The organism is Serratia sp. 22278 (assembly GCF_052045405.1).
Taxonomy (GTDB): Bacteria; Pseudomonadota; Gammaproteobacteria; order Enterobacterales; family Enterobacteriaceae; genus Serratia; species Serratia marcescens.
Genome location: NZ_JBQEOW010000006.1, coordinates 113,383 through 171,053 on the forward strand (window position 1 = coordinate 113,383; position 57,671 = coordinate 171,053).

The window sequence follows — 57,671 nt, forward strand, 5'->3', positions numbered from 1 at the left end:
CCTGATAGCCGCAGTGGTGGATCAGGTGGGCTATCTTGTTGGTGATAACGCGCGTCTTGCCGGAACCGGCACCGGCCAACACCAGGCAGGGCCCGGTAACGAATTCGACGGCTTGTTGTTGGCTGGGGTTTAATCGCATGGTGCTGGCTTGCTCGACTGTAAAACGTGGAAGGGAATTGTAGCAGAAAGCGCCGATGAGATTTAGCGGGTATAATCAGCGCAATTTTCGCATCGACAAAGGCAATACCATGGCAAAAACGGCGTGCGCCCTGCACATTCTGGTAGACAATGAAAAGCTGGCCAACGAGCTGCTGGCCAAGCTGAAGCGCGGCGTCAGCTTCGACACGCTGGCGCGCAAATATTCGAGCTGCCCGTCAAAACGCAACGGCGGCTCGCTGGGCGAATTCAACAAGGGCGCGATGGTGCCTGCGTTCGATAAAGCGGTGTTCAGCATACCGCTGCTCAAACCTTACGGCCCGGTCAAAACCCAGTTCGGTTACCACATCATCAAGGTGCTGTATCGCAACTGAGGGGGCCTGAGCCCCCTGTCGCGATATTACTGCGCGCCGGCGTCCGTCGCCGGCGCAGCCACCGCAGCGTCGGCCGGTTTGGCTTCTTCCGTCACCACCGCCGGCGCCGGCATCATGATGCCGTCATAAGTTTCCTGCAGCTGCTTCATGCTCATTTCCGGCTCGCCTTTCGGCTGCATCAGCACCAGCGTCGCCTCCTGAGACAGCTGCAGCTTCAGCGCCTGATTCAACGTCTCCAGCGTCAGGCTGGACAGGAATTCCTGGCGCAGCTTCTGATACAGCTCCGGCGCGATATCCACCACCCCGCTCTGCTGCGAACGCAGGCGCTGGCTCATCAGCACATCGGTGTCGGTGCGGGCGTAGGTCGCGAACAGCTTGCTCAGCTGATCGTTTTTCTGCGCCAGCAGCGCATCGAATTCTTCTTTCGACAGGCCGTTGTCACGCACGTTGGCCAGCTCGCGGGCGATAAAGCCCAGGCTGCCGTTCAGATTGTTGTTCGGCGTATCCAGATGAATGGCGCACTGCCCGCGCTGGTACTGCACGCGGCAGTCAAAGCCCAGATGCAGGCTCTTCTGGTCGCTTTTTTCCAGCGTCTGCTGAAGATGCCAGAACAGCGCCTCGCGGGCGAGATCGCCACGCCAGTAACGAAGCAGGCTCTGCGAATCGCGAATCGGGTGCCACGGCGAATCCCACATGATCGACAGCGTATCCTGTTTCACCTGCTCGCTGATCAGGCTCACCGGCTGCTGCGGCAGCGGTGTCAGCGTCGGCATCGGGGCCGGGGTTTCACGTTTACCTTGCAGCGGCGAGAACGCCTTGTTGATCTGCTCGCCCAGGCTGCGGCTGTCAACCTTGCCGACCACGAACAGCGTCATGGCGTCCGGGGTATACCACTGCTGATAAAATTTCTTCAACTGCTCGAGGTTGACCGGCCGTTTCGCCGGCTGAGCCGGATCGTGCGCCAGCAGCGTCGAACCTTTCAGGCGGTAACGCCACCAGACATCTTGGGTATTGGGCGGGAAAGTGCCGACCGGATTGATGGTGGAATTCATCACCGCGTGCACCGTATGCTCGTCGATCGCCAGTTTGCCGGTGGTGTCCGCCAGCCAGGCCAGCGCTTCTTTCAGCAGGTCGGGCCGGTTGTTCGGCAGGCTGAGGTTATACATGGTGAAATCATACGAGATGATAGCCGGCGGCAGCGGCCGCTCGTTATCCACGCTCTGTTGCCACAGGGCGCGCAGCTGCGGCGCGGTAAAGCTTTCGCTGCGCGTCAACGCCAGCCGCGGCAGCAGGTGGGCGAAACCGGTCTGCTGCGAAGACTCCACCAAAGAGCCGGTATTGACGATCAGCCGCAGTTCCACGCGGTCGCTTGGCCGCTGAGGCGTATCGAGAATCTGCCATGAAAACCCGTTGGCCAGCGCCCCCTGCTGCCAGGCAGGATCGGGTTGTAGTGCTTCAGCCTGCACGCTGCTACTGGCTGCAGCCAATAGCAGCCCACCAACTATAAGATGAATTCTGGTGCCCTGCATGTGAACCCCTACTTAATGACTATCCAATTTCTTATGCAAATGCGTGTATTCCATTCAATGGAATCATAAAAATACGCCCTGAGTTTCACGGTGGGGCGGAAAGCAGAAAGTGTACCATCGTGTTAGACCGCGCGCCTTTGCGGATGTCACTCATTAGAGTGAAAAATAATGGATTGCGGGGTTTTTAATGCAAAAAATCGTTACGAGGCAGGGGAAGAAGCTCACCGGCCGCGGATGCGGCCGGTGATTTACCGCCGATATCAGGCGGAAGGCAGCGTTTTGTCCGCGCCGGTGTTTTTGTTGTTCAGCGTGTCTTTCAGCTGTTTTTCATCCAGCTGGTTACACCATTTTGCCACCACCACGGTCGCCACACCGTTGCCCACCAGGTTGGTCAGCGCGCGGGCTTCCGACATAAAGCGGTCGATGCCGAGGATCAGCGCCAGGCCGGCCAACGGCAGGTGGCCGACGGCGGAGATGGTGGCGGCCAACACGATAAAGCCGCTGCCGGTCACGCCCGCCGCCCCTTTGGAGGAGAGCAGCAACACCACCAGCAGGGTAATCTGATGCATGATATCCATGTGGGTGTTGGTCGCCTGAGCGATAAACACCGCGGCCATGGTCAGGTAGATAGAGGTGCCGTCCAGGTTGAAGGAGTACCCGGTCGGAATAACCAGACCCACCACCGATTTCTTGCAGCCCAGCTTCTCCATTTTATCCAGCATGCGCGGCAGCGCGGATTCGGACGACGAGGTCCCCAGCACGATCAGCAGCTCTTCTTTGATGTAGTTGACGAATTTGAAGATGCTGAAGCCGTTGGCGCGGGCGATGCTGCCCAACACCACCACCACGAACAGGATGCAGGTGATATAGAAGCACACGATCAGCTGGCCGAGTTGCACCAGGGTGCCGACGCCGTATTTACCGATGGTAAACGCCATGGCGCCGAAGGCCCCCAGCGGCGCCAGGCGCATGATCATGTTGATGATGCCAAAAATCACCCGCGAGAAGCTGTCGATCACGTTGTAGATCAGCTGCCCTTTGTCGCCCAGACGATGCAGGGCGAAGCCGAACAGCACCGCGAACAGCAGCACCTGAAGAATGTTGCCGCTGGCGAACGCGCCGATCACGCTGCCGGGGATGATGTCCAGCAGGAACGGGATGATGCCCTGCTGCTGCGCCTGCTCGGCGTAGACCGCTACCGCTTTGGCGTCCAGCGTGCCGGGATCGACGTTCATGCCGGCGCCCGGTTGCACCAGGTTGACGATCACCAGGCCGATAATCAGCGCGATGGTGCTGACGATTTCAAAATACAGCAGCGCGATGGCGCCGGTGCGCCCTACCGCCTTCATGCTTTCCATGCCGGCGATGCCGGTCACCACGGTGCAGAAGATCACCGGCGCGATGATCATCTTGATCAGTTTGACGAAGCCATCGCCCAGAGGTTTCATCTCGGCGCCGAGGTCAGGGTAGAAATGGCCAAGCAGGATACCCAGCGTGATCGCCGTCAGCACCTGAAAATAGAGGCTCTTAAAGATCGTTGTTTTCATATGAACATCCTATGGGGGGAAGACACGCATCAGGCAGCAGTCTAAAAATCCAGCCTGTTCATCGCTTGCGCGGAAAATAACACCCACTTAACAACATGGAAATAATTTGTTGCACCCACCGTGTGGGGTTGATGTGAATTTAAGAGCTGAAACGCGTCAGTCGGGGTGCAAAGCTGAAAATTGCGTAAGCCTTTGTTTGCACTAACGCAAAAGAGGTAGATAAAGAATGGCGATTTTCGGACGAGGAAAAGTACCGGAAAGGTATCGCGACGCTCACCGCGCCGCGCGGCAAAACTCGGCTTCGAACGCTTCGCGCGGCAGCGGCCGGGCGAACAGGAATCCCTGCCCACTGCGAATGCCGTGCTGCAGCAGCCAGTCGCGCTGTTCGGCGTTTTCCACGCCTTCGGCCATTACCGGCAACGCCAGCACTTCGGAGATCGAACTGACGATGCGCACCATCGCATCGTCGGCCGGCAGCCCCTGAATGAAACTGCGGTCGATCTTAATCAAATCGATCGGCAGGGATTTCAAGCGGTTGAGGTACTCCAGGCTGGAGTAGCCCATGCCGAAGTCGTCCAGCGCGATCGACAGCCCCAGGTCGTGCAGCTCGCGCAGCAGCGCCAGGGCGCGATCGAGATCGTCGATGCGTACCGTCTCGGTGATCTCCAGCAGCAGCTTGCGCGGATCGATCCGATACTGCGCCAGCAGGTTTTTCAGATGCGGGACGAACGCTTCATCCTGCATCTGAATTCCGGAAACGTTAACCGCCAGCGGCAGCGCAATGCCGCGTTGTTGCCAGTCCGCCAGGATGCGGCAAGACTCTTCCAGCACCCAGTTGCCGAGAGGCACGATCACGCCCAGCTCTTCCGCGAGCGGGATAACGTCGGCCGGCAGGGTATAGCTGCCGTCATACTGCTGCCAACGCAGCAGCGCTTCGGCGCCGATCACCTCGTTGGACTGCATGTCGATCTGCGGCTGCAGGAACAGCGTGAAATGCCGCTGCTCGATGCCGTGCAGGATCTCGCTCTCCTGCGTCAGCCGCTTCTGCGTGCGTTCCGTCAGGCTGGGTTCGAAGAACAGGATCTGATTTTTTCCTTCGCGGTGCGCGGACATCATCGCCGAGGTGGCGCTGCGCAGCAGCTGTTCCGCACTCTCCCCCTGATTGAGGTAGTGCGCGATGCCGATGCTGGCGTTGGGCCGCAGCGCCAGACCTTCCAGCGTCAACGGCGCATTGATCTCCGCCATGATGCGCCGCGCCAGCTGCATGGCGTGGAACGGCCGCTCGATACCCTTGGCCAGAATGGCGAATTCGGTATTGCTCAGCTGCGCCAACACGCCGTTTTCGTCGATGCAGCCGCGCAGCTTCTTCGCCAGCGCCAGCAGCAGCGCTTCGCGCATCGCCGGGCTCATCACGCCAGACGCTTCATGCAGCGTCTCGATGCCGATCACCAGCAGGTTAAAACGCTCAGGGCGCAGACTGGAGGCGATATGCTGTTCCAGCAACGCGTTCAGCAATGCAGGATTCGGCAGTTCGGTCACCGGGTGGCGGGTGCTCAGGCGGCTCATGTCGGCATGCGCCTTGGCCAGCGTCTGTTGATTGCGGTTGTAATTGCGCACCAGCAGGCCGAGCTCATCGTCCTGGTGCAGCGCCGGCAGCATCAACTGGTGATAGGGCGCTTCGTCCTGCGAGATGTTCTCCAGCTCTTTGGCCATCGCGCGCAGCGGATGCACCATCAACCGGTTCATGCACCAGGTGATGGCCACCGACAGGATCAGCGCCAGCAACAGATAGGTCGACAGCATGGTCGACAAAATGCTGAGGATAAACTGGTACATGCGGAACGAATCGGCTTGCAGCACCAGATAGGCCAGCGGCTGCTGGTTGGCCGGCACCCGTTCCAGCGAATAGAGCGGCACGGAAATTTGGATAGGTAGCTCAAACAACCGGGCGATCAGCGTCGGCACCGGCCGCTCCGGCGGGAAATTGGCGTGCAGCGCCTGAAACTCGTTCGGCAAGACGATATCCGCCCGGCTGAGAATGCCGACCGGCAACAGCGTGTTCAGCACCCTTTTGGCTTCCGGCACGTCCATGCGCAGCACCGCCTCCGCCAGCGGCTGGCGCACGGAGTGGGCGATATTCTCCAGTTGCTGGGCGTAGTCATCCCTGCGCTGCTGCACAAAGTGGAATAACTGGATCACGATAAAGATGCAGATCGTAACCAGCGCCACGCCGGACACTGTCGCCATCTGCTTAATCGTTAACGAACGCCTGACCCGCAAACCTGCTCTCCGTGAAATCGGGCTGAAACAAAAAAGGGGGCTGACTCTCACCCGCCCCCTCGAACCGGGCTGAGTATACTCGATCATCGGCTGTTTTTATCTGGCTATGCCGCAGGCAAAACCAAGAAAATCGCGGGTTTCAGTCTTTTCCTAAAGCGAACAAACGCGACCCGCACACAGGGTAACAAAACTCCCCGGCGTCCGACACTCTGAATCTTTCCCCCTTCCGGCTACTTGAAGTCGGCGTAAGGCGTCAGCGGCTGCGGCGGCAAATCGAGATCCCCTTGCCAGCCGGCCAGGGAATAACGCAGATAAATCAGCGCGTGGCTCGGCGTATAGTCCTTCGCCTGTTGAATGTCGATGCCGGCGCCGAGCGTCCAGTGCGAACTGAGACGGCGTTCGACGATCGCCCGCAGGGTATAACCGACGCCGCTCGAGGAGCTGCCGTCCTCGACGGCGAACTTATCGGGCAACGAATCCGGGATCAGTCCCTGCAGCGGATAACGGCGCTGGCTGTCGGTTTTGGAATGGGACAGTGAAACCGAACCGCCCAGCTCCCACGACCAGTTCTCGGTGCGCTGACGGTAGTTGACCGGCAGCGACAGCGACAGATATTGCTGCGGGCTGTAATAGCCGCCCTGCCCCAGCGAATAGCCGCTCAAATCCTTCTGGTAGTGCCACAGCATGGTATTGAGCCCGACGCTCAGGCGGCGATTGTCTTCGTTGATCAGCTTGTAGTAGTAACCGGCCATCAACCGCTGCCGCTGGTTGTCCGCCACGTTCTTGCCGGTAATCTGATGCGCGCTGAGATCGGCCCAGACGCCGTTCGCCTCGCCGCGATCGTAGCTGGCGCTCAGGCTGACGCCGGTGGCGCGCACGCCGCCCCAGGTGATGCCGGTATTCGGGTCTTTGGCGCCGCCGAACGCCAGCAGCGAGCTGGAAATCGGCCGCCGCGAGGCCGCCAGCGTCCAACCAATGTGGTTCCAGTCGCCGCTGTAGGCCAGGCCGCCGGTCCAGTCGACCACCTCAAAGCCCATCGGCGTCGTGCCGATGTCGGCGGCCCAGCGATCGTTTTTCCAGCCGGCCGCCACGCTGGTGCCGGTGGTTTTCTGGTGTTCATCGCCGCGGCACCCTTGCGTGTGGCAGGTGCCGAAGGTTTCGTAGTACTTGCCGCTGCCGTCGGTCGAGAAGCGGCCGGCATCCAGCTGCACGGTGTCGGTACGCAAGAAGGCGCGCCCGTCATACAGCGGCATGTCCACCTGCAGCATGGTGTCGTGCGCGCTGAAGTCGGAAATGCCGCCGGTGCCGCTCGAACGCCAGTAATCGTGATCGAGCGTGACGTTCACGTCTTGCTGTCGATACAGATCCGCGGCGTCGGAGCGGATGCCGCGTTTCAGCCAGTCGTCGTTCGGATTATTGCGCGTCAAATAGGTGTAGCCGTCATTATCCTGCGGCAGCGTCGGCGTGATGCCGCCGGCCACCATGGCCTGGCGGTAATCCTGCTGCGCCCGCTCAGGCTGTTGCTGAGCCCGTTCCAGCCGGGCGGCGTCACGATAAACAAGCGCCTTGGTCTGCCCGGCGGGCTCCGAAGCCGCCGCCGTTTTCAGCCGGCTGAAGAGCGCGTCGGCCTGCTGCGGATCGCCGACCGCGCCCCAGGCGTTGGCGACCCGCCGTTGGCTGTTGAGCGAAGCGTCTTGCGGCTGCGGTTCGGTTTTCAGCCGCTGACGCGCCGCGTCCAGATCCCCCTGCGCCACATAGGCTTCGATCTCGCCCAGCTGCGCATCCGGGTTGTTCGGTTCACGCCGTTTCACCCGCTGATAGTCGTCCAGCGCCGCCGCATACTCCCCGCGCGCCAGCGCCCAGTCGGCGAGCAGCAAATCGATGCGGGTGTCCGCCGGCTGCCGGCGCAGATAGGCTTCCGCCGCCGCTTCGTCACCGGCGGCCCGCAGCCGTTCGGCATGCTCGATTACCGCCTGCATTTTCAGCCGCTGCGCCAGTTCGCGCATGTTGTCGTTCCATTGCGCCGCAGGCAGCGTATTGAGCTGCGCCAGCGCCTGCCTGTCGCGATCGCTGCCGGAAAGATAGAGCGCATAGGCGTAGGTCAGCTGCGGATTGGCATGTTGGCGCAGCGCCAGCTGCCGGAACAGAGCGTCCGCCTGCTGCGGCTGCCCGGCCTGACGCAGCGCCTGCGCATAGCGATAGGTCAGCCAGACGTCGTCGGGCGCCATCGGCTGGGCGCGACGATAGATTTCCGCCGCCTGCTGCCACTGCTGCTGTGCCGCCAGCGTCTCCGCCTGCTGCTTCAACATATCGAGCCGCAGTCCGTCGAGGGTGCTGCGCAGCTTGGCCTGTTGGCTGCGCGGCAGGCCGTTGAGGTAGGCCAGCGCTTTTTCCGGCGACTGGCGTTGATAGATATTCACCAGGCCGCGCAGCGCGCTGCCGTTGCCGGGATCGCGCCGCAACGCCTGCTGATAAAACCCTTCCGCCGCGGCGTCATCCTTGCTCGCCACCGCCACATCGCCCAGGCCGATAAACGCATCGCCGTCGCTGTCGTCGAGCTGGCGCGCCTGTTGATATTTCTGCCGAGCCAGCGCGAGATTGCCGGCCTTGAGCGCTTTGTCGCCCTCGTCGATCGCCAGCCAGTAGCCGGTGCTCTTGATCAGACTCTGCCATTTGCCGCTGCCGTAGCCGCTCTTGTCGGCGGCCAGCGCCTGGCGAAACAGCTTCAGCGCCTGCGGGCGGTTGCCGGCGCGCGAGTAGGCCTGGCCGAGCGCGCCCAGCACCTCGGCGTCGTTCGGCGCCGCCGCCAGCGCCTTTTGCAACTCTGGAATGGCTGCCCGGCTGCCGCCTTTATCCACCTGCGCCAGACCGCGCACCCGCGCCTGATAAGCCGGATCGGCCAACAGCTTCTGCTGTCTGGCCAGTTCTTCGCGGGCGCTGGTCGCCTGATCGCCGGTGTCGAATACGCCGAGGAAACGGTTGAGCGCCGCTACGCTCTGCGCGCTGACCGGCATCGCTTTGACCTTGTCCAGCCACAGATCGGCGGCGTCACCGCGCCCGGCCGGATCGGCGGCGATCTTCTGCAGCAGTTCAAAGGCCTGCGCGTCCTGGTTCTGACTGAACAGCATACGCGCCAGCGACATGCGCAGCGCCACATTGCCTGAATATTGCTGATCCAGCGCCTGCAGCTGCTTTAACGCCTTCGCCTCCTGCCCCGGCAAACGCGCCACCAGCCGCCAGTATTCTACCGCCAGATCGAGCGTCGGCGGCTCGCCGTGAAACAGCGCATCGTACTGCGCTTTGGCTTCCGGCAACCGGCCGGCGGTCGCCATCAGGCGCGCCTGCTGCAGCTTTTGCCGGGTTTCCGGCTGGGTCAGCAGCATGTTCATTTGCGCCTGGCGATAGGCGCTGGACTGCGGCGCGAGGGTTTTCAGCTTGTCCAACTGCTGCTGCGCCAGCGCCATGTTGCCCTGCCGCAGCGCCAAACGCATGCGCGCGGCGATCACGTCCGGGTTGTTCGGATCCATCAGCTCGAGCCGGTACAGCGACTGGCGCACCAGATCGTCCTTGTTGCCGGCCTCGCCAATGCGCACCTGTTCCAGCAGCCACTGTTCCGGGGCCACGGCCTCCGCAGCGCGCGCCTGCGGCAGCATCGCCAGGCTCAGCGGAATCAAATTCAGCCAGTTTATTTTGAAGTTGTGCATTGGCCGTCCCACGAGGGTTGCAATTCACCCTGACGATTAAAGCGATAACGTTGTTGATCCCATCCCTGACCGAACAGGGTCAGCGAGGCGCTGAAATAGGCGTCATCACCCGGCGGATGCTCGCTGATGCGCTGCCGCTGCACCGCCAGCGCTTCAGCCTGCGTCGCCAGCATCGGCAGCATAGAAGCGGAGAAACCGACCGGGCCGTCGCCGGTAGTTTTGCCGCTGGCGGTATCGGTTTTCTCCGGCGGAACGCCCTGTTTGGCAGTGAACTGCGCCATCGGCTGGAAGCGTTCAAGCAGCGCCGCCTTGTGTTCATCGTCGTCCGCCAGCATGCCGGCCCACAGATAAACCCGAATGGCGTCGTAGCTGCCGACGTTTGGCTTGACGGTGTCCGGCTGCCAACCGGCGCCGACCCGCCACACCACCCAATCCGGCGAGAAGCCGTGCGGCGCGGTGTCCAGCCACAGTCGCTGATTGATCTCGCGCATCGCACGCCATGGGCCGTTCAGCGCCGCAAAACGCGCCAACAGCTGCGGCGGCAGGTAGCTGGGATTCAGCCGCCAGCGATCTTCCGCCACGAACCCGACTTTGCCCGGCAGCAGCATCAGGCCCAGGCCGGGAATGTCGGCCACTTCCTCGCGGCCGATGCGTTGCAGCAGCAGCGTTCCCAGGGTTTGATAACGCCGGCTTTTCCACAGGCGGCCGGCTTCGAGCAGGTTGTAGGCGATCCACAGATCGGCGTCCGACGCCGAGTTGGCGTCCAGCACCTTCCACTGCTTATCGTCGCTCTCGCCCCACAGCCAGGCGGGCAAACGGGCGCTGAGATCGCCCGCCGCCAGATTGTTCTCCGTCCAGGTCAACAATAGGTCGAAGGTCGGCCGGTCGTTGGCCACCAGGGCGAAAAACAGGCCGTAACTCTGGCCCTCAGAGGTGGTGATTTTGTTCGGGCTGCTCGGGTCGATCACCCGCCCCTGCGGGCTGATGTAGAATTGCTTGTACTGTTGCCAACCCGGCCACTCGCAGGCCGCGGCGGCGCTGAAGGCGCACAGCAGCAGCATGCCGAGCGACAGGCGTTGCAGCATCGCGTTCACCGCCGTCAATCCCGATCTTCAGGCGCCAGACGACGCCGGCTGAAGGCCTTCAGGCCGCGCCACAGCATCAGCCCCAGGATCACCACCAGCACCACCGCGATCACCGCCAGCAGTACCGGATGGGTGGAAAGGGCATACCACAGCCGCTCCCACCACGGCAGGTGGCCGACATAGTAAACATCGCCGACGCGCAAGCTGTTGACCCCCGATTCGCGGATCACCGCCACCGAGCCGAACACCGCGGCGCGCTTGCCGCTGTCCAGCAGGGCATTGTTCAGCAACTCATAGCCGCGCGGGCTGTCCGCCAGCAGCGCCACGATGCTGCGCTGATCGTTGAACGGCGATTGCACGCCGATGATCGCCGACATCGCGCCCTCGGAACTGACGGTGGTCTTGCTGTCCGGCTTGGCGTCCTCCGCCAGCAATTCCGCGCTCGGCAGCGGCGGCTGTCGCGTCGGCTGCTTCACCCAGCTTTGAGTGGCGTCCACCAGCAGGCTGATTTTCTTGTCGTCGCGCAGCGCCGGCGGAATGGTGCCGACCATCAGAATATCGTCGTCACGATCCTTGGCCTGCGACCAGTCGTCGCTCAGCGTAAAGGCCAGCGCCGGGTAGCCGGTTTGCGCGCCGATCACGCCAAGCGCGTTCAGCAGCGCGCTGACCTGCGCCGGCTGCGGTTTCTGGTTCACCAACACCAGCGTTTGCGACAGATCCGCCAGGCGGCTGAACGGGAAGCCGGCGTTGGCGAAGGCGCGCAAGTCCGGCATCGCCATAAAGTGGCGATAACCGGAGAAATCGATGGTAGACGCGCCGTCGATCACCGCGTGGTTTTGCGTGAAGGAGTAGGTTTCGCAGCGCCCTTCCGCGCCGCTGGCCAGCAGCGTGGTGTAGTCAAAGTCAAAGCGCAGCTGGTTGGTGGCGCCCAGCCGCAGCGCCGGGATACTGACGTTCTTGTCGGAGTCGAGCAGCCCCTGCGTCAACGGCAGGCGCAGCAGCTGCGCGCCCTGCTCGTGTTCCGGCACCAGCGAGTAAGCCTGCACGAACTGGTTGTTCAGGCTGACGCTCAGCCGCGAACCATCCTGAATGCGCGGCGCGGTATAGCGGTATTTCAGGTGCATATCGATACCGGTGCTGCGGATCAGGAACAGGTCCGGCGGCAGGTTCATGGTCAGCGAAATCGGGCCGGGCTCGATGCCGCTGGTTTGCAGCTGTTCGGCATATTGCTGCAGCTCGGCGAAGGTCATCGGCCGATCGGTGCGCACCCAGTTCGGCGCGTCGTAAGGCTGGCGCGGCGCGAGCTGTTCCACCTTGTCCACCGTCACGTTCTGGCCGCGGAACAGGATGTTACCCTGCGCGATGCCCTTCACCGCGGTGATCAAATCGTTGTCGTCACGCCCCTGAATCAACAGCAGTTTGACGTACGGATTGTCGGGGTGGCTGATCATCTCCACCGTCGGGCCGTTGACCGCCGGATAATCGCGCAGGAAATCCGGGCGCTGCGAGTTGGTGGCGAACACCACCGCGTGCTGCGTCGGCAGCGCATTGTATAGCGTCGGGAAGGATTGCCCGCGCCACTGCGCCTTGCTGCCGAACCACGAGGCCAGAATGCCCGCCGCGCGCTGCTGGGCGAGATCAGGCTGGCCGGCGAATACCATCGGCAGCGTCAGCGGCCGATTATCGCGGCTGTCGAAGAACGGCTCAGGGAAGTGCGACAGCTCGTTTTTCACCGGCAGCGTCTGGAAACGCAGCTTCAGCGCGCTGGACTTGCTGACGTCGAGCCACAGCGAAGTGCTGGCCGGGTTTTCGCAGATGTTCTGATAATGGCCGACAAACACCAGCCTGACGCGGTTAAAATCGGTGATATAGCGCGGATCGATCGCCATTTGGATGCGATTGGGCTTGCCCAGCTGCTCTTTGGCGAGGGTGGTCACGCCCATCAGTTCGTCGTTCAGATAGACCTTGACGTGCGACTCCACCGGGATCAGCGCCGGCGACGGCGTAAACTCCATATCGAGCATCGCCTGCGAGACCACCTCATCGCTGCGCACGCCGAATTCGATCTGTCCGTCCGGCCGGGTGCCGCGCAGAACAAAGGTGCCCGGCGGCGGCGCTATCTGCGCAAACGGCAGCGATACGTCGCGCACCGGCGCATTCGGATCCTGCGGCGCGGCGGCCGGCGGTGGCGCGGTCGCCGTATCGGCCGCCGCGGCGATCGGCGGCTGAGCCGCCACGGTCGGCGCAGTGGCGGTTTCGGCCTGCGACAGGGTACTGATGCCTAAGGCCAGAGCAGTTAACCAGGTTATTTTTCGCGTCATCGTATCATCATCAATGTTGGAGCCTGTTCACCGGGCGAGTGAGCGGGCGGTTGAACTCGCAGCTAACCCACTGTTTCTTGTTGATCCAAGGTCGGATCCCTGCCGACGCCGCGCGGAATAAACGACACGACCCAGGCGGTCAGCGACGTGACCCCGACCAGCAGACCGCGCACCAGCGGCGGCGCGTAGTCCGCCATGCGCACATAGCCCCGGAAGCCCAACGCCAGCACGTCGCGCAGGCTTTCGATCGGCCGGTCTTCAGGGAACCCGTCCTGCCACAGCGCCCAGGTATCGGCGCGGGCGAAGGTGCACTGAATGAAATCGATGTGTTCACGGGTGGAGAGACTGACCAGACGCACCCCCACCTTGTTGCCGAAGGCGCGCGTCACCACACAGGGGAAGCTGTACTCCTGCTGGCCGCGCTTGAGCAGCAGCGAGGCCTTGTCGCCGTCTTTCAACGCGTTTTCCACTCGCATCTCAATGCCCACGCCGCCGTCGGAGTAATCGCGCAGCGTGCAGGGGTAGAGGTGGCCATCGGCACGCGCGATCGCCGCCGGCATGGCGATCTCCACGCGGTGCGCCTGACGCACCTGCTTGGCCTCCACCGCCACCGCCACCGCGCCGCCGAGAATGGTCATGTTGTACAGCACCCACACCAGGCTGATGATCACCGTCATCACCTCGTCCGTCGGGCCATAGGCCAGCCGCCAGGCGCCGAACGCCAGCCCGGCCAGGTTCAGGACCACCAGGAACATGTAAGGCCGGGTGATCACCCAGTCGACGTGCTCCTCCTCCACCAGCCCGCCCTTGGCGGTCACGTTGAATTTGCCCTTGTGCGGATTGAACAGCGCCACCGTCGTCGGCCGCGCGATATACCAGGCCAGCACCGTTTCATAGATTTCGCTCCAGAACGAATGGCGGTATTTCCCCTGGATGCGCGAGTTGGTCAGGCTGGCGTGGATCATGTGCGGCAGCACATAAAGCGCGATCGCCAGCGCCGGCGCGAAGATGATGTAGGCATGCAGCAGTAAAAACGCCAGCGGCGCGGTGAGGAAGATCAGCCGCGGAATGCCCGACAGAAAGTGCAGCATGGCGTTGGCGTAGCACAGGCGCTGCGCCAGTTTCAGCCCCTTGCCCAGCAGCGGGTTATCGAGCCGGAAGATCTGCACCATGCCGCGCGCCCAGCGAATGCGCTGGCCGATGTGCGCCGACAGGCTTTCGGTCGCCAGCCCGGCGGCCTGCGGAATGCGGATATAGGCCGAGGTGTGTCCGCGCCGGTGCAAGCGCAGCGAGGTGTGGGCGTCTTCGGTGACGGTTTCCACCGCGATGCCGCCGATCTCATCCAGCGCGCTGCGGCGCAGGATGGCGCAAGAGCCGCAGAAGAAGGTCGCGTCCCACATGTCGTTGCCGTCCTGCACCAGCCCGTAGAACAAGGTGCCCTCGTTGGGCGTCTGGCGGAAGCGGCCGAGGTTGCGCTCGAACGGATCCGGCGAGAAAAAGTGGTGCGGGGTCTGCAGCATCGCCAGCTTTTTGTCTTTGAAGAACCAGCCCATGGTCAGTTGCAGGAAGGAGCGCGTCGGCACGTGGTCGCAGTCGAAAATCGCCACGAACTCGCCGGTGGCCTGCTTCAGCGCATTGTTGATGTTGCCGGCCTTGGCGTGTTCGTGGGTCGGCCTGGCGATGTATTTCACCCCCACTTCGGCGGCGAACGCCCGGAATTCAGGGCGATTGCCGTCGTCGAGGATATAGATGTTCACTTTCTCTTTCGGCCAGTCGATGCCCAACGCCGCATAGATGGTGGGCTTCACCACCCCGAGATCTTCGTTGTAGGTCGGCACCATCAGATCGATGGTCGGCCAGGTGGCGCTGTCAGCGGGCAACGGCACCGGCTGGCGGTTAAGCGGCCAGACGGTCTGGAAATAGCCCAGCACCAGCACCACCCAGGCGTAGGTTTCCGCCACCAGCAGCAACAGGCCGCACACCAGGCTGAGCGGGTCGTCCCAGTTCAGCGTGGCGGTATAACGCCACCACAGGTAACGACAGGAAACGGTCAGCGACAGCACGATCAGCATCAGCGCAGGCAAACGCCCCGGCACCCGGCGCACCACCATCGCGATCCCCCACAGCAGCACGACGAACACGAACTGCGCCGACAGATCGAACGGTTGCGAGATGCACAGCATGGCGAGGATCGCCGCCAACACGCCGACCAGAATAAACAGCGCGCGTCGCATGCCGCGGTTCATGCGGCCGAGGCGCTCTACCGAACGCTGTTCCACGCCGGCGTTTTTCAGCCGTTGCGGCAGGCTCTGCAGCCAATCGGCGTAGCGCTTCTGCAGCCGCCGCCACCCGGCGAAATAGTCGCGCGGCACCGGCGCGCGGCCGCTGCGAAACAGCAGCAGCCACAGACCCTGCAGCAGATAGCGCAGCGCATCCGCCGGGCGCGGGCGTTCGGCGGACAGATGCGGGAACCAGTAAGCGCGGCCGACGCGCACGCGCTGCCAGGCCGGTGACTCGAAGCGCAGCAGCATCCACCCCAGCGCCACCAGCAGCGTGGCAAAAAAGGCGGTCAGCGCCGACGCGCCGTTGCGGCGATAGCCGCGGTAGCGCGCCTGTACCGCCTGACGCACCGGCGGCACCAGCAGCAGGCTCAGTACCCGGCTCATGGCGCAACGCCCCGTTTGAGGTTGATCAGGCACCAGTTGGCCAGCGTCAGCACTTCATCCGCCGCCAGGCTCTCGGGGCGATACTCGCCCAACGGTTGTTTGACCGCCAGCGCTTCCGCCAACGCTTCGTCGCGGTGGATCACCACCGGCAGCAGGCCGCTCAGGGTTTGCAGCCACAGCTGATGCAGATCCTGCTGCAGCTGGCTGGCGGAGGAGTAGTGATTGACCAGGAAACGGCAGTCGTTCGGCAGCGTCTGTTGATGGAGCCGCACCTGACAGTTGGCGTCGGGGTTCAACAGCACGAACACGCTGTCGGCAAGCTGCAGCGCCTGCTGCGCCAACACGCCGTCCCCGACCGGGACATCCAGCAGGATCCAGCGCTGCGGATCGCCGGCGATCAGTTGGCGCAGGTTGTCGCGCCAACGCTCCGGCTGTTGACGACACTGGCGCTGCACTTCCAGCCTTTCCGCCCCATTCAGGCGGCCAAAAGGCAGAAAGTCGAGGTTTTCACAATAACGCAGCGCACCTTCCTGCCAAGCGCCGCCATCCTGCTCTGCGCGGGCCCAGCCGCGCGCCAGCTCGAACGGCGTGTTGAAATGCAAGCGCAGCAGATTATCCGGCGTGAAGTCGATCGCCAGCACCGACTCGCCCAGCTGCTGCAACGCCCAGGCGAGCGCCGCCGTGACCGAGGTCGTCCCCATTCCACCCCGCAACCCTTGCAGCGCGAGCACCGGCATAGATCAGTGGCTCCCCGTGGTCTGCGCCAATTCGGCCAACAGTGGCCAGCGCGTCATCATTTGCGTTAACCGCTCCTGCCGTGAAATATCGACATAGCGTAATTTCGGCAATGAAAAAGCCTGGCTGAGCGCCTGCAGGTCATCCTGGCTCTCCCCAGGCGCCGCTGCACGAAAATGGATGGATGCGTTATTCATTCTTCCGCCTTGGCGAAAATAGGCTATGTTAATTAACTATAGCAACGATACAAAAAGAGAGAGGCAATAAGATGATTCTCAACAAATATTGTTGAAGAGCGTCGGAGATTTATTATTGCCAGCGTAAAAATGGCTATCTTTAAATATAAACGCCTTTAGTCGGCTTTCAACGAAAGTAGAACACATCCTATGGCGCACTCTTTTTCTCTAGGCATTCGGCAGATTTGGGAAGAGCTGTCGGTGATGCAGGCCCCCGGGCTTTATTGGATCAATATCGACAGGCAAAGCGACGCCGCACTGCTGTGTCGCCAGGCCATCGCCGCTCAACCGGCCACCCACAAAGTCGCCCTGATCTGCAGCGGAGACAAACCCGAGCGCCTGCTGGCCGAGCTGGCTGCGCCCGCGTTGCAGAAGCTGCCGCTGTATCAATTACCGGAGAAAAAAGCTGCGCTGACACAGTTGAACGACGATCTGATGCGCGCCCTGAGGCCGCAAAATCGCTTACTTATCCTGCTGGCCCACGCCAGCCTGTGGCAAACCTTCACCACTGAAGAGCTGCGCGAGTGGACGCGCACCCTCGCCGCCTGGCTGCGGCGGCAGGACTGTACGCTGTTGATCCTCAGCCACGGCGGCGGCATCAATAAGCTCAAAGGGCAGCTCAGCGCACAGCACCGCATCCTGAACGGCCTGTCCAGCCTGCAATGGCAGCAGGACAGCGCGCAATACCTGGTGAACTGGTGGAGCACCGAAAACGGCATCAACGCCAATCAGCTGCTGACCTTGTATGCGGCGGAAGGTGGCTGGCAGGGCGAGGATGAAAATAGCCAACCCTCCCCCACCGCCTTGCGCAGCGACGAAAGCCAGTATCTGGCCGAGCGCAGCATCCTCGAAGGCGCGCCGCCGCTGTCCGCCAACTGGCAGCTGCTGGAGAGCAACGATGAACTGGCGCAGCACGGTATGCTGAGACTCTCGGCGACGTTGATTTTCGCGTTGTATCAAAGCGACCAAATCGATCATCTGGCGCACCAGATCCACACCCTGCGCCGCAGCCGCGGCAACGGCCTGAAAATCGCGGTGCGCGAGATGAGCGCCAGCCTGCGCTACAGCGACGAACGGCTGCTGCTGGCCTGCGGCGCCAACCTGATCGTGCCACACGTCGCGCCGCTGTCGCGTTTTCTGACCATGCTCGAGGGCATCCAGGGGCAACGCTTCTCACGGCATGTGCCCGCCGACATCGATGCGCTGCTGGCCGGGCTGCGTCCGCTGCAGCTCAAAGGCTACATGCGGCCGGAAGCGTTCAGCCAGGCGGTGCTTTCGCTGATGGGCAACACGCTGCTGCCCGAGGATGGCAAAGGCGTGATGGTGGCGCTGCGCCCGGCCACCGGTCTGCGCGCCGAACAGGCGATGACCCTGTGCCACCTGCGGCGGTTCGGCGACGTGATGACCGTGGTGCAGGGGCGGCTGGTGCTGTTCCTTTCCACCTGCCGCATCAACGATCTGGATACCGCGCTGAAGTTCATCTTCCGCCTGCCGGTGGATGAAGCCTTCAGCAACCGGGTGGTGTGGCACCAGGACGTCGATATCATTTCGGAAATCAAACGCATGGCCCAGGGGCGCTGGCAGATTTCGGCCACCGGCACCGCCGGTGCCGCGCCGCGCCCCCGCGTGGCGGCGGCCGAGGTGCCCGCGGAACGGCGGCAGCCGGTCGCCTTCACGCTGCCGCTTGGCCCGCAGGAGGAACCGCATGCTGAACCTTAACGACATCGTGCAACTGATCCTGCTGTGCGCGCTGATCTTCATTCCGCTGGGCTACGCCTTTCACCGGCGTTTTCCGCATTTGCGTCAATACTGGCAAAACCTGTTGTTATCGCCGCGCTATTTGAAATCCGCCGGTTTATGGGTGCGCACAGGCTCCTCATCTCAGATTAAACGTAAGAAGCAGCCATGAATCCAAACTCGAAGACGCAATCCGATAACGCTCTGTGGCGCTACTGGCGCGGGCTGGGCGGCTGGAACCTCTACTTTCTGGCCAAATTCGCCCTGCTGTGGTTCGGCTACCTGAATTTCCACGCGCTGCCGAACCTGGTGTTCATGGCATTTCTGCTGATGCCGATCCCTTCGCAACGCCTGCATCGCTGGCGCCATTACCTCGCTATCCCGATCGGCATCGTGCTGTTCTACCACGACACCTGGCTGCCGGGCATCAACAGCATCCTCAGCCAGGGCTCGCAGCTGGCCGGTTTCAGCGCCCAGTATCTGTTGGAGCTGATCAACCGCTTTATCAACTGGCAGATGATCGGCGCGGCCTTCGTGCTGTTTATCGCCTATCTGTTCGTCGCACAGTGGGTGCGCGTCACGGTGTTCACCGTGGCGGCGCTGGCGTGGCTCAATATCGTCAACATCGCCGGGCCGGCGGTTTCACTGCTGCCCGCCACTTCCACGGCTGCCGCCGGCGGCGCCAATACCCCGGCCACATCAGCGCCGGCGGCGGGGGGCGCTGCGCCGGCAGACAGCCTGCCGCCGACCAGCGCCAACCTGACGGCCTACCTGAACCAGTTCTACGAGCGGGAAAAAGGCCGCGCCACCGCGTTCCCGGCCACTTTGCCCGCCGACGCCCAACCGTTCGATCTGCTGGTGATCAACATCTGTTCGCTGGCCTGGGCCGATATGGAGGCGGTCAACCTGCAGAATCATCCGCTGTGGTCGAAGATGGACATCATGTTCGACAGCTTCAACTCGGCCACCGCCTACAGCGGCCCGGCCTCGATACGGTTGCTGCGCGCCAGCTGCGGCCAGCTTTCGCATCATGATTTGTACCAGCCGGTGAACCAGCAGTGTTACCTGTTCGACAACCTGGCGAAGCTCGGCTTCAAGCAACAGCTGATGCTCGATCACTCCGGAGTGTTCGGCAACTACCTGAAAGAGCTGCGTGAACAGGGCGACATGCAGGCGCCGTTAATGTCGCAGGCCGGCATCGGCAACGAGCTGACGTCGTTCGACGGTGAGCCGATTTATAACGATCTGGAATTGCTGACCCGCTGGCTGGATCAGCAGCAAAAAGCCGGAGACGCCCGCACCGCCACCTTCCTCAACGTCATCCCGCTGCACGACGGCAACCGCTTCGTCGGCTCCAACAAAAGCGCCGACTATCAGCCGCGCGCGCAGAAGCTGTTCGATCAGCTGAACACCTTCCTCGATCAGCTGGAAAAATCCGGCCGCAAAGTGGTGGTGGTGATCGTGCCGGAGCACGGCGCGGCGTTGGTGGGTGACAAGATGCAGATGTCCGGCCTGCGCGACATCCCGAGCCCGAACATTACCCATACGCCGGTCGGCATCAAACTGGTGGGCATGAAGGCGCCGCATCAGGGCGGCCCGCTGCAGATCAAAACGCCGAGCAGCTATCTGGCGCTGTCTGAACTGGTGTCGCGCCTGGTGGACGGCAAGGTCTTCAGCGAATCCAGCGTCGATTGGCAGACACTGACACAGGGGCTGCCGCAGACCCCGGTCATCTCTGAAAACGACAACGCCATCGTGATACAATATCAGGGGAAACCTTACATTCGCCTGAACGGCGGCGACTGGGTGCCTTATCCGCAATAAGCGCGGCCTCATCAACCTAAAGCGCGCCGCCGGCGCGCTTTTTTATTAGGGCTTTTATAATAGATATAGCGAAGCTTATCGGCCAACCTCACGTTATTAATAACAATTCGTTAAATTCAATTATTCGACAACCATTAACATACGAAGATTCTTAGAAAAATAACTCTTATAAGAATTTAATTAGTGAGGTAATTAAAATGGCGGACTGTGGTAGTTTTCTAATTATTAACCCTTTGATTGAGTAATAAAAAACGCCGGCGTGATGCCGGCGTGAATTTAAGCGATGACGTTCGACGCTTTACGCCCCCGGATGTTCGTCCTGATCGACCGCAAAGCAGGCCACCATCTGCTCACCGTACTGTTTGAGCTGCGGCTGCAGCTGCACGCAGGTGCCGAAAGCGCGGCGGCAGCGGGCATTGAACGCACAGCCCGGCGGCGGATTCATCGGGCTGGGCAGTTCGCCGGTCAGCTTGATACGCTCGCGGCGCATATCCGGGTTCAACCGCGGCGTCGCCGACAGCAGCGCCTGGGTGTACGGATGACGCGGGTTGTTGAAGATCGCCTCTTTGCTGCCCTTTTCCACGCAGCGGCCGAGGTACATCACCATCACCTCGTCGGCGATGTGTTCCACCACCGACAGATCGTGCGAGATGAACACATAGGACAGCCCCAGCTCCTGCTGCAGATCCATCATCAGGTTCAGCACCTGAGCGCGCACCGACACGTCCAATGCCGACACCGGTTCATCGGCGATCACCACGTCCGGATTCAACATCAGCCCGCGGGCGATGGCGATACGCTGGCGCTGGCCGCCGGAGAACATGTGCGGGTAGCGGTCGTAATGCTCGGTCTTCAGGCCGACCTTCGCCATCATCTCCAGCGCTTTTTCCCGCCGTTCGGCGGCGCTGAACGACGTGTTGATCAACAGCGGCTCCTCGAGGATCTGCCCGACCTTCTTGCGGGGGTTGAGCGATCCGTAAGGATTCTGGAACACGATTTGGATCTTCTGCCGCCGCAGCTTCTCGGCCGAGACGTCCGGCTTCAGCAGATCCTGCCCCTGGTAATACAACTCGCCGCCGGTCGGCACTTCAATCATCGTCAGCAGGCGGCCGAGCGTTGATTTGCCGCAGCCCGACTCACCGACCACCGCCAGCGTTTTGCCGCGCTCCAGGGTGAAGGACACGCCGTCGAGCGCCTTGACCAGCCGCTCCGGCGCGAACAGACCCTTTTTCACCGGGTAATGCTTCTTCAGGTCAATCGCCTGCAATAAAGGTTGATTCTGGCTCATACGGTCGGCCTCCCCGCATCATCCAGCGGTGTGTGACATTTAACCTGACGGCCGGGAATGCTGCGCAGTTCCGGCTCCTCGTTACGGCAGCGCTCGTTGGCGTACGGACAACGCGGGTTGAGCAGGCAACCGGTCGGGCGATCGTATTTGCCCGGCACCACGCCCGGCAGCGAAGCCAGCCGCGCCTTGTCGGCGGCGAACTCCGGCAGCGCGCGCAGCAGCGCCTGAGTGTACGGGTGGCGCGGCGCGCGGAAAATCTCCGCCGCCTTGCCGGATTCCACCACCTGGCCGGCGTACATCACGATGATGTGATGCGCCGCTTCCGCCACCAGCGCCAGATCGTGAGTGATCAGCAGCAGCGCCATGTTTTCGCGCTGTTGCAGGTCCAGCAGCAGTTCGATGATCTGCGCCTGGATAGTCACGTCGAGCGCGGTCGTCGGCTCGTCGGCGATCAGCAGCTTCGGCCGACAGGCGATGGCCATGGCGATCATCACGCGCTGGCTCATGCCGCCGGAAAGCTGGTGCGGGTATACGTCCAGCCGCGAAGCCGGATCGGGGATGCCCACCTGGGTCAGCAGGTCGATAGCGCGCTGGCGGCGAGTGCGGCGATTGCCGCCCTGATGCACCTTCAGCGCCTCCATGATTTGGTAACCGACGGTATAGCACGGGTTCAGGCTGGTCATCGGATCCTGGAAGATCATCGCCACTTCGGAGCCCACCAGCTGGCGGCGCTCTTTTTCGGAGATCTTGCGCAGATCCTGGCCGTTGAACTCCAGCTTGTCGGCCATCACCTTGCCGGGGAAATCGATCAGGCCCATGATCGCCAGCGAGCTGACGGATTTGCCGGAGCCGGATTCACCGACGATGCCGACCACCTGACCTTGCTCCACGCTGTAACTGATGCGGTCTACCGCGCGGAACGGGGTGCCTTCGTCACCGAAGTGCACCGAAAGCTTGTCTACATTCAATAACGCCATCTCTCTCGTCCTCTGTTACTGCTTGAGTTTGGGGTCGAGAGCGTCACGCAAACCGTCCCCCATCAGGTTGAATGCCAGCACCGTCAGCAGGATCGCCACGCCGGGGAAGGTCACCACCCACCAGGCGCTTTGCGCGAACTGCAGCACGTCGGAGAGCATGGTGCCCCACTCCGGCGTCGGCGGCTGCGCGCCCATGCCCAGAAAGCCGAGAGCGGCCATATCCAGAATGGCGTTCGAGAAACCGAGAGAAGCCTGCACGATCAAAGGCGCCAGGCAGTTAGGCAGAATATTGACGAACATCTGGCGCAGCGCGCCGGCGCCCGCCACCCGCGAAGCGGTGACGTAGTCGCGGTTGACCTCCACCAGCACCGCCGCGCGCGTCAGACGCACATAGTGCGGCAGGGCGACGAAGGTCAGCGCCAGCGAGGCGTTGACGATCGACGGCCCGAATACCGCCACCAGCACCAGCGCCAGCAACAGGCTCGGCAAAGCCAGCATGATGTCGACGACGCGCATGATAATCGCGTCCACCACGCCGCCGAAATAACCGGCCAGCAGGCCGAATATCACGCCCATGATCAGCGACAGCACCACCACCAGGCAGCCGACCAACAGCGACAGCCGTGCGCCGTACATCAGGCGCGACAGCACGTCGCGGCCCACGTCGTCGGTGCCGAGGATATATTGCCAGCTGCCGCCTTCTTGCCACACCGGCGGCTTGAGCAGCGCGTCGCGGAACTGGTCCGCCGGCGCATGCGGCGCCAGCACGCCGGCGCCGAGCGCTATCACCAGCATCAGAACGATATACACCAGGCCGACCACGGCCCCTTTATTGCGCTTGAAATAGTGCCAAAACTCCTGAAACGGGGTCATCGGCTTCGGCGCACCTTTAACTGCAGACTCAGTGATTTGAGACATGAGAGCGCCCCTTATTTCTTGTGGCGAATACGCGGGTTGACCACGCCGTAGAGCACGTCTACCAGCAGGTTAACCAGAATGATCATACAGGCGACCAGCAACACCCCGCCCTGCACCACCGGGTAATCGCGGCGCTGCAGCGCGTCGATCAGCCAGCGGCCCAGCCCCGGCCAGGAGAAGATGGTTTCGGTCAGAATGGCGCCGGCCAGCATGGTGCCGACCTGCAGCCCGATCACCGTCACCACCGGCAGCAGCGCGTTGCGCAGCGCGTGGACGACGATCACTCGCATGCGGCTCACGCCCTTGGCGCGCGCGGTGCGGATATAGTCTTCGCCCAACACTTCAAGCATCGAGGAACGGGTCATGCGCACGATCACCGCCAGCGGGATGGTGCCCAGTACGATGGCCGGCAGGATCATGTGCATCACCGCGTCGACGAAGTCGCCCGGCTCGCCCCAGATCAGGGTGTCTATCAGCATGAAGCCGGTCAGCGGCTGGCTGTCGTCGAGGAATACCGTGTCGCTGATGCGCCCCGACACCGGCGTCAGGTTAAGCTGCACCGACACCAGCATGATCAGCATCATGCCCCACCAGAAAATCGGCATCGAATAGCCGGTCAGCGAGATGCCCACCGCGGTGTGGTCGAAGATCGAGCCGCGTTTGACCGCCGCCAGCACCCCGACCGGGATGCCCACCAGCACCGCGAAGATCATCGCGCAAATGCCCAGCTCCAGCGTAGCCTGAAAGCGCGGAACGAACTCGCTCCAGACGGAGATGCGGCTTTTAAGCGAGGTGCCCAGATCGCCGTGCAGCACGTTGGACACGTAGGAGAAATATTGTTGATAGAGCGGCTTGTCCAGCCCCATTTCCGCCATCAGCTGCGCGTGGCGCTCGGCGGAGATACCGCGTTCCCCGGCCATGATGGTCACCGGGTCGCCGGGGATCATATGGACGAATGCAAAAGTCAGCAATGTAATGCCGATAAACGTTGGGATAACTAACCCCAAACGTCGGAGTATGAACTGCAACATATCCCGAACTCTCTGTATCAATGCCCGGCAGCTCATCGTCCGCCAGGCTTATTAACGCTCACATGCCTTTGAACGATTCGACGGCCATACGCCGGAGACTGGTCAGCAGGGGCGCAAACCTGTTGCGCCCCTGCAAGTCCATTCGTGCGTCTCCGGTAAAGCGGTCGAAATCAGTCTACAGAGACATTCTCGAAGTGATGCTTACCGAGCGGATCCACGACGTAGCCTTTCACTTCCTTACGCACAGGCTCGTACACGGTGGAGTGTGCGACAATCAGCGCCGGAGCCTGATCGTGCATCACCACCTGCGCCTGCTTGTACAGTTCGATGCGCTTGTCGTGGTTGGATTCGGCGCGCGCCGGTTGAATCAGATCTTCAAACGGCTTGTAGCACCAGCGGGAGTAGTTGGAGCCGTCTTTCGCCGCCGCGCAGCTGAACAGCGTGGCGAAGAAGTTGTCCGGATCCCCGTTGTCGCCGGTCCAGCCCATCATCACCGTCTGGTGCTCGCCCGCTTTGGCGCGCTTGAGGTATTCACCCCACTCATAAGTGACGATTTTGGCTTTCACGCCGATCTTGGCCCAGTCGGCCTGGATCATTTCCGCCATGCGGCGCGCGTTCGGGTTGTATGGACGTTGCACCGGCATTGCCCACATGTCGATGCTGAAACCGTCGGCCATGCCCGCTTCTTTCAGCAGCTCTTTCGCCTTGGCCGGATCGTAAGCGTAATCCTGCACCGCGTCGTTATAGCCCCACATGGTCGGCGGGATCAGGTTCTTGGCCGCCTGACCCGCGCCCTGATAAACCGCGTCGATGATCGCCTGCTTGTTGACCGCCATGGTCAACGCCTGGCGCACCTTCACGTTATCCAGCGGTTTTTTCTCGGTGTTGAACGACAGATAGCCCACGTTCAGCCCCGGTTTCTCCAGCAGGTTGATGGCTTTGTCTTGTTTCATGCGGGCGATGTCGGCCGGATTCGGGTACGGCATTACCTGGCATTCGTTTTTCTGCAGTTTGGCGTAGCGCACGGAGGCGTCAGGCGTGATGGAAAACACCAGGCGATCGATCTTCGGCTTGGTGCCCCAGAAACCGTCGAACGCCTTGTACAGGATCTTGGAGTCTTTCTGGTATTGCAGCAGCTGGAATGGGCCGGTGCCGATCGGGTTCAGATCGACTTTCTCCGGCGTGCCGGCTTTCATCATCACGTCAGCGTATTCGGCGGACAGAATGGACGCGAAGTCCATGCCCAGGTCAGCCAGGAACGGCGCCTCCGGGCGGTTCAGCACGAAGCGCACGGTGTTGTCGTCCACTTTTTCGATCTTGGCGATCAGCTTCGGCATGTCCATGCCTTCAAAGTATTCGTAACTGCCGCCGGACACTTTGTGATAGGCGTTGTTCGCATCCAACTGGCGTTCAAAGGAGAACACCACGTCGTCGGCGTTGAAATCGCGCGTCGGTTTGAAGTCTTTGCTGCTCTGCCACTTCACGCCTTTGCGCAGGTGGAAGGTGTAGGTTTTGCCGTCTTCGCTGACGTCCCACTTCTCAGCCAGGCCCGGCTGCAGCTCGGTGGTGCCGGTCTTGAATTCGACCAGCCGGTTGTAGATCGGTACCGAGCTGGCGTCATAGGTGGTGCCGGAGGTAAACAGCTGCGGGTTGAACCCTTCCGGGGAACCTTCAGAACAGTAAACCAACGTCTTGGCCTGTACGCTGGCCGCCACGGTCAGCGCGATCAGCCCAATACCGAATTTCAGAATCCCCGATTTACCCAAGGAACGTGTCATCGTTAGTGCTCCATTGTGTGATGTGATGTGTGTAATTGCCGCCAGACCTGTATTTTTTATTGCGTGGCCTGTGCGATCGGCGCCCGAAGGCAGAAGGCGTACGAGGAGAGAATGCCGGATGGAACGCATCGCGGCGGGGACGTCTGAGCGCGTGGAATTCACTCAAACAACTCTCGCTCTTACCCCTGAGGCTATCAAGTTGCCAACTGTTTGGGGTGTCGTCAATATAACCAGTGGGGATTTACGCAGACTGTGAGAAACAGCAAACAAACATAAAAAAAACCTTTTGTTAACAGTTCCAGCATGAAAATTTATGCTAAGCGGCCATTTTTAGCGCATTGGTCTGACCCTCACAAACTTACTGGTTTTTAACTCCGTTAAAAAACGCCAAAACTTTGTTGCTGAATGATGAATATCTGAACGGTTATTTTTGTGATCGCCGTTAAAGACAGGAGGAAATGCTGAAGGATTACCCAAAAGGGTGAGTCCGATGAGCGCGTTTTGCTCGGGGCAGAGCCACAATCTGTGCGGCGTAAAAAAACTTTCGGCGGCGAAAAAGCCGGGAGCGAAAGGATATCCCCCGGCAACGCACTGCAACCGATTATTGAACGCCGGCGCTGTTGCCCAGGCTGGCGTTCATGCTGTTGAGAATATCGCCGTTGTCCGCGTCGATCTCCCAGGAGAACAGGCCACCCAGCTGCTTATCCAGCACGTACTTGCCTTTGGCCTGCACCGAGCGGGCATCGTCGAAGGTGATCAGATCGCCGGTGGAAGGCTTGAACACGTATGGCGCTTCTGCCGTGGCGTCGTAGGTGTACTGCCACTCGCCGCTCATGAACTGGCCGGCGATTTGGCGGTAGTCCACGATGCCGTTCTCCCAGGTGCCTTTGACCGGCCCGGTGGCGGTACCGGTGAACGGAATGTTGTTCTGGTAGCCGTTCACCCCGGTCCAGCCGCGGCCATACATGGCGGTGCCGACCACGATCTTGCCCGGCTTGACGCCCTGCGCCAGCAGCGCATTGACGCCATTCACCGTAGTGTAGGCGGTGTCCGGTTTCCAGGCCGGCGCATTCAGCGCGGTCTGATGCCCCAGGTTCTTCAGATCGAAGGCGCCATAGAAGTCGTAGCTCATCAGGAAGATGTGATCCATCGAGTTCTGCGCAACGTTGTAAGCCACCTTGTCGATCTTGTCCTTACCGGCGCTGATGGCGGAGGTCAGCTCATACTTGCGGCCGGTTTCCGCCGACAGCTGATCCAGCATCGCCCGCAGCTCCTTCATCAGCAGCACATAGGTTTCCCCGTCTTGCGGGCTGCCCAGGTTAGGGTTGGCGCCTTTGCCGCCCGGGAACTCCCAGTCGATATCCACGCCGTCGAAGAACTTCCAGGTCTGCAGGAACTCTTTCACCGAACCGACGAAGCGATCGCGCTTCACCTTGTCGCCCATGAAGAAGAACGGGTCGGACAGCGTCCAGCCGCCGATCGACGGCAGGATTTTCAGGTCAGGATGCGCCTGCTTCAGCGCCATCAGCTGGCCGAAGTTGCCCTTGTAGGGGTCATCCCAGGCGGTCACGCCCTTCTGCGCTTTTTGCAGCGCGGCGAACGGATCGTGGATCGAGACTTTGAAGTCCTCGCGGCCCTGGCAGGAGCGCTGTAACGCCTGGAAGCTGCCTTCAATCTCTTTCAGGCTGTCGTTGATGCCATTGCCGCCGCAGATCGGGATAAAGCCGTACAGCAGGTGGGTCAGGTTTTGCGCCGGGATCTTGTCGACGGTGAAATTGCGCCCGTAAACGCCCCACTCGACGAAATAAGAACCGACCACTTTGCCGGAGTTCTGTTTATACGGTTTATTCTTTTCCAGCAGCGGCTCTTTCAACGGCGCCAAATGGCTGCCGTCGGTGTCGGCCACCACAATTTCGGTGGCGTCACTGGCGGTGCAGCCGTCGGCATTGCACAATGCCACCTGCATTTGATAACGGCCGCCTTTATTCACTTTAAAATTCGCCGTACCGGAAGATCCGGTTGAAGGACCACTCCACGCCTCTTTGCCATTTAATAAAACTTTTGCCGTCGTGCCGGTGTCGCCATTCCATAAATTCCAGGAGACCGAAACATCGGCGGCATTTTTTACCTTCACCAAATTATTATAAGCGGTAGCCGCCTGGTCAACTTCAACAATGGCGAACTTGGTGTTGCCCCAGGCGATGGTCGGCTTGCCCGGCGCGGCGGCCTGCGCCGCGGAACACAGCGTGCTGCCGATCAACAGCGCCAACAGCGGTTTATTAAATTTGCGCATAACTGATTCCTTTATTCCGAGAGGATAAACATAAAAGAGTTAATCGTCGCGATGCATTGCCGAAGCGAAAAAATTCCGCAATAATCCGCGAAGGTTAAAATCAATGAATAACAACAGCGTCTTTCCACGTGGCGAAATAATCATTCCCACCGCGTACATTCAGACTATAAATAAAAAAGGCGCAAAAACAAGAGCGCTATCAACTGGGTTTTATTCAGCAAGCGTGAATTTATTTTAATATAAATAAAAGAAAGCATGACAAATAAGGATAGTGAATTTTCTATTAAGGAAAGATAAATATTTATCAGTATTGCACCACACTCTTCAGTCAGGGCGTTGTCATTATTGACAACACCCTGACTGTGTTGGTAATGTGAACAACACTTAAGGAAAGGGCATGCCTTCGCAGCTAATCTACCAAGACAGGATACCTCTGGCACCTGCAGCATTTGCGCAGCTCGTCATTTGGCGGGTGGTGCCGCCCGTCAGGGCCAGCGGCCACTGTTATAAATACCGATTTGCTTATGTAAAAGACGGCATTTGTCGACTGCGCTATGACAATGAAGCGGGTAAAGGCGATCACAAACATATCGATGGAAAAGAAGAGCCGCTTAATTTCACGACCATTGATGCCTTGCTCGACAGTTTCTGGCGCGAGGTTATGCAGCTTACAGAGGAGTCATGATGAACACAGTCACTATTCGGGTCGCTTCAGTCGAAGAAATGAAACTTGCACTGAAGGAAGCCACAACAGGTCATCAAAGCGCTCAAGGGCAATACATCACATTCCTGGATTGGGAGAGTCTGTGGAAAACCTTATCACCCAAGAAAATGCATATCTTGCATACCATGACCGGCGCCGGCGAACTTTCCATTCGGGAAATCGCGCGCCGAGTGAAGCGCGATGTGAAAGCGGTGCATACCGATCTGCAGTCGCTGTTAGGCTGTGGCATCGTCGATAGAGGTGAACAAGGCGTGATTTTCCCCTATGACGAAATCCATTTTGACTTCGTCGTAGGCAAAGCCGCCTAAACGGCGGGCGAAAAAAAACCTGCTTTAAAAAGCAGGTTTTTCGAATGGTGGTCGGCGAGAGAGGATTCGAACCTCCGACCCACTGGTCCCAAACCAGTTGCGCTACCAAGCTGCGCTACTCGCCGATGCGGGGCGCATCTTACTGCTGGCGGTTATAGGCGTCAATCACTTTTTTGCCCCTGCACTTCAAGTGGTGATAAAAGCGCCATAATGCGCTGCGCCGGGGGCTGCGCAGCGTATTTTACTCAGGCGTTGGCCGGTTTCAGCGCCGGCGTCTGCGCGCGCAGGAATGGCAGCAGGAACAGCGCCGACAGGCAGGCGGCGATGGAAATCACCACGAAGAAGCCGTTCCAGTGCCAGATCTCCATCACCCGCGCGATCGGGTAGCCGGACAGCGCCGCGCCCAGGTAGGCGAACAGGCCGACGAAACCGGTCGCGGCGCCCGCCGCATCCTTGTGCGAGCACTCCGCCGCCGCCATGCCGATCAGCATCTGCGGACCGAAGATAAAGAAGCCGATGGCGAAGAAGCAGCAGGCCTGCAGCAGGTAGGTGACGCCCGGCATTAGCCACAGTGCCGCCACCGACAGGAAGATACCGATAGCGAAGATCAGGTTCATCGGGCCGCGGTTGCCGCGGAACAGCTTGTCGGAACCCCAACCGGCCACCAGCGAACCGATAAAGCCACCCACTTCAAACAGCGAGATAGCCGAGTTGGCGGTCATCAGCGAATAGCCCTTTTCCTGCGTCAGGTAGAGGTTGCCCCAGTCGTTGATCGCGGTACGCACGATGTACACCAGCACATAAGAGACCGCCAGCAGCCAGATGTACTTGTTGGTCAGCACGTAGCGCTTGATGATCTCGCGGTTGCTCAGCCCCTGGCCTTCCGATTCCTGCACCAGCTCCATGGCGTCGTTGCGCCATTTGCCGACGCTCGGCAGCCCCAGGGTGGATGGCTTGTCACGCAGGCGCCAGCACATCAGCAGGCCGAGCACCACGCCGATGATGCCGGGAATGATCATGCCGTAACGCCAGCTGAAGTGCAGCGAGATAAAGCCGACCAGCAGCGGGATCAGCGCGCCGCCGACGTTGTGCGAGGTGTTCCAGATCGCCCACCAGCTGCCGCGCTCGGAGCGCGAATACCAGCTGGTGAGGATTTTGGAGCACGGCGGCCAACCCCAGCCCTGGAAGAAGGCGTTGAGGATCCACAGCGTGCCCAGCATCATCAACGACGAGCTGAGACCGAAGAAGATATTCAGCACCCCGGTCATGATCAGGCCCAGCCCCATAAAGTAACGCGGGTTGGAGCGATCGCTGATCATGCCGGAAATGAATTTCGAGCAGCCGTAGGTGATGTAGAACAGCGTACCGAGGATGCCGACGTCGGACATCGTCAGACCCAGATCGCTCAGCATCGCCGGCATGATGAAGTTGAAGCTTTTGCGCGTGAAGTAAAACGCGGCATAACCGATGTACATGGTGCACATCAGCTGAATGCGCCAGTATTTGTAGCTGGCGTCGATCTGCCGTTGATCGGTGACCTGCGGCGCATCCGGGCGGCTTTTAAGGAAAGACCACATGTGGAACCTCAGAGGATTGAATTAAAGTGCCGCTATGATGCTCCTCGCGCGCGCAGGGGGCTTACGCCGGATTCTCGAGGCGGTTAGGAGTTTTTCCTAGTTTTGCGTTTGCGCCGGTGAAACTGTGGGCAAGATCACACTCAAACAGGCGCCCCGCTCAGCGGTGAACCGCAGGCTGCCGCCGAGGGCGCTGATGCGCTCCTGCATGCCGCGCAGGCCGTACCCCGGCTGATGGTTTTCCGCATCGAAGCCCACGCCGTTGTCGCGGATGGTCAGGGCGATCTGCGGCGCGGCGCCTTTGCGCGGCTGCAGGCGCGCATCCAGCTCCAGGCGGCTGGCGCCGGCGTGGCGGCACACATTGGTCACCCCTTCCTGACACACCCGGTACAGCGTAATTTTCAGCGTTTCATCCAGCAGCTCGTCCGGCACCTGCCACTGCAGGCTGCTCACCAGCGACGCGTCCTGCGGCAGCGACTCCCGCAGCATCGCCGCCACCGCCGCCGACAGCGGCAGGTTGTTCAGCGCCGCCGGCCACAGCTGGGTCAGCACATCGTGTACCCCGTCATAAACCCGCAGCGCCAACGCATCAATGGCGTCGGCGCAGCCGATCACCGCCGGTTCCGGCGCCAGACGTTTGACGATGCTGGCCTGGGTGCGGATCACGGTGATGGTCTGCCCCACTTCATCGTGCAGCTCGCGCGCCACCTCGCGCCGGGTTTGCTCCTCCGCCGTCACCAGCGCACGCGCCAGCTGCCGATTCTCCGCCAGCCGCAGCCGCAGCTGTTGATTCAGTTCGCGCTGGCGCTGAATGCCGGCGCCCAGCAGCAGCCCGGTCAGGCTTTGGGCCAGCAGCGACAGCAGCAGATCGCGGTGCGACTCCGGCTGCGGCGGCTCGTTGACCATCAGCGCCACGCCGTTGAGCAGCGTCGCCAACAGCGCGCCCTGCCAGCCATAGCGATAAGACATGAACACGATGGGGATCGCCAGGCAGAACGGCGCGAAACGGCGCAGCTCGGCGGCGTTAACCTGCTGCTGCAGCCAGATGCTGAACGCAAACAGCAACAGATAGCTGGCCAGGTGGCCCAGACGCAGCTCCACCGGCTTGTGGATCAGCCCCGGCTCCAGCGGCACCCAGATTTGGCGCGCCAGATAGTGCCACAACAGCAGGCAGGTTGGCGCGATGGTGAAACCGCCGGTCAGGCCGAGCAACAGCGCGCGGGCGCCTTCGCCGCTCACCAGCTGCCATACCAGCGCCTGCAGCAAGGCGGCAATGGCGACCACCGCGCCCTGCAACAGCGGCCAGCGCCATTCGCTGTCGCTCTGCTGATGGCGCAACAGCCACGGCGAGGCCAGCAGGCTGAGCAACACCGTCAACACCAGCACCGCCACCGACGCCCACAGCGCCGGGCCGTAGCCGAACTGATCCGCCAGCAATGCCATCAGCAGCAGGTCGGCCAGCAGGATCCCCGGCCAGAAACGGTACGGGCTCTGCAGCAAAATGCCCATGCGCAGGCCGAACGGAAACAGCAGCAGCGCCTGCCAGGGGGGGGCGATCAGCGCGGTGCCGATGCCCCACAGGCAAAACGCGCTGGCGGCGTAGATGAAAAACAGCGCCAGCTGGGTGATCAGGCGCTGCGTCACAGGTTCAGCATCCGTCTGGCCAGCTCGACGTTGTTGTTGATGCCCAGCTTGGCGAACAGGTTGGCGCGGTGCACATGCACCGTTTTCGGCGACAGCCCCAAGGCGGCGGCGATCTCACGCACCTCCTGGCCCTGCGCCAGCAATAGCGCGATCTCGCGCTCGCGGCGGGTCAACGGATCGACCCTCACCCGCGCCAGCTGCTGCGCGATTTCCGGCATCAGGTAGACGCCGCCGCCGGCGACGGTGCGCACCGCGGTGATCAGATCTTCCGGCTTGCAGCGCTTGGAGAGAAAGCCGCTGGCGCCGCGTTCCAGCGCCATTTCCACCAGCGCCGGGTTATCGTGCATCGACAGCATCACCACGCGGATGCCGGAAGGAATGTCCGCCAGCAGATCCAGCCCGCTGCCGTCCGGCATCGAAATGTCGCAAATACAGATTTCCGCTTCCAGCCCCGGCAGGCCGGCGCGCGCCTGCGCCGCGCTGCTGAACTCGCCCACCACCTGAATATCGGCCTCCAGCGACAGCAGTTGCACAAAGCCCGAACGCACAATGTCATGATCGTCGATAAACGCCACGCGCAGGGTCATGGAAATCTCCGGTTAGCAGGGGAAGTGCGCAAGTATACCGTATGCGCATACCGGAATAATTGATGAAGAGAATGTATTGGGTGAAATTACCGGGTGCGCAAGGCAGGCACCCGGCGGGAGAGGTTACAGGCGGGCAGGCGCCGTTTTATCCTGCGGCAGATGGCACCAGTTGTTTTTGTCCACGATGCCGCCATCGGGAGACGTGTATCCGAGGCAGCCAAGGAGGGTGTCAAACAGCTCGACGTGGCGATGCGTTTTGCCGATGCGCTGCTGCGCCTGCAACTGCTCAAAGGCACTGAGGTGTTGCGGGTTTTCGAGGAACTTGTCCGACGCCCACACGATCATCGGCACGCGGAATTGCTCCGGCGGCGCCATTTCGCGCGGCGTGCCGTGCAGGTGCGTATTCTCGCCGATCGATTCGCCGTGATCGGCGGCATAGAACACGATGGCCTTCTTGTCGCGCACCTGATCGATCACATTACTGATAAAGCTGTCGGTATACAGCACCGTATTGTCGAACGCATTGATCAGCTGCGCCTTGGTGCAGGAATCGTCCACCCCCATGCACTCCGGCTGATAACGCGCATAGCTGCGCGGATAGCGCTGCGAGTACAGGTAGTGCGAGCCTTTGGTATGCAGGATCACCAGGTGCTTGCCCTTCGGATAGCGCGCCAGCGACTCCTTCATTTCGTCCACCAGCAGCATATCGTCGACCGCCTTGCCGTCGTTGCGCTTCTCGGACGCGATCATCTCGCGGAACGAATAGTTGTTCACCTCGGTGTTGTTGTAGAACCACACCTCGCTCTGCATGGCGAACAGCTCGGAAGAGAAGCCCAGATCCTTCAGCACCGCGAACACGTTCTGCTCTTTCAGCGTGCGCTGCGGATTGTCTTCGGTGCCGCCTTCACGCACGAACATGCAGCGCAGCGACAGCTTGGTGGCGGTATCGCACGACTCGCCGCGGAACGCCACCAGATTCTTCTCTTTAGACAGCCGCGGCGTGGTATCGCGCTCGTAGCCCAGCATGCCCATGTGATCCCAGCGCGTGGTCTCGCCGATGATAAACACCACGTAGGTGTCGTCGATGTCCGCCGGCGGTACATAAGTGAAGTGTTTGCCCGGATCGAACATCGTGCTCTGGTCCTGGCTTTCGTCATAGCGGGTATAGGCGAACAGCCCCAGCGCCGACAGCCAGTTGGACGGCAGATACGAGTGCGCCACCACGCCGCCGTAGCTCGGCAAATCGACGTTGGAAAGCTTCTCTTGCACGCTCTGCTCGTCGTCCAGCATGCGCAGCGGCAGCCAGACCAGCGCCACCACCGCCAGCAACACCAGCAGCGGCTTGATGCGATGACCAGGGGTTTTCAGCTGTTCTATCAGGGTATAGCGCAGGTTGTTTTTCCAGATCAGCAGCAGCGGCAAGGCGCTGAGCGCCACCATCCACAGCACGAAGTGCAGGCCAACCACCTCTTTCGACAGATCGATATCGGTGGTCATCACCGACACCACGATGCCGTAGCCGATCACCACGTTGAAAAACGTCATGTAGTAGCTGGCGGCAACCGAAATCAACACCAGCAGCGAGGCGACGATGCGATAAAACAGCCGGCCGCCGAGCGATACCAGCCGCATGATGAAGAACGTAAACAGGACGATAGCGATGACTTCCGTCACCGCCGAAATAAGCTTAATTCCCTGAATGCCGTGCGCCAGCGAATCAAAACGGCGATAGAAAACGGACAGGTTTAGAAAGATGCCGATATAGATCGCTAACAATAACGATAAATTCTGCTGTGATAGCGATTTAACTTTGTTCATGTAACGCGGTGGCTCCGGGGACGGTGTAGCGGTTCTGACTCAGTCAGACACTGATTGCGGCTTCTGGTTCAGCCAACCGGCAATAAGCGTTATTTTGCGGGTAATAATCAAGAGAATTCTCACAAAACGGACAAAATTTACCGTTTTTTTGAGCGATTTTCAGGCAGGGCACGCAAGAAAATGGAGGGATAAACCCTCCATTTTTTCCAGATTTCGGCAAAAATCTTACTTAACGTTCAGAGTCACATCGATATTTCCACGGGTGGCATTGGAGTATGGGCACACCACGTGCGCCTTTTTCACCAAATCTTCCGCCACGCTGCGCTCGATGCCCGGCAGCGAGATATCCAGCTGCACTTCGATGCCGAAACCGTTGGGGATTTCACCGATGCCGACGGTGCCGTCGATCTTGGCTTCGGCCGGGATTTTGACCTTTTCTTTCGCCGCGACAAACTTCAACGCGCCGAGGAAGCAGGCCGAGTAACCGGCGGCGAACAGCTGCTCGGGGTTGGTGACTTCGCCGCCGGCGCCGCCCATCTCTTTCGGCACGCCCAGTTTCACGTCCAACACGCCGTCGGAGGAGGTCGCACGGCCGTCGCGGCCGCCGGTTGCGGTGGCGTGAGCGCGGTAAACCACTTTCTCAATAGACATCGTTCATTCCTTCTTGCTGGTTGGCGAGATGACTACGGCTTCCACGAAGTAAAGCCGGTCACATATTTATCTTTTGCGATTAAATCGTGCACTACTTATTTTTGACGCTTATTAACCAGTGTAGACCACCCCTGCCGTTCTTGCGTCCGGCGGCGGCGGGTCAAATCTGATCGATCAGGCTGCCGCGCAGCTTTTCCAACTGCTGTTTGAGCGAGACGATCTCGTCCAGGCTGCAGTCGGTGGCGCACATCACCGCCTCGGGCACCGATTGCGCCCGCTCACGCAGCGCGCGGCCGGCTTCGGTGAGAGCAATGATCACCTGCCGCTCGTCGGCGGTGGCGCGATAGCGCACCAGCAGACCGGCGGTTTCCAGCCGCTTCAGCAGCGGCGTCAGCGTGGCGGAATCGAGGAACAGTCGCTCGCCGATGTCCGATACCGTCACCCGATCGCGCTCCCACAGCACCATCATCACCAGGTATTGCGGGTAGGTGAGTTCGAGCTGATTCAACAGCTTGCGGTAGACTTTGTGCAGCGCCAGGTTGGCGGAGTACAGCGCGAAACAGAGCTGCTGATCGAGCTGCAGCAGGTTCTTCGCGTTGGGTTGTGCGGTATCGGTGCTTTTCATGCTTGTGAATATAGATAGTGCACGATGTAATCGCAAGCTATTTCTTGTGAGATATGCTACTTTTTTTTATGCAGAGGATGCTCGGAGGGAAAGGAAATGACGAATACGCTTGCAGAACGCGCGCGCCGCTACGCCACCAAGGCGCATGCGGCCATCGATCAGCGCCGCAAATACACCGACGATCCATACATCGTCCACCCGCAGGCGGTCATGGAGCTGGTGCGCAGCGTGCCGCACACCGAAGAGATGCTGGCGGCCGCCTGGCTGCATGACACGGTGGAAGACACGCCCACCACCCTCGGCGATATCGACAGCCACTTTGGGCCAAAAGTGGCGGAACTGGTGCGGATGTTGACCAACGTCAGCCGCGCCGAGGACGGCAACCGCTTCGAGCGCAAAAACCGCGATCGGCGCCACAGCGCCGGCGCGTCGCCGCAGGCCAAAACCATCAAGCTGGCGGATCTTATCGATAACACCCGCTCGCTGCTGGACTACGACAGCCACTTCGCCCAGACCTACCTGATCGAGAAACAGCGCCTGCTGGAGGTGCTGACCGAAGGCGACCCGACGCTGTGGCGCCAGGCCAGCCATATCGTTGAACAAGGGCTGCTCAGGTTGCAGCAGCCGCCGCACAACGTGCCCGCCAGCTGGTTTGAGCACGCCCGCCGGCGCTACCGCGAGAGCGACGCGGCCTGATCAGAAGGTCACCACCGTTTTCAACGCCGTCACCCAGGCGTCCTGCGTCTCGCTGACGCCCGCCGGGTGATGCCAGTATTGCAGGCCCGGCTGCAGCTGCAGCCACGGCGTGACGTTAACGCGATAATAGAGCTCCGCCGTCACCGAGTGGCCCGGCACCGGCCGGTAATTCGGATCGTGATAATCGCTGATGCCGCTCATCTGGTTGAGATAACGCTGATTGTCTTTGTAGCGGTCGCTCAGTTTCACCACCGAGACGCCGAGCCCCAGCCAGTCGTCCGGCCGCGCATCGAACAGACCGCGATAGCGGATGCCGGTCGAGGTTGACCAGTGCAGGTAGTTGCTGCGCTGATCCCCCAGCCCCAGGCTGTAAAACACGCTCAGACCGCGGTTGACGTCGTCCGCATGGCGCGTCACCTGCTGGTTGAAACCGGTATACAGGAACCAGGTGCGATCGTGGCTGCGATAGCCCTGCGGATCGCTGGCGCCCGGCCCGCCGGACACCCCTTCATAAAGATCGCTCTGGCGCGCGTTGGTGAACAGCACGCCCAGGTTATACACCCCCGGCAGCTGGTTGACGGCGTGGGTTTTCAGCTCCAGCTCCATCGGCAACAGGAAGCCTTTGCTGCCCTTGGTGGACCAGCTCCAGGCGTGGCTGCGGCTGGGGGCGCTCGGGTTCTGTTCCATCACGCCGCCCTTGAGCGTCAGGCCGTCGGTCAGTTTGTACTGCAGCGTCGTGCCCCAGTAATGCACGTTCCAGTTGTACCAGGTCAACGAGTTGGCGGACTTGCCGCCGCACAGCGTCAGCGTCTGAAAATCGCAGGGGATAATCTGATCGAAATCCTGCACCTTGTTCATCATGCCGATGCGCCACTGCAGCCGGCGATCGAGGAAGGAGCGGCTGAAGGTCAACCAACCCAGCCGGGTGATCGACTGCCCGCCAAAGCTCTCCTGCGACAGATCGGTCAGGCCGACGCGCGGATCCTGCAAGCGATCGCGGGTCAGGTTGTTGTCATGGTTGCGGTTGACGATATTGCCTTCGATCGCCGCGTCCGGAATGCCGGTCAGCGCCTGCAAATCCTGGCTGAAGGTCAGCGAAAACTGGTCGATATACGACGCCTGTTTATCGTGGTTGTAACCGCCGCCGGCGTTATACGACAGCTGGCTGAGGTAGCCGAGATTATAGTGGAAGCCGTGATCCTCCAGGATCGGCCTGATCCCCAGCATATCCCCCAACAGCCCGGGCTGCGGCGGCTCAAAGCCGAGCGCCACCCCTTCCCATTTGGCGGTGGGGGCTTCGACGTCCTTGCCGGTTTGCAGCGTTTCCGCCTGCGCCTGGCTACAGAGCAACGCCAGCGCCGCCAGGGTCATGGAACGAGGTAATAAGCTTTTCATCATTATTATATTTCTCCGCATAACGGCTGACTGCGGGCAACAGCATTCCCTGGGAGAGAATTTCCCATCATGAACAGCAGCGAATAACGTTAGTTAACGCCCGGCGCTTGCCGCCGGGCTGAAGGGTTAGCGTCGGTCTTTCAGGCTGGCGCCGTTGCTGTGGATCACATCGCGGTACCAGTAGAAACTCTTCTTGCGGCGGCGCTCGAGGCTGCCGTTGCCGGCATCGTCCCTGTCGACGTGAATGAAGCCGTAGCGCTTCGACATTTCGGCCTTCGAAGCGCTGACCAGATCGATCGGCCCCCAGCTGGTGTAACCCATCACCTCGACGCCGTCGTCGATCGCTTCCGCCACCTGCACCAGGTGGTCATTGAGGTAGTTGATGCGGTAGTCGTCGTTGATGCTGCCGTCGGCCTCGACGCGATCTTTGGCGCCCAGCCCGTTCTCGACGATGAACAGCGGCTTCTGATAGCGGTCGTACAGCACGTTGAGCAGGTAGCGCAGCCCGATCGGGTCGATTTGCCATCCCCACTCCGAGCTGGCCAGATGCGGGTTCGGCACCATATCGAGAATGTTGCCGCGCGCCGTCTCATGCTGCTCCGGGTCGGCGGTGACGCAGCCGCTCATGTAGTAGCTGAACGAGATGAAATCGATGGTTTCGCGCAGCGTTCGCCGATCTTCCTCGGTGATCGCCACCTGAATGCCGTTTTCACGGAAGAAGCGCTGCATATAGGCCGGGTAATAGCCGCGCGCCTGCACATCGCCGAAGAACAGCCAGTCGCGGTTTTGCCGCTGGGTTTCCAGCAGATCTTCCGGCTTGCAGCTCAGCGGATACAGAATGCCGCCCAGCAGCATGTTGCCGATTTTGCCCTCCGGCACGATCTCGTGGCAGGCCTTCACCGCTTTGGCGCTGGCCACCAACTGATGGTGGATCGCCTGATAGATGGCGCTCTTGTCGCTCTCCGGCGGCAGGCCGACGCCGGTGAAAGGCGCGTGCAGCGACATGTTGATCTCGTTGAAGGTCAGCCAGTGTTTGACCTTGTGCTTGTAGCGTTCAAACACGGTGCGCGCGTAGCGCTCGAAGAAATCGATGGTGCGGCGATCGCCCCAGCCGCCGTAGCGCTTCACCAGGCCGTAAGGCATTTCATAGTGCGACAGCGTGATCAGCGGCTGAATGCCGTACTTCGCCATCTCGTCGAACAGCCGATCGTAAAACGCCAGCCCGGCTTCGTTCGGCGTCTCTTCATCGCCCTGCGGGAAAATGCGCGTCCAGGCGATCGAGGTGCGCAGGCACTTGAAACCCATCTCGGCGAACAGCGCGATATCCTCCGGGTAACGATGATAGAAATCGATCGCCACGTCCTTGATGCCGCTGTCGCCCGCCGTGCGCGGCGTGATGGCGCCGAAGATGCCCTGCGGCTGCAGATCGGAGGTCGACAGCCCCTTGCCGTCGGCCTGATACGCGCCTTCAACCTGGTTCGCCGCTACCGCGCCGCCCCACAGAAAATGTTGCGGAAACTTGCCGTTCATCGCTTGCTCCTCAATTAACGTAATAAAGTCAGCAGCGGCGCCTGTTCCTGCACCGGAGACAGGCCGCTGGTCAACACGTCCACGTAATCATCGCTGTTGCTGATGATGATCGGCGTGGTGGTGTCATAGCCGGCGGCATGGATCGCCGCCTGGTCGAACTCGATCAGCAGATCGCCCGGGGCGACCCGCTCGCCTTCCCGCACGTGGGCGGTGAAATGCGCCCCGTCGAGCTTCACGGTATCGATGCCGACGTGGATGAGAATCTCCGCGCCGTCGTCCGATTCGATGCCGATGGCGTGTTTGGTTTTGAACAGCGACGCCACGCTGCCGCTCACCGGCGCCACCACCCGCCCCTGCTGCGGCGCGATCGCCACGCCTTTCCCCAGCAGGCCGCTGGCGAAGGTCGCGTCGTTCACCTGCTCCAGCGGCACGATGTCGCCGGCAATCGGGCTGAGAATGGCCTGTTTGCGGTTAAGCCGCGCGGCGGCTTCAGGCTGCGCCGTCTCTTCCGCCGGCGCGACGCCGAACAGGTAGCTGGCCAGCGCGGCGAACACGAACGACAGCAGGGTGCCGCCGATCGCGCCCCATACCGTGGCGTCGATGCCGCCGCCGGGGATAATCTGCGCGAAGGTGAATATGCTCACCAGGCCGAACGAGTAGACCGAGGTATGGAAGTAGCCGATCACCGCACCGCCCAGCGCGCCGCCAATGCAGCCGAAGATGAACGGGCGTTTGTTCGGCAGCGTAACGCCGTACACCGCCGGTTCAGTGATGCCGAAAATCCCGGCGCCAATGGCCGAAGCGGACAGCGCCCGCAGCTTGGCATCGCGGGTGCGCAGCATCACGCCCAGCGTGGCGCCGACCTGCCCCATCACCGCCGGCAGCAGCAGCGGCACCATGGTGTCGCGCCCCAGCACGCTCAGGTTATTGATCATCAACGGCACCAATCCCCAGTGCAGGCCGAAGATCACGCACACCTGCCACATCGCCCCCATAAAGGCGCCGGCGATGATCGGGTTAAAGGCGTAAATGCTCTGATAGCCGTTGGCCAGCAGGTGGCTGAGCCAGGTCGCCGCCGGGCCGATCAGCAGGAAGGTCAACGGCACGGTGATCGACAGGCACAGCAGCGGCGTGATGAAATTGCGCAGCGCGCTGTGGATCACCCGGTTAAACAGCGGCTCCAGGCGGCAGGACACCCAGGCCGCAAAGATGATCGGGATCACCGACGAGCTGTAGTTGATGAAGGTCAGCGGAATGCCGAAGAAATACTCGCGCACCGCGCCCGGCTGCTGCGCCGCTTCGAAGGCCGCCATCATCAGCGGATGCGTCAACGCGCCGCCGATCGCCATGGTGACGAAGGGGTTGCCGCCGAATTTTTTTCCGGCGGTGTAGCCGAGCATGATCGGGAAGAAGTAGAACAGCGCGTCGCTGGCGGCGAACAGCATTTTGAAGGAGCCGCCGCTCTCCAGCAGCCAGCCGCAGGCCAGGCTCAGCGCCAGGAAGCCTTTCAGGATCCCCGAAGCGGCCATCACCCCGAGCAGCGGGGTAAAAATGCCGGACACCAGATCGATAAAGCGGCTGAGCAGGTTGTCTTTTTTGCCGCCCGCGTCGTCGCTCGGCGCGCCTTCGGCCAATCCGCCAACGCGGTTAACCGCGTCGAACACCTCCGCCACGTGGTTGCCTACCACCACCTGGAACTGGCCGCCGCTCTCCACCACCATGATGACGCCGGGGTTTTTCTTCAGCGCTGCCGCGTTGGCGCGAGTGTCGTCACGCAGCTTGAAACGCAGGCGGGTGGCGCAGTGCACCAGGCTTTTCACATTGTCGCGGCCACCGACGCCGGCCAAAATCTCACTGGCTAATGTGTCATATTTCATACTGTTATCCTTAGACTTCGCGTTCTGCCGCTCCCCGCCCCGCGCTGGCCTGGCGCTGAGGCGAAATTCGGCGCAAAAAAAAACCTAAACCTCGCGGCCTCTGCCCCATCGGGGAACAGAAACGCGAGGTTTAGGTTTTGCCTGCCGTAGCAGTAACAACCCTAAATCGGTTGAGTTATGACGTTAACACCGCGGATTTTGCCGGGGCAAGGCTTTGCGTCGGCAAATTGCCGAACTGTGATCGGGCGGGCAAAACCGACCTGAGGTATCAAATAAGGCCTGTCGCCTTCTATCGGCTTCAGCACAGCAGTGATATATCGCGCAGGCGGAATAGAGAGGGGGCGGAATATCGCCCGCTTCAGGAAAAAACATAAGATTAACTAACCTAATAATTCACTGTCAGGCGAAAGCAAAGCGCTCGTCCATCCACTGTCAATCCCCGCTTTTTAGTCACAATCGGCAATCCATAAGGCAAATAGATCGCCAAACTTGATTGCACATCGTTAACATTCCACGATATTCACCCGCGCAAAAATCACCATGCGCAATTGACGATGGTGAAAGAAACATCAGAATGACTAATTAAAACGACTGGACAAAAGTCACGCGGGCGATTATTACTGGTCAACGCGTAATCGATTGTAAGGATGACAGCGACCATGACGTTGCGGACTGAGTTGGGACGGATTCTGATCACCGGCGCCGGCGGCCGGGTAGCCACGGCGTTTCGCCAGGCGATGGGCGATCGCTACGCGCTGCGGTTGGCGGAAAGGGATGTCAGCCTGCTGCGCGATCTGCAGCCCGGCGACGAAGTCATCAGCTTCAACATCGCCGATCTCGACGCCTGCCGCGCGGCCTGCGCCAATATCGACACCGTGTTGCATCTGGCCGCCGATCCCTCCCCCGATGCCGACTTTTGCGGTTCGTTGATGGACAACAACATTCTCGGCACTTTCAATATTTTCCGCGCGGCGAAAGACGCCGGCTGCCGCCGGGTGGTGTTCGCCAGCAGCGCACAGGCAGTGGAAGGCTATCCGCTCGATTACCAAATCCGCCCGGATGACGCGCCGAAACCGAAAAACCTGTACGGCGCCAGCAAGGCGTTCGGCGAAGGCATCGCCGCCTACTTCGCCCATCAGGAAGGGCTTTCCGCCCTGTCGGTGCGCATCGCCAACTTCACCACCCTCAGCCCGGGCGATCGGCTCAGCGCCCGCGACATGAGCGCGTTTCTCAGCCATCGCGACGCCGCCGATCTGCTGGAGCGCTGCATTCGTGTCGACGGGGTGCAATATGCGGTGGTGCACGGGGTTTCCAATAACCGCTATACGCGTTTGTCGCTGGAAGAGACCCGTCGCCTGCTCGGCTACGCCCCGCAGGACGATGCGTTCAGCCTGCTCGGCTTTGAGTGAGCGCGGCGGGGAACCCCGCCGCACGTTATCGTTTAACCGTTGGCGTAGGCCACTTTTTCGGCCTGACGGTGGGTGAACAGCACCAGCAACAGCGCCAATCCGGCAATAATCGCCCCCATCACCGGCACGAAGCTGTATCCCAGCCCGGCGGAGACTACCGCGCCACCGGCGGCGGCGCCCAGCGCATTGCCCAGGTTAAAGGCGCCGATGTTGACCGAGGACGACAGGCCCGGCGCTTCGCTGGCGACACGCATCACGCGCATCTGCAGCGGCGGCACCACGGCAAAGGTCGCCGCGCCCCAAATCACCATGCTGACCGCAGCGCCGATTTCACTGCGCGCCAGGAACGGGATCACCAGCATAATGACCACCAGCAGCAACAGGAAACCTTTCAGCGTCGCGCTTTCGGAGCGGTCGGCGAACTTGCCGCCGAGGTAGTTGCCGATGGAGAAACCGACGCCGATCAACACCAGCATGGACGTCACGAACAGCGGTGTCGCATCGGTGATGTGCTGCAACACCGGCGAGATATAGGTATAGAGCGTGAACATCGCGCCCGCGCCCAGCACGGTCGTCAGCAAGGCGGACAGCACCTGCGGGCGCACCAATACCGACAGCTCGCGTTTCACATCAGGGCGCGCGCCGGCGCTGCCTTGCGGCAACGAGAACCACAGCCCCAGCATGGCGATCACGCCCAGCCCGGCCGTCGCCAGGAACGACATGCGCCAGCCGATGGTTTCACCCAGCCAGGTCGCGGCGGGCACCCCGCCGATATTGGCGATGGTCAGGCCCATAAACATGGTCGCCACGGCGCTGGCCTGTTTCTCCTTCGGCACCACGCTGGCGGCCACCACCGATCCGAGGCCAAAGAACGCGCCGTGGTTCAGGCTGGTGATGATGCGCGACAGCATCAGGGTGGTGTAGTCAGGCGCAACCGCCGACAGCACGTTACCCAGAGTAAAGATCGCCATCAGGAAGATCAGCGCGCTTCTGCGTGCCCGGTGAGAAAGCAGCAACGTCATCAGCGGTGCGCCGACCATCACGCCGACGGCGTAGGCGCTGATCAACATGCCGGCCATCGGGATGGAGACGTCCACCCCTTTAGCGATGGTCGGCAGCAACCCCATCGGGGAAAACTCGGTCGTGCCGATGCCGAACGCCCCCACCGCCAGGGCTAATAAGGGAAAGTTAATTTTCATTCAACAACTCCGGTTAACCGCTGCCGAAGCGCGGGAAAGTTAAGATGCCAAAAGTATGACATTGATCACACCAAAGATAAGCAGGCGGGAGGCTAAAAGACTTTTGCGATTTTGTTAAAAATCGTGGGGAAAAACAGCAGCCGACTCTATCTCAACCACGCGCCGACAGGCAATAGCCGCCGTCGCCCGAGCGCACATCGGGTTCATTCCCGCCACCTGCGGCAAGCCGGCGGCTACCGCAACTATTGAACACAGAGCAAAAGTGTTTTGTTATTGTGCGCGTTTTTAGAATTAAACGACGAAATATAATGGCCTCAGTAAAACATCAATGCCCTACGGCCCCATTCACACAGAGGGAAGCGCCATGCTTTTTGACTCGTATTCTTTAAACGGTTTATCGCTGAACAATCGCATCGTCATGCCGCCCATGACCCGCTCTCGGGCCGGCGCCGGCGACGTCGCCACCGACATGATGGCTGAATATTATGCCCAGCGCGCCAGCGCCGGGCTGATCGTCAGCGAAGGCACGCAGATTAGCCAGCAAGGCCAGGGTTATGCCTGGACGCCCGGCATTTACACCCCGGAACACATCGCCGGTTGGAAAAAAGTCACCGACGCCGTACATCAGGCCGGCGGCAAGATCTTCGCGCAGCTTTGGCACGTCGGCCGCGTGTCGCATACCATTCTACAGCCTGGCCACGCCGCGCCGGTCTCCTCCTCCGCCATCCAGGCCGACGGGGTCAAGGTGTTCGTGGATGTCGAAGGCCGCGGGCCGGAACATGGCGTGGGTGAAATGGTGCAACACTCCGCACCGCGCGCCTTAACGCGGGAAGAAATTCCGGCGATCGTCAACGACTACGCCCAGGCGGCCCGCAACGCCATCGCCGCCGGTTTCGACGGCGTAGAGCTGCACGGCGCGAATGGCTATCTGATCAATCAGTTTATCGACTCGCGGGAGAATCAGCGCGACGACGAATACGGCGGTTCACTGCAAAACCGCCTGCGTTTCCTGCGGGAAGTGGCGCAGGCGGTAGCGGACGCCATCGGCAAAGAGAAACTGGGCGTGCGTCTGGCGCCGCTGACCACCCTGATGGGCTCGCAGGACGACACCCCGGAAGCCACCTATCTGGCGGCGGCCAGCGTGCTGAACGATATCGGCGCCGCTTACATTCACATCGCCGAAGCGGACTGGGATGACGCCCCGGTGATGCCGGCGGCGTTCAAAGAATCACTGCGCCTGATTTTCCGCGGCACGCTGATTTACTCGGGCAAATACACGCGTGAACGCGCTGAAGAAGCGCTGGCCAAAGGCTGGGCGGATCTGATCGGCTTCGGCCGTCCGTTCATCGCCAACCCGGATCTGCCTCACCGTTTGCAACACGGGCTGGCGCTGAATGCCCCCATCAAAGAGAAATTCTTCGGCGGCAGCCGGGAAGGCTACACCGATTACCCGGCGATCGGGTAACGATCGCCGACAACGCCGGCTCAAGCCGGCGTTATTTTTTTCTGTGTTTCGATCCAGTCAAGAAATTGCATCATTTTGTCGCTAAAATCCGCGTCATTCGCCTCCCCTGCCGCGTGCGCTAACCAATAGTCCATTTCATCGCGCTGCTCTGCATAAAGCGCCAACAGCTGATCGGCATAGTCGGTTAGCGTTATCGGCCAGAACGGGCTCCCCTCGGCGCGCAACATATTGGTGGCGCGGATCAGCGTCCTGGCCGCTTCGCGCTTTAAGCGCCTCTCATCCGATACCGTCCTTGCCTGCAGCAGTTGCTCCCGATAGCGCGCCAACGCGGGCCGTAAATCAGCATTGACCGCCAGCGCGATGCGCCGATCGGGACGAAACAGCGAAAAAGCGGCGGACACGTCTTCGCCCCACAGGCATCGGCAGTGATGCTTCAGCCAAAATCCCCAGGAATCGTGATGCTCCGGCGCCAACGCTTCATCAACGCTGCCGATGTCAAAGTCGACCTTGCTCACGATCCGCTGCTCCAGCTGAAAGGCTTGCCGCCACGCTTCAAGGCGCTGCAACGCCCCGCTATCGGCCGGCTTGATGAGCAGCAGCGTGATGTCCAGATCGGACACGCCGGGAAGGGCTTCGCCGCGCGCGACGCTGCCGTAGAGGTAAATGCTGTGGATGAGCGCCGGGAATTGGCGCGGCAGCCCCGCCGTCAGCGCCTCCAGCAGCGGGATAAAAGCCTGCTGCAGCGGAAATGCCGTCACCGTGGGAATCAACGCCACCTCATCCCCTCCCATTGCGCACTTTGCCCGCGCGCAGTTCGATGTTCCGCTGCAGTTCGCGCAGCCCGCCGGCCAGGAAGCAGGCTTCCGCCAGCACGAACAGCGGGCCGATGATAAGGCCCGTCACGTCGTCCATAAACGCCGGTTTTCGCCCCTCCCAAAAGTGCCCGACAAACTGAAACAGCCAGCCGATGACGAAGCCGCCGATGCCGACGCTCAGCCACGCCGCCGTCGACAGCGACGCCACCCAGGCGCCGAACACGAGGCACAGCAGCAGCAACGCCAGCATCATGATGCCAAGGCGCAGGTTCAGCCGCAGGTAATAGAGCGCCGAGACGATAACCGCCGCGCAGGCCGGCGAAAATGGCAGCCCTCCCGCGCCCCACGCCGGCCGGGAGAGCAGCGCCAGCAGGCTGATGACGATCAGCGGGATACCGATAAAATGCGTGGCGATATTGCGCGCATCGCGGTGATAGGCGGCATAAGCGGCAAGGTGATCTTCCAGACTTCGCATGTTGACCTCCGAATGACGCGCACGGCCGAGCTTGCTCATTGCATTAAAGATAGCCGTATCGTTCAGCATAGGAAAATGGTCAGGGATTGGCGGAAGATCACAGGAGTCGAACCTGCCCAGGACCGCTGGCGGCCCCAACCGGATTTGAAGTCCGGCCGCCCCACCGGGGACGAGGATCTTCCTTGGAGAAGAGGGAAGCAAGGCGCTGATTATAGCGCAGTTTGTTCGCTGCGCTAAGCGGGAAATGGCGGCCGCCGGCGATTCGGCGGCCGGGGAGCGCTACTTCAGAAAATCCTTCACGTCCAGCAGGATGAACTCGTTGTCATCCGCCATATTAGGCTGGCGGCTGGAGGAGAACGGGAAGTTGTTGTCGTTGCCGACGATGATGTGGTTGTCGTCCACCACGTCCACGTTCTCGATGGTGAAGAACGGGAAGGTCAGCACGCCGTCGTTCAGCGGCTTGCGCGCCAGCTTGTTCGGATCCTGAATGTTCATCAGGTCGATATAACCCAGTTTCTCGACCGGTTTACCGACGTTGGCGTCCGAGAAAGCGATTTTATACACTCGCTTAAACTTGGCTACCTGGCTGAAGCAGTTGTCGGTCGGCGCACCGGCGGCGCAGGCTTTGTCCGGCGTGCCTTCGCCGTTGTCGCGCTCGATCACCAGCCCGTGGGTGGCGTCGATCATGTTGAAGTCGCCGATGGCGTTCTGGTTGTCTTCCAGCACGTACTGCCAGCTGCGGCCGGTCCAGGCCTGCCGTTTGACGTCGAACTCCAGCACCCGCAGGTAGCGTTTGCCGCCGACGTTCTCGAACTGCTCGCCGTCCCACAACGCCCCTTCCAGCAGCGGGTACAGCTTGCTGCCGTCCGGCGAGGCGGCCATGCCTTCAAAGCCCTTGGAACGCGCCACCTGGAAGTTTTGCTTGCCGTCCGGCGCGCCCGGCAGGGTCAGCGTCGGGTTGTCCGGCGATTTCACTACTTTGCCATCCACCTGGGTGTCGAACACCGCCAGCACTTTGCCGTTCAGGTCGGCCTTGATCAGGTAAGGCCCAAACTCTTCACCGATCCACAAGGCATCGTCGGCAAACTGGAAGCTTTCCGGATCGAAATCGCTGCCGGTCAGATAGCGCTGCTCGGTGCTCTCGTTGATGATGTGGAACGGCACCTTTTTATCCGGATCGTGCAGGAACACTGTCTTCAGCGGCGCAACCGTGCCGTCTTTGAAATCGATCTTGTAGTGGTTGAGGTACAGCATAGCGTCCGGGGAGTTGGCCTTGCTGCCGAAACCGTTGTCGGTCAGCACCCAGTAGGTGCCGTCGGGCATGTGTTTGATGCCGGAGTGGCCCTGCAGCGGCTGGCCGTTGATCGGCAGGCCGATCCCGGTCAGGCGATCGGCGGATTTGCCCGCCACGCTGCCCAGCTCGGTGACGCGTTTGCCGCTGGTGTATTTGCCGCTCTGCTGCAGATCGCTCGGCGCGTCCTTCGGTGTGGCAACGGCGGATTTTACCGGCAGCAGCGCATGCCCGGCCAGCGTCGCCTGCACCGGCTGCGCCTCGGCCCACAGGTTGGCGCTCAGCGCCATGCAGCCGACCAGCAGCGCCAGCCGGGTTTTGGTGTTGTGCATGTCATTGTCCCTTTTCGTTGTTATCGCCCAGAAGTAAAAGCAACGTCACTATAGGGAGCGGCAATGACAGAAATATTATTCGGCGAACGCCCGCCGGTAGCTGTGCGGGTGGAAGCGCCAGGTAATAGCGATCAGCACCACCACCAGCAGCGCATGGATTTGCCAGTCCAGCACGAAGCCGCCGCTGTAGTCGCGCAGCAGGCCGGAGAGGTAGGGCGTGACGCCCGCCAGCAGAAAACCGACGCCCTGCATAAAGGCCACCAGCCGCCCTGCCGCCGCCGGCTGGTGCAGGTGATCGAGCGCCAGCACCAGGCACAGCGGGAACGCGCCGCCCAGCCCCAGCCCGGAAACCAACACCCACAGCCACGGCAGCGTTTGCGGCAGGTAAATCAGGCCGATAAAGCCGATCAGTTGCATCATCAAGGCCAGCAGCAGCAGCGGCCGCCGGTCATGATTGCGCGCCAGCGCCGGCAGCAGCAACGCGCCCAATACCTGGCCGAAGGTCATCAGCGCCAGCAGCGAACCGCTGGCCTGCGGCTGCCAGCCAAGCTGCATGTAATACGGCGGCAGCCAGGCGATCAGGCTGGTATAGCCGCCGTTGATCAGGCCGAAATAGGCGCCGAGCAGCCAGGCGCGCCGGTTGCGCAGCAGGCTTGGGCCGCGGTGTTCTCCCGCCGCGCCCAGGCGAGACAGCCCCCGACTGACCGGCCACCAGGCCACTAGCGCCACCAGGGCCGGCAACGCCCACCAGGCCAGCGCGCTGTGCCAGTCGTGCCCCGCGCTCATCAGCCACGGGGTGATCGCCGCCCCCAGCCCGCCGCCGCCCATCAGCGCCGCCGACCACAGCCCGGCCACCAGCGCCATGCTTTTCAGGAAGTGATGCTTGATGATGCCGGGCATCACCGCCTGGATCACCCCGATACCAAGCCCGCCCAGCACCGCGCTCATCAGCAGTTGCACGCTGCCGGGGGCCAGTTCGCGCCAAAGCGCGCCCAGCCCGATCGCCAGCAGGCTCAACGTCACGGCGCTGCGTTCGCTGAACAGCCGATTGATGGCGCCGCCCGCCAGCGCCATCAGCCCCATCATCAGCACCGGCAGCGTGGTCAGCAGCGCCGCGCCGCCAAAGCTCAGCCCGGTGGCCTGACGCAGCGTCGGCAGCAACGGGCCGATCGAGGTCAACAGCGGCCGCATGTTCAGGCCGATCAACACCAGCGCCAGCAACAAAGGGTTGAGCCAGCGGCGCGGGGAAGGTGAATTAACAGAATGATTTAACACGGCATATTCCTGGTACTGCGAAATGAAGAGTGCGGCGTCACAGCGCGATCGCCGCAGCGTTGCGTTACTGTAGGCAACGCCGCTAGTATTGGGAAATTAAATAATAAAATAGCCAACAGTGGGAAAATGAATCGCTACCCGATGTTCAATCCGCAGCTGCTGCTCAGCTTCGTCGCCGTGTGCGACAGCAACAGCTTCACCCGCGCCGCAGAGCGGGTGTTTTTGTCGCAGTCCACCGTCAGCCAGCAGGTGCGCCGGCTGGAAGAGATGCTGGGCAAGCCGCTGTTTGAGCGTTCCTCGCACCAGGTGCTGCTGACCGAAGAAGGCGTCAAGCTGTTGAGCTACGCGCGCCGCATTATCGCGCTGAATGAAGAAGCCCATGACGCGCTGACCGGCATCTGGCGCGACGGCGTGCTGCGGATCGGCATGCCGGAGGATTTCGCCGTGCCCACCACCGAACTGCTGGCCGACTTCAGCCGCGAGCACCCGCACCTGCGGCTGGACGTCGCCAGCGGCCTGAGCGCCGATCTGCACAGCGCCTACGCGCGTGAAGAGCTGGATCTGATCCTGGTGAAACAGCGCCGCCAGCAACCGCCGCGCGCCGCGCGGCCGGAACCGCTGCTGTGGCTGGACAGCCTGGCCTTCCCGGCCATCGAGCAATCGCCGGTGCCGCTGGCGGTATTTCCACTGAACGGCCTGTACCGCGACGAGCTGTGCCAGGCGCTCGACAACCTCGGCAAACGCTGGCGCATCGGCTACAGCAGCGCCAGCCTGGCGGCGCTGACCGCCGCTTCGGCCGCCGGGCTGGGCGTCACCCTGCTGCCGGCCGGCTGCCGTTTGCCGACGCACCGGGTGCTGGGCGGAGCCGAAGGATTGCCGCCGATAGACAGCTTCGAACTGGCGCTCTACTACCGCGACGGCGCCCCTGCCGCCACGCTGGCGCTGGCCCAGCGGCTAACGGTGTTTTGCGGGCTGAAGTAAGGCAGCTTACGCCACTATCTGCGGATGTTCGTGCTGCAGCCAGTCGATAATCCGTACCCACAGCGCTTCTGTCTGCTCAAGGCAAGCCTGTACCGCCGCGTCCGTCACCAAGTCGCCGGAATAATCCGCCACGTTGCGCTGTTTTCGCAATGCATCCAGGCAGATCATTTCCTCTCGCGGCAGCCCTACGGTGAGCGGCAACGATTGGATCATGATCTGGTGATGGCCGGGTTTGCTGGTCAGCGTGCGGTATCCTTTGGCTTGCAAAGCGGCATTCGCCATTTGCATGACCGCTTTATATGCCGTGTCGAAACGGCTCTCATTGCTGAGCTGAGTGATACCCGCATCGCGTCGATTGCGAGCGGCGGCGGCCAGTAATTTTTTAATCGCCCCCGCGTCAGGCGTTATCACCTCCAGTCCCAGCCCGACCAGATTGTCCAGCGTCATCCTTGTCTCCCGCAATCCAAAGTTGGGGTTTCTGCATAATGTCCTGTATAAACGCGGAGTTCTCGGCCAAAGCCGCTCGCCACTCTTCTGGCGAGTACAGTTTGGGGTTAATTTCCCGACCCAGCGTTGCCTGCAGCGGGTAAACCGCCTGAATCACCTCCGCAAAAGACAGTTTGCCGACAATCAGAACATCGATATCACTGGCCGCCGTCGCTTTGCCACTGGCGACAGAACCAAAAATAAAAGCGCGTTCAATAGCTTCGCCAAACGCTGCCAATGTCTGCCTTAAGCACTCCGCCGGCCCGCAAACCTTGCGGAAAATCGCCGCCAGCTCAGGGAAAATCAGGCAATCGGCGTTGGCCTGATAGCAAATTTGGTTGCCCTGCCGCTGCCTGAGCAAGATGCCGCTCTCCGCCAACCTGCTCAACTCTTTATGTAAAGTGCCGGCCTGAGTTGCGGTGCGCCGCGCAATTTCTCGCACATGAAACGCACGCCCGGCTTCAATAAACAGCAGGCTTAGCACTTTTCTACGGTATTCGCTGAACAGCAACTCGAGCATCGGATCGTGCATAACGCTAACCTCATGTAGCTTTAATGGCTACAAATGTAGCCATTAAAGCTACGAAAGAGCAAGCCAGGAAAATCCTTGCCCCGGCGCACGCCGGTCATTACCAAATCGAATAGTCACCAGTGGCAAATGTCGCTGCCAACCGGCCGGTTCCTCTCCTAAATTGGAGGATGTTTTCACCCCTCACCTCTGGATTAAGGAACCGAACGTGGAAAACCCTCAGCAACCGGGCCGCAGAGCCTTCCTCAGCCAAACCGGCAAACTCACCACCGCCTGCGCGGTGATCGGCCTGACAGGCGGCATGGCGCAGGCCGCTTCGCCTGGCGGCGAGCCGTGTGCGCCAACGCCGATGACCCTGACCGATCGCCACTACTGCCTGAGTGAGGTGCGGCTGGAAGACGGCTTTGAATACGACGGCGAAACGGTGATCGGCACCCGCACCGCGCTGTACACACTGGAGATCAAAGACGGCAAGATCGCCGCCATTCACGCCGCCAACGCCGCGTTGCCCGCCGGCGTGCCCCGCTATAAGGCGCAGGGCCAGCTGCTGCTGCCGGCGTTCCGCGATATGCACATCCACCTGGACAAAACCTTCTACAGCGGCCCGTGGCAGGCGCCGCGCCCGCGCCAGGGCAAAACCATCATGGACATGATCGCGCTGGAGCAGACGCTGATCCCGAAACTGCTGCCCACCTCGCAGCAGCGGGCGGAAAACCTGATTGCCCTGCTGCAGTCCAAAGGCAGCACCGTGGCGCGCAGCCACTGCAATATCGATCCGGTCAGCGGCCTGAAAAGCCTGGAGCACCTGCAGCGCGCGCTGGAAAACCACCGGGCGGACTTCAGCTGTGAAATCGTCGCCTTCCCGCAGCACGGCCTGTTGCACTCCAAGGTCGACGCGCTGATGCGCGAAGCGATGCAGATGGGCGTGCAGTACGTCGGCGGGCTGGATCCGACCAACGTCGACGGCGCGATGGAGAAATCGCTCGACGCCATGTTCCAGATCGCCCTCGATACCGGCAAAGGCGTGGATATCCACCTGCATGAAACCAGCCCGGCCGGGGTCGCCGCCATCAACTACATGATCGCCACCGTGGAGAAAAACCCGGCGCTGCGCGGCAAGGTCACCATCAGCCACGCTTTCGCCCTGACCACGCTGACGCCGGGCGAACTGGCGGAAACCGCCACCCGGCTGGCGGCGCAGCAGATCACCATCGCCTCCACGGTGCCGATCGGCGGCCTGATGATGCCGTTGCCGCAGCTCAGCGAGAAAGGGGTGTTCGTGATGACCGGCACCGACAGCGTAATCGATCACTGGTCGCCGTTCGGCACCGGCGACATCCTGGAGAAGGCCAACCTGTACGCCCAGCTGTACCGCGGCTCCGACGAGTATCACCTGTCGCGCGCCATGGCCATCTCCACCGGCGGCGTGCTGCCGCTGGACGATAAGGGGCAGCGCGCCTGGCCGAAAGCCGGCGACGCCGCCGAGTTCGTGCTGGTCAACGCCAGCTGTTCCGCCGAGGCGGTCGCCCGTCTGCCGGCGCGCAGCGCCACCTTCCATCGGGGGCGCCTGGTGGCCGGTCAGGTGAGCAAAGCCTAAGGTCGGTCCGCTGTTGTCATCATGATGGCCGTTTTTGGCCTTCTGTCCGAGTAAGGCGCGGCGCAAGATGGTCGCTACACACACTGGCAGAGGGCCGAAAATGTCACAGAGCGCGTTATTGATCATCGATGTCCAGCAATCATTCCAGCACCGTCCATTCTGGCAGGAGGACGATCTGCCGGCGTTTCAACAGGCTCTGACCCGCCTGATCGCGGGCTGCCGACAACGCGGCGCGGCGCTGGTCGACGTGCTGCACGTCTCGCCGCAGGGGCCGTTCTCACTGGCTTCAGGCCACGTGCAGCGTCTGCCGTTCCTCACCCACCAGGCGGATGTCACCGTGCATAAGCATGTGCACAATGCGCTGACCGAATCCGGCCTCGACGCCTGGCTGCGCGAGCGGGACATCACCCACCTGATCGTCTCCGGCATCCGCACCGAACAGTGCTGCGAAACCACCACCCGGGTGGCGTCCGATCTCGGTTATCGGGTGACTTTCGTCACCGAGGCGACGCTGACCTTCCCGATGCGCCATCCCGACGGCGAAGTCTTTACCCCCGCGCAGTTGAAGCGGCATACTGAAACCGTACTGGTCGATCGTTTCGCCCGCATCGCCAGCGTGGATGAGGCGCTGGCGCAACTCGCACAGGAGTAATCATGTCGCAGGCCGTCTATTTTCTGCTGTTGCCCAACGTGCTGTCGCTGGACGTCAGCGGCCCGGCGGAAACCCTGCGCCTCGCCGGGCAGTTCAGCCTGCGTTATCTCAGCCCGGCGCCGCAGATCGTCTGTTCCATCGGCATGACACTGAGCGGCCTGCAGCCGTTGCCCGAACGCCTGGACGACGGCGCTATCCTGGTGCTGCCGGGGGTCGGCGATTCGCAGCGCTATTTCGCCGGGGAAGAGGCCGAGCAGGCGCGTCGCTGGCTGGCGACGCTGCGGCCCGATCTGCAGCGGCAGCGCATCACCCTGGTGTGCATCTGTTCCGGCGCGCTGCTGGCGGCGCAGGCCGGGTTGCTCGACGGCTATCAGTGCACCACCCACCACGACGTTATCGAGCGTATCCGCCGGCAGGCGCCGGCGGCGCAGGTGAAAGAGAACCGCATCTTCGTTGAAGACCGCGGCGTCTACACCAGCGCGGGCATCACCACCGGCATCGATTTGGCGCTGCACCTGGTCCACCGCCACTGCGGCTCCGGCCGGGCGCGCGACGTCGCCCGCGACATGGTGGTCTATTTCCGCCGCGCCGGCGACGATCCGCAGCTGTCGCCCTGGCTGCGTTACCGCAACCACCTGCACCCGGCGGTGCACCGCGCGCAGGACGTGATGGCCGCCGAGCCGGAGGCCGACTGGTCGGTGCCGCAGATAGCGGAGAAGGCGCACGTCAGCAGCCGCCATCTGGCGCGGCTGTTTCGCAGCCACGTCGGCATCAGCGTACGGGAATATCATGAACAGCTGCGGTTGGCGGTGGCGCAACAGCGCCTGCAGCAAGGATATGGCTTGGAGAAGGCCGCACTGGCGGCCGGTTTTTCCTCCGGGCGGCAGCTGCGCCGCGCCCAGCAGCGCCAGCGCTCGCCGCTATGACACCAGCCGACGGGTATCCAGCCGCTGCAGGCCGACAGACAGCAGCAGGCTGAGCCCCAGCGCCACGCCGAACACCCAGAAGATATCCAGCAGCGGGTGGCCGGTGAAATCCAGGTGCCGATTGCGCATCACGTTGACGATCAGGGCGTGAAAACCGTAAATCGCCAGCGAATGGCGGGAAAACGCGCTCAGCCAGCCGATCGGCTGCGGCAGACAGTGTTTCACCCACACCAGCAGCGCCACCGCCGCCATAAACACCAGCGGGCCGCTGTAGATGTAGTAGGTATCGGCGAAGTTGCCGTTGATGAACAGCTGATGTTTGGTGCCGCGCGCGATCAGCGCCACGCACAGCGCAAATCCCAACGCCGCCAGCCAGCCCACGGCGCGCCCACGCGTCTCCATCATGCCAATCGCCCGCCCGGCCAACGCATACAGCAGGTAGTAGAAGGTATCGCCGTAGATATACAGGTTAACCGGCAGCAGATGCGCGTTGCCGAAGGTCAGCTTGTCGGTATTCGGGTTGGCGATCGCCGCCAACACCACCAGCGCGGCGGCCAGGTAGCGGCGCGACACCGGTTTGACGCTGATCAGCGGCGACAGCAGGTAAATCACTGCAATGGCGTAGAAAAACCACAGATGATAGAACACCGGCTTTTGCAAAATGCCGCGCAGCGACGGCCAGAAACCGATCTTGGTGAAGGCCGCGATGTAGATCAGCGCGATGGCGCTGTAGAACAGAATGCAGCAGGCGATGCGGGTGAAATGCCGCCGGCCGGCGTTCTTTTCGCCGAAGAACAGGTAGCCGGAAATCATAAAGAACAGCGGCACCGACACGCGCGACAGCGAGTTCAGCACGTTGGCGATATCCCAGTTGTGCAGCCCTATCGCCGCGCCGTTGGTGACGTAATAGGTGGTGGCGTGGATCATCACCACCATCATGCACGCCATCGCCCGCAGGTTGTCTATCCAGCCGATTTTCTCGCTCAAACGCTCGCCCGATCTTGTGTCATATTGATATGTTAAGAAGAGGTTATCGGGCACGGCGTTCGGCGACAACCCAAAAGCGAAATATCAGAATGCACTTAAACAACACCTTATGATTGCGAAGGTGAACAATTGGCGGCAAAATAGCCGCCACAACTCGCTCAGTTTGCGCTTCCCGCCCTGGCAGTTCCTTTTTCTCTTTTACTATCAGTACAATAATATGAAAACGACATTACCACCTGCGGCACGTTTGGGCCGACAGGCGCTTTTATTCCCTCTTTGTCTGGTGCTGTTCGAGTTCGCCACCTATATCGGCAACGATATGATTCAGCCGGGCATGCTGGCCGTCGTGGCGGATTTCAACGCCGGCGAAGAGTGGGTGCCTACCTCGATGACCGCCTATCTGGCCGGCGGCATCTTCCTGCAGTGGCTGCTCGGGCCGCTGTCGGATCGCCGCGGCCGTCGTCCGGTGATGCTGGCCGGGGTGGCGTTCTTTATCGTCTCCTGCCTGGCTATCCTGCTGGTCACCACCATCGAGCAGTTTATCGCCATGCGTTTCCTGCAGGGCATCGGCCTGTGCTTTATCGGCGCGGTCGGCTACGCCACCATCCAGGAGTCGTTCGAGGAGGCGGTGTGCATCAAGATCACCGCCCTGATGGCCAACGTGGCGCTGATCGCCCCGCTGCTGGGGCCACTGGCCGGCGCGGCGCTGATCCACGTCGCGCCGTGGCAAAGCATGTTCGTGCTGTTTGCGGCGCTGGCGGCCATCGCCTTCTACGGCCTGTGGAAAGCCATGCCGGAAACCGCCACGCTGCAGGGCGAGGCGTTTTCCGCCGCCAACCTATGGCGCGACTACCGCCAGGTATTGGGCAACCGCCGCTTCCTGTGCGGCGCCCTGGCGATCGGTTTCGCCAGCCTGCCGCTGCTGGCCTGGATCGCCCAGTCGCCGGTGATCCTGATCAGCGGCGAGTCGCTGTCGACGCTGGACTACGGCCTGCTGCAGATCCCGGTGTTCGGCGCGCTGATCCTCGGCAACCTGACGCTGGCGCGCCTGACCGGCAAAAACAGCGTGGAGCGCCTGATCAAGCTGGGCGCAGGCCCGATGCTGCTGGGGCTGCTGATCGCCGCGCTGGCGACCCAGTTCTCCAGCCACGCCTACCTGTGGATGACCGCCGGCCTGAGCCTGTACGCCTTCGGCATTGGCCTGGCCAACGCCGGGCTGTACCGCCTGACGCTGTTCTCCAGCAACGTCAGCAAGGGCACAGTGTCGGCCACGATGGGCATGCTGAGCATGATGGTGTTCACCGTCGGCATCGAGCTGGCCAAGGTCGCCTACGTCTGGGGCGG

General features: G+C 61.4%; 47 protein-coding genes and 2 tRNA genes (2 of these 49 only partly in view). 14 read left to right on the plus strand and 35 right to left on the minus strand.

Annotated features, from left to right (window positions below):
* Positions 1–139: the start of a DNA helicase Rep gene (gene rep, locus ACTJJ6_RS13480; RefSeq protein ID WP_004934177.1), read on the minus strand. It extends 1,886 nt beyond the left edge of the window; the window shows 139 of its 2,025 coding nt (coding positions 1–139); its start codon is at positions 137–139; its stop codon lies off the left edge, out of view.
* 109 nt (positions 140–248) lie between these two features.
* On the opposite strand from rep, the gene ppiC reads away from it, so the two are divergent.
* Positions 249–530: a peptidylprolyl isomerase PpiC gene (ppiC, locus tag ACTJJ6_RS13485; protein ID WP_004934175.1), complete on the plus strand. Its 282-nt coding sequence runs from the start codon at positions 249–251 to the stop codon at positions 528–530.
* 26 nt (positions 531–556) lie between these two features.
* Here the strand turns inward: ppiC and ACTJJ6_RS13490 are convergent, their stop codons facing one another.
* The 9 genes from ACTJJ6_RS13490 to bcsR all read right to left on the minus strand — a co-directional run bounded on the left by ACTJJ6_RS13490 (position 557) and on the right by bcsR (position 16,594).
* Positions 557–2,059, minus strand: coding sequence for a M16 family metallopeptidase (locus tag ACTJJ6_RS13490; RefSeq protein WP_028127369.1), 1,503 nt, complete (start codon positions 2,057–2,059; stop codon positions 557–559).
* Positions 2,060–2,319: 260 nt separating this feature from the next.
* Positions 2,320–3,606: a dicarboxylate/amino acid:cation symporter gene (locus ACTJJ6_RS13495; protein ID WP_016929514.1), complete on the minus strand. Its 1,287-nt coding sequence runs from the start codon at positions 3,604–3,606 to the stop codon at positions 2,320–2,322.
* 273 nt (positions 3,607–3,879) lie between these two features.
* Positions 3,880–5,886 (minus strand): biofilm formation regulator HmsP, encoded by a 2,007-nt coding sequence (gene hmsP / locus ACTJJ6_RS13500; protein WP_028127370.1) that lies wholly within the window; start codon positions 5,884–5,886, stop codon positions 3,880–3,882.
* A 230-nt stretch (positions 5,887–6,116) separates the two neighbouring features.
* Positions 6,117–9,590, minus strand: a complete 3,474-nt coding sequence (gene bcsC, locus ACTJJ6_RS13505; protein WP_440804254.1) for a cellulose synthase complex outer membrane protein BcsC — start codon at positions 9,588–9,590, stop codon at positions 6,117–6,119.
* On the minus strand, positions 9,572–10,684 hold the full coding sequence (bcsZ, locus tag ACTJJ6_RS13510) for a cellulose synthase complex periplasmic endoglucanase BcsZ (RefSeq protein ID WP_143778394.1): 1,113 nt from the start codon (positions 10,682–10,684) through the stop codon (positions 9,572–9,574). The genes bcsC and bcsZ overlap by 19 nt, the downstream gene beginning before the upstream one ends.
* A gap of 5 nt (positions 10,685–10,689) precedes the next feature.
* Positions 10,690–12,996: a cellulose biosynthesis cyclic di-GMP-binding regulatory protein BcsB gene (gene bcsB, locus ACTJJ6_RS13515; protein ID WP_048796355.1), complete on the minus strand. Its 2,307-nt coding sequence runs from the start codon at positions 12,994–12,996 to the stop codon at positions 10,690–10,692.
* 62 nt (positions 12,997–13,058) lie between these two features.
* Positions 13,059–15,662, minus strand: a complete 2,604-nt coding sequence (bcsA, locus tag ACTJJ6_RS13520) for a UDP-forming cellulose synthase catalytic subunit (protein WP_143778377.1) — start codon at positions 15,660–15,662, stop codon at positions 13,059–13,061.
* Entirely contained in the window at positions 15,659–16,399 is a 741-nt protein-coding gene (gene bcsQ, locus ACTJJ6_RS13525; protein ID WP_028127819.1) for a cellulose biosynthesis protein BcsQ, read from the minus strand. Before bcsQ ends, bcsA begins: the two co-directional genes overlap by 4 nt.
* Positions 16,400–16,402: 3 nt before the next feature.
* On the minus strand, positions 16,403–16,594 hold the full coding sequence (bcsR, locus tag ACTJJ6_RS13530; protein ID WP_016929521.1) for a cellulose biosynthesis protein BcsR: 192 nt from the start codon (positions 16,592–16,594) through the stop codon (positions 16,403–16,405).
* Positions 16,595–16,783: 189 nt separating this feature from the next.
* Here bcsR and bcsE point away from each other — a divergent pair, with 189 nt between their 5' ends.
* The 3 genes from bcsE to bcsG are packed head-to-tail and all read left to right on the plus strand — an operon-like array spanning position 16,784 to position 20,194.
* A complete protein-coding gene (gene bcsE / locus ACTJJ6_RS13535) occupies positions 16,784–18,352 on the plus strand; it encodes a cellulose biosynthesis protein BcsE (RefSeq protein ID WP_193843191.1) in 1,569 nt (522 codons plus the stop codon).
* Complete coding sequence (gene bcsF / locus ACTJJ6_RS13540; protein WP_004934139.1) at positions 18,339–18,542, plus strand: cellulose biosynthesis protein BcsF; 204 nt, start codon at positions 18,339–18,341, stop codon at positions 18,540–18,542. Before bcsE ends, bcsF begins: the two co-directional genes overlap by 14 nt.
* Positions 18,539–20,194, plus strand: coding sequence for a cellulose biosynthesis protein BcsG (gene bcsG, locus ACTJJ6_RS13545; RefSeq protein WP_440804138.1), 1,656 nt, complete (start codon positions 18,539–18,541; stop codon positions 20,192–20,194). The genes bcsF and bcsG overlap by 4 nt, the downstream gene beginning before the upstream one ends.
* A 298-nt stretch (positions 20,195–20,492) precedes the next feature.
* Here the strand turns inward: bcsG and dppF are convergent, their stop codons facing one another.
* The 6 genes from dppF to ACTJJ6_RS13575 form a co-directional block, all read right to left on the minus strand.
* On the minus strand, positions 20,493–21,482 hold the full coding sequence (dppF, locus tag ACTJJ6_RS13550) for a dipeptide ABC transporter ATP-binding subunit DppF (protein ID WP_016929525.1): 990 nt from the start codon (positions 21,480–21,482) through the stop codon (positions 20,493–20,495).
* Complete coding sequence (gene dppD / locus ACTJJ6_RS13555; RefSeq protein WP_004934132.1) at positions 21,479–22,459, minus strand: dipeptide ABC transporter ATP-binding protein; 981 nt, start codon at positions 22,457–22,459, stop codon at positions 21,479–21,481. Before dppD ends, dppF begins: the two co-directional genes overlap by 4 nt.
* 15 nt (positions 22,460–22,474) lie before the next feature.
* Positions 22,475–23,377 carry a dipeptide ABC transporter permease DppC gene (dppC, locus tag ACTJJ6_RS13560; protein WP_025304838.1) on the minus strand — a complete coding sequence of 301 codons (903 nt, stop codon included), beginning with the start codon at positions 23,375–23,377 and terminating at the stop codon, positions 22,475–22,477.
* 11 nt (positions 23,378–23,388) lie between these two features.
* Complete coding sequence (dppB, locus tag ACTJJ6_RS13565) at positions 23,389–24,408, minus strand: dipeptide ABC transporter permease DppB (protein ID WP_033634229.1); 1,020 nt, start codon at positions 24,406–24,408, stop codon at positions 23,389–23,391.
* A 170-nt stretch (positions 24,409–24,578) separates the two neighbouring features.
* On the minus strand, positions 24,579–26,186 hold the full coding sequence (gene dppA / locus ACTJJ6_RS13570; protein ID WP_033639032.1) for a dipeptide ABC transporter periplasmic-binding protein DppA: 1,608 nt from the start codon (positions 26,184–26,186) through the stop codon (positions 24,579–24,581).
* A gap of 601 nt (positions 26,187–26,787) precedes the next feature.
* A complete protein-coding gene (locus tag ACTJJ6_RS13575; protein ID WP_049300325.1) occupies positions 26,788–28,479 on the minus strand; it encodes a glycosyl hydrolase family 18 protein in 1,692 nt (563 codons plus the stop codon).
* Between the two features lie 397 nt (positions 28,480–28,876).
* On the opposite strand from ACTJJ6_RS13575, the gene ACTJJ6_RS13580 reads away from it, so the two are divergent.
* A complete protein-coding gene (locus ACTJJ6_RS13580; protein WP_048796360.1) occupies positions 28,877–29,164 on the plus strand; it encodes a toxin-antitoxin system TumE family protein in 288 nt (95 codons plus the stop codon).
* Positions 29,164–29,511, plus strand: coding sequence for an HVO_A0114 family putative DNA-binding protein (locus ACTJJ6_RS13585; protein WP_028127802.1), 348 nt, complete (start codon positions 29,164–29,166; stop codon positions 29,509–29,511). Before ACTJJ6_RS13580 ends, ACTJJ6_RS13585 begins: the two co-directional genes overlap by 1 nt.
* A 48-nt stretch (positions 29,512–29,559) precedes the next feature.
* On the opposite strand, the gene ACTJJ6_RS13590 is transcribed toward ACTJJ6_RS13585, so the two are convergent.
* The 7 genes from ACTJJ6_RS13590 to ACTJJ6_RS13620 form a co-directional block, all read right to left on the minus strand.
* Positions 29,560–29,636 (minus strand) — tRNA-Pro (locus ACTJJ6_RS13590).
* A gap of 120 nt (positions 29,637–29,756) precedes the next feature.
* The gene (locus ACTJJ6_RS13595; RefSeq protein ID WP_015376232.1) at positions 29,757–31,088 is read right to left on the minus strand and encodes an MFS transporter; all 1,332 of its coding nucleotides are present in this window, start codon (positions 31,086–31,088) and stop codon (positions 29,757–29,759) included.
* 96 nt (positions 31,089–31,184) lie between these two features.
* Complete coding sequence (uhpB, locus tag ACTJJ6_RS13600; protein WP_049299603.1) at positions 31,185–32,729, minus strand: signal transduction histidine-protein kinase/phosphatase UhpB; 1,545 nt, start codon at positions 32,727–32,729, stop codon at positions 31,185–31,187.
* A complete protein-coding gene (gene uhpA, locus ACTJJ6_RS13605; protein ID WP_004934117.1) occupies positions 32,726–33,316 on the minus strand; it encodes a transcriptional regulator UhpA in 591 nt (196 codons plus the stop codon). Before uhpA ends, uhpB begins: the two co-directional genes overlap by 4 nt.
* Positions 33,317–33,439: 123 nt before the next feature.
* Entirely contained in the window at positions 33,440–35,134 is a 1,695-nt protein-coding gene (gene eptB, locus ACTJJ6_RS13610) for a kdo(2)-lipid A phosphoethanolamine 7''-transferase (RefSeq protein WP_016929532.1), read from the minus strand.
* Between the two features lie 225 nt (positions 35,135–35,359).
* Positions 35,360–35,785, minus strand: coding sequence for an organic hydroperoxide resistance protein (locus tag ACTJJ6_RS13615; protein WP_004934114.1), 426 nt, complete (start codon positions 35,783–35,785; stop codon positions 35,360–35,362).
* 160 nt (positions 35,786–35,945) lie between these two features.
* Positions 35,946–36,410 (minus strand): MarR family winged helix-turn-helix transcriptional regulator, encoded by a 465-nt coding sequence (locus tag ACTJJ6_RS13620; protein ID WP_016929534.1) that lies wholly within the window; start codon positions 36,408–36,410, stop codon positions 35,946–35,948.
* Between the two features lie 96 nt (positions 36,411–36,506).
* Between ACTJJ6_RS13620 and ACTJJ6_RS13625 the strand changes: the two genes are divergently transcribed.
* A complete protein-coding gene (locus tag ACTJJ6_RS13625; RefSeq protein WP_016929535.1) occupies positions 36,507–37,106 on the plus strand; it encodes an HD domain-containing protein in 600 nt (199 codons plus the stop codon).
* On the opposite strand, the gene ACTJJ6_RS13630 is transcribed toward ACTJJ6_RS13625, so the two are convergent.
* The 3 genes from ACTJJ6_RS13630 to bglF all read right to left on the minus strand — a co-directional run bounded on the left by ACTJJ6_RS13630 (position 37,107) and on the right by bglF (position 41,908).
* The gene (locus ACTJJ6_RS13630) at positions 37,107–38,477 is read right to left on the minus strand and encodes a carbohydrate porin (RefSeq protein WP_369803993.1); all 1,371 of its coding nucleotides are present in this window, start codon (positions 38,475–38,477) and stop codon (positions 37,107–37,109) included.
* A gap of 150 nt (positions 38,478–38,627) precedes the next feature.
* Entirely contained in the window at positions 38,628–40,031 is a 1,404-nt protein-coding gene (locus tag ACTJJ6_RS13635) for a glycoside hydrolase family 1 protein (protein WP_440804153.1), read from the minus strand.
* A 14-nt stretch (positions 40,032–40,045) separates the two neighbouring features.
* A complete protein-coding gene (bglF, locus tag ACTJJ6_RS13640; RefSeq protein WP_440804156.1) occupies positions 40,046–41,908 on the minus strand; it encodes a PTS beta-glucoside transporter subunit IIABC in 1,863 nt (620 codons plus the stop codon).
* Between the two features lie 659 nt (positions 41,909–42,567).
* Here bglF and ACTJJ6_RS13645 point away from each other — a divergent pair.
* The gene (locus ACTJJ6_RS13645) at positions 42,568–43,317 is read left to right on the plus strand and encodes an NAD-dependent epimerase/dehydratase family protein (RefSeq protein ID WP_004934095.1); all 750 of its coding nucleotides are present in this window, start codon (positions 42,568–42,570) and stop codon (positions 43,315–43,317) included.
* Positions 43,318–43,349: 32 nt separating this feature from the next.
* On the opposite strand, the gene ACTJJ6_RS13650 is transcribed toward ACTJJ6_RS13645, so the two are convergent.
* Complete coding sequence (locus ACTJJ6_RS13650) at positions 43,350–44,516, minus strand: MFS transporter (RefSeq protein ID WP_004934092.1); 1,167 nt, start codon at positions 44,514–44,516, stop codon at positions 43,350–43,352.
* A gap of 364 nt (positions 44,517–44,880) precedes the next feature.
* Here ACTJJ6_RS13650 and ACTJJ6_RS13655 point away from each other — a divergent pair, with 364 nt between their 5' ends.
* Complete coding sequence (locus tag ACTJJ6_RS13655; protein WP_004934091.1) at positions 44,881–45,981, plus strand: alkene reductase; 1,101 nt, start codon at positions 44,881–44,883, stop codon at positions 45,979–45,981.
* A gap of 20 nt (positions 45,982–46,001) precedes the next feature.
* Here the strand turns inward: ACTJJ6_RS13655 and ACTJJ6_RS13660 are convergent, their stop codons facing one another.
* From ACTJJ6_RS13660 to ACTJJ6_RS13680, 5 genes are all read right to left on the minus strand, one after another.
* Positions 46,002–46,757: a nucleotidyltransferase domain-containing protein gene (locus ACTJJ6_RS13660; RefSeq protein ID WP_440804159.1), complete on the minus strand. Its 756-nt coding sequence runs from the start codon at positions 46,755–46,757 to the stop codon at positions 46,002–46,004.
* Between the two features lies 1 nt (position 46,758).
* Entirely contained in the window at positions 46,759–47,271 is a 513-nt protein-coding gene (locus ACTJJ6_RS13665) for an Mpo1 family 2-hydroxy fatty acid dioxygenase (protein WP_282475651.1), read from the minus strand.
* Positions 47,272–47,358: 87 nt separating this feature from the next.
* A tRNA-Sec gene (locus ACTJJ6_RS13670) sits at positions 47,359–47,453 on the minus strand.
* A gap of 97 nt (positions 47,454–47,550) precedes the next feature.
* A complete protein-coding gene (locus ACTJJ6_RS13675) occupies positions 47,551–48,894 on the minus strand; it encodes an esterase-like activity of phytase family protein (RefSeq protein WP_193843177.1) in 1,344 nt (447 codons plus the stop codon).
* 75 nt (positions 48,895–48,969) lie between these two features.
* A complete protein-coding gene (locus tag ACTJJ6_RS13680) occupies positions 48,970–50,169 on the minus strand; it encodes a cyanate transporter (protein WP_049299607.1) in 1,200 nt (399 codons plus the stop codon).
* A gap of 126 nt (positions 50,170–50,295) precedes the next feature.
* Here ACTJJ6_RS13680 and ACTJJ6_RS13685 point away from each other — a divergent pair, with 126 nt between their 5' ends.
* Positions 50,296–51,150 carry a LysR family transcriptional regulator gene (locus ACTJJ6_RS13685; protein WP_164052286.1) on the plus strand — a complete coding sequence of 285 codons (855 nt, stop codon included), beginning with the start codon at positions 50,296–50,298 and terminating at the stop codon, positions 51,148–51,150.
* Positions 51,151–51,156: 6 nt separating this feature from the next.
* Here ACTJJ6_RS13685 and ACTJJ6_RS13690 read toward each other — a convergent pair whose 3' ends face one another.
* Together ACTJJ6_RS13690 and ACTJJ6_RS13695 are read right to left on the minus strand one after the other, a co-directional pair.
* Complete coding sequence (locus tag ACTJJ6_RS13690; RefSeq protein WP_033639069.1) at positions 51,157–51,597, minus strand: hypothetical protein; 441 nt, start codon at positions 51,595–51,597, stop codon at positions 51,157–51,159.
* The gene (locus ACTJJ6_RS13695) at positions 51,548–52,168 is read right to left on the minus strand and encodes a nucleotidyltransferase domain-containing protein (RefSeq protein WP_016929554.1); all 621 of its coding nucleotides are present in this window, start codon (positions 52,166–52,168) and stop codon (positions 51,548–51,550) included. The genes ACTJJ6_RS13690 and ACTJJ6_RS13695 overlap by 50 nt, the downstream gene beginning before the upstream one ends.
* A 205-nt stretch (positions 52,169–52,373) precedes the next feature.
* Between ACTJJ6_RS13695 and ACTJJ6_RS13700 the strand changes: the two genes are divergently transcribed.
* The 3 genes from ACTJJ6_RS13700 (at position 52,374) to ACTJJ6_RS13710 (ending at position 55,340) form a co-directional block, all read left to right on the plus strand.
* A complete protein-coding gene (locus ACTJJ6_RS13700) occupies positions 52,374–53,762 on the plus strand; it encodes an amidohydrolase family protein (protein ID WP_049299608.1) in 1,389 nt (462 codons plus the stop codon).
* 100 nt (positions 53,763–53,862) lie between these two features.
* The gene (locus ACTJJ6_RS13705; protein ID WP_016929556.1) at positions 53,863–54,414 is read left to right on the plus strand and encodes a cysteine hydrolase family protein; all 552 of its coding nucleotides are present in this window, start codon (positions 53,863–53,865) and stop codon (positions 54,412–54,414) included.
* Between the two features lie 2 nt (positions 54,415–54,416).
* Positions 54,417–55,340, plus strand: coding sequence for a GlxA family transcriptional regulator (locus ACTJJ6_RS13710; protein ID WP_049299609.1), 924 nt, complete (start codon positions 54,417–54,419; stop codon positions 55,338–55,340).
* Here the strand turns inward: ACTJJ6_RS13710 and ACTJJ6_RS13715 are convergent.
* Positions 55,335–56,327 carry an acyltransferase gene (locus tag ACTJJ6_RS13715; RefSeq protein WP_197759014.1) on the minus strand — a complete coding sequence of 331 codons (993 nt, stop codon included), beginning with the start codon at positions 56,325–56,327 and terminating at the stop codon, positions 55,335–55,337. The genes ACTJJ6_RS13710 and ACTJJ6_RS13715 overlap by 6 nt on opposite strands.
* Positions 56,328–56,544: 217 nt before the next feature.
* Between ACTJJ6_RS13715 and ACTJJ6_RS13720 the strand changes: the two genes are divergently transcribed.
* Positions 56,545–57,671, plus strand: partial view of an MFS transporter gene (locus ACTJJ6_RS13720; RefSeq protein ID WP_004934040.1) — the 5' portion only. Its footprint extends 121 nt past the window's final position; 1,127 of the gene's 1,248 nt are visible here — the first part of the coding sequence; its start codon is at positions 56,545–56,547; its stop codon lies beyond the right edge, outside the window.

Bases quoted from the DNA above. Each gene is read 5' to 3' on its own strand.
- bcsC (WP_440804254.1), bottom strand. From the start codon at position 9,590: ATGCACAACTTCAAAATAAACTGGCTGAATTTGATTCCGCTGAGCCTG.
- ACTJJ6_RS13710 (WP_049299609.1), top strand. From the start codon at position 54,417: ATGTCGCAGGCCGTCTATTTTCTGCTGTTGCCCAACGTGCTGTCGCTG.
- dppC (WP_025304838.1), bottom strand. From the start codon at position 23,377: ATGTCTCAAATCACTGAGTCTGCAGTTAAAGGTGCGCCGAAGCCGATG.
- ACTJJ6_RS13575 (WP_049300325.1), bottom strand. From the start codon at position 28,479: ATGCGCAAATTTAATAAACCGCTGTTGGCGCTGTTGATCGGCAGCACG.
- ACTJJ6_RS13675 (WP_193843177.1), bottom strand. From the start codon at position 48,894: ATGCACAACACCAAAACCCGGCTGGCGCTGCTGGTCGGCTGCATGGCG.
- dppA (WP_033639032.1), bottom strand. From the start codon at position 26,186: ATGACACGTTCCTTGGGTAAATCGGGGATTCTGAAATTCGGTATTGGG.
- eptB (WP_016929532.1), bottom strand. From the start codon at position 35,134: ATGAACAAAGTTAAATCGCTATCACAGCAGAATTTATCGTTATTGTTA.
- ppiC (WP_004934175.1), top strand. From the start codon at position 249: ATGGCAAAAACGGCGTGCGCCCTGCACATTCTGGTAGACAATGAAAAG.
- ACTJJ6_RS13635 (WP_440804153.1), bottom strand. From the start codon at position 40,031: ATGAACGGCAAGTTTCCGCAACATTTTCTGTGGGGCGGCGCGGTAGCG.
- ACTJJ6_RS13695 (WP_016929554.1), bottom strand. From the start codon at position 52,168: ATGCACGATCCGATGCTCGAGTTGCTGTTCAGCGAATACCGTAGAAAA.
- ACTJJ6_RS13705 (WP_016929556.1), top strand. From the start codon at position 53,863: ATGTCACAGAGCGCGTTATTGATCATCGATGTCCAGCAATCATTCCAG.
- bcsA (WP_143778377.1), bottom strand. From the start codon at position 15,662: ATGAGCCGGGTACTGAGCCTGCTGCTGGTGCCGCCGGTGCGTCAGGCG.
- bcsQ (WP_028127819.1), bottom strand. From the start codon at position 16,399: ATGCCGGTGCTCGCGCTGCAAGGGTTGCGGGGTGGAATGGGGACGACC.
- ACTJJ6_RS13655 (WP_004934091.1), top strand. From the start codon at position 44,881: ATGCTTTTTGACTCGTATTCTTTAAACGGTTTATCGCTGAACAATCGC.
- uhpA (WP_004934117.1), bottom strand. From the start codon at position 33,316: ATGACCCTGCGCGTGGCGTTTATCGACGATCATGACATTGTGCGTTCG.
- bcsE (WP_193843191.1), top strand. From the start codon at position 16,784: ATGGCGCACTCTTTTTCTCTAGGCATTCGGCAGATTTGGGAAGAGCTG.
- bglF (WP_440804156.1), bottom strand. From the start codon at position 41,908: ATGAAATATGACACATTAGCCAGTGAGATTTTGGCCGGCGTCGGTGGC.
- ACTJJ6_RS13580 (WP_048796360.1), top strand. From the start codon at position 28,877: ATGCCTTCGCAGCTAATCTACCAAGACAGGATACCTCTGGCACCTGCA.
- bcsF (WP_004934139.1), top strand. From the start codon at position 18,339: ATGCTGAACCTTAACGACATCGTGCAACTGATCCTGCTGTGCGCGCTG.
- bcsB (WP_048796355.1), bottom strand. From the start codon at position 12,996: ATGACGCGAAAAATAACCTGGTTAACTGCTCTGGCCTTAGGCATCAGT.
- bcsG (WP_440804138.1), top strand. From the start codon at position 18,539: ATGAATCCAAACTCGAAGACGCAATCCGATAACGCTCTGTGGCGCTAC.
- ACTJJ6_RS13625 (WP_016929535.1), top strand. From the start codon at position 36,507: ATGACGAATACGCTTGCAGAACGCGCGCGCCGCTACGCCACCAAGGCG.
- ACTJJ6_RS13665 (WP_282475651.1), bottom strand. From the start codon at position 47,271: ATGCGAAGTCTGGAAGATCACCTTGCCGCTTATGCCGCCTATCACCGC.
- ACTJJ6_RS13595 (WP_015376232.1), bottom strand. From the start codon at position 31,088: ATGTGGTCTTTCCTTAAAAGCCGCCCGGATGCGCCGCAGGTCACCGAT.
- ACTJJ6_RS13585 (WP_028127802.1), top strand. From the start codon at position 29,164: ATGAACACAGTCACTATTCGGGTCGCTTCAGTCGAAGAAATGAAACTT.
- ACTJJ6_RS13615 (WP_004934114.1), bottom strand. From the start codon at position 35,785: ATGTCTATTGAGAAAGTGGTTTACCGCGCTCACGCCACCGCAACCGGC.
- ACTJJ6_RS13490 (WP_028127369.1), bottom strand. From the start codon at position 2,059: ATGCAGGGCACCAGAATTCATCTTATAGTTGGTGGGCTGCTATTGGCT.
- dppF (WP_016929525.1), bottom strand. From the start codon at position 21,482: ATGAGCCAGAATCAACCTTTATTGCAGGCGATTGACCTGAAGAAGCAT.
- bcsR (WP_016929521.1), bottom strand. From the start codon at position 16,594: ATGAATAACGCATCCATCCATTTTCGTGCAGCGGCGCCTGGGGAGAGC.
- ACTJJ6_RS13645 (WP_004934095.1), top strand. From the start codon at position 42,568: ATGACGTTGCGGACTGAGTTGGGACGGATTCTGATCACCGGCGCCGGC.
- dppB (WP_033634229.1), bottom strand. From the start codon at position 24,408: ATGTTGCAGTTCATACTCCGACGTTTGGGGTTAGTTATCCCAACGTTT.
- ACTJJ6_RS13495 (WP_016929514.1), bottom strand. From the start codon at position 3,606: ATGAAAACAACGATCTTTAAGAGCCTCTATTTTCAGGTGCTGACGGCG.
- dppD (WP_004934132.1), bottom strand. From the start codon at position 22,459: ATGGCGTTATTGAATGTAGACAAGCTTTCGGTGCACTTCGGTGACGAA.
- ACTJJ6_RS13690 (WP_033639069.1), bottom strand. From the start codon at position 51,597: ATGACGCTGGACAATCTGGTCGGGCTGGGACTGGAGGTGATAACGCCT.
- ACTJJ6_RS13630 (WP_369803993.1), bottom strand. From the start codon at position 38,477: ATGACCCTGGCGGCGCTGGCGTTGCTCTGTAGCCAGGCGCAGGCGGAA.
- ACTJJ6_RS13620 (WP_016929534.1), bottom strand. From the start codon at position 36,410: ATGAAAAGCACCGATACCGCACAACCCAACGCGAAGAACCTGCTGCAG.
- ACTJJ6_RS13650 (WP_004934092.1), bottom strand. From the start codon at position 44,516: ATGAAAATTAACTTTCCCTTATTAGCCCTGGCGGTGGGGGCGTTCGGC.
- ACTJJ6_RS13685 (WP_164052286.1), top strand. From the start codon at position 50,296: ATGAATCGCTACCCGATGTTCAATCCGCAGCTGCTGCTCAGCTTCGTC.